At 37.8% G+C, this 57671-nt stretch carries 45 protein-coding genes and 1 pseudogene (1 of these 46 running past the window's edge); 19 read left to right on the forward strand and 27 right to left on the reverse strand.

Annotation, left to right across the window (positions count from 1 at the left end):
- The first annotated feature begins 168 nt into the window (after nt 1-168).
- Nucleotides 169-876, forward strand: a complete 708-nt coding sequence (locus HX005_RS16640) for an NAD(P)H-dependent oxidoreductase (RefSeq protein ID WP_286378208.1) — start codon at nt 169-171, stop codon at nt 874-876.
- Between the two features lie 161 nt (nt 877-1037).
- Here the strand turns inward: HX005_RS16640 and pgsA are convergent, their stop codons facing one another.
- The 7 genes from pgsA to HX005_RS16675 form a co-directional block, all read right to left on the reverse strand.
- A complete protein-coding gene (gene pgsA / locus HX005_RS16645) occupies nt 1038-1625 on the reverse strand; it encodes a CDP-diacylglycerol--glycerol-3-phosphate 3-phosphatidyltransferase (RefSeq protein WP_107008373.1) in 588 nt (195 codons plus the stop codon).
- Nucleotides 1626-1731: 106 nt separating this feature from the next.
- Nucleotides 1732-2529 (reverse strand): thioesterase family protein, encoded by a 798-nt coding sequence (locus HX005_RS16650; RefSeq protein ID WP_286378209.1) that lies wholly within the window; start codon nt 2527-2529, stop codon nt 1732-1734.
- A gap of 110 nt (nt 2530-2639) precedes the next feature.
- Nucleotides 2640-2960 (reverse strand): DOPA 4,5-dioxygenase family protein, encoded by a 321-nt coding sequence (locus HX005_RS16655; RefSeq protein WP_286378210.1) that lies wholly within the window; start codon nt 2958-2960, stop codon nt 2640-2642.
- Nucleotides 2961-3020: 60 nt separating this feature from the next.
- A complete protein-coding gene (uvrC, locus tag HX005_RS16660; RefSeq protein WP_286378211.1) occupies nt 3021-4820 on the reverse strand; it encodes an excinuclease ABC subunit UvrC in 1800 nt (599 codons plus the stop codon).
- A gap of 274 nt (nt 4821-5094) precedes the next feature.
- On the reverse strand, nt 5095-5718 hold the full coding sequence (locus tag HX005_RS16665) for a PH domain-containing protein (protein ID WP_286378212.1): 624 nt from the start codon (nt 5716-5718) through the stop codon (nt 5095-5097).
- Nucleotides 5719-5861: 143 nt separating this feature from the next.
- Nucleotides 5862-6776: a lipid A hydroxylase LpxO gene (gene lpxO, locus HX005_RS16670; RefSeq protein ID WP_286378213.1), complete on the reverse strand. Its 915-nt coding sequence runs from the start codon at nt 6774-6776 to the stop codon at nt 5862-5864.
- Nucleotides 6777-7004: 228 nt separating this feature from the next.
- Nucleotides 7005-7985, reverse strand: a complete 981-nt coding sequence (locus tag HX005_RS16675) for a hypothetical protein (RefSeq protein ID WP_286378214.1) — start codon at nt 7983-7985, stop codon at nt 7005-7007.
- A 439-nt stretch (nt 7986-8424) separates the two neighbouring features.
- On the opposite strand from HX005_RS16675, the gene fadB reads away from it, so the two are divergent.
- The 3 genes from fadB (at nt 8425) to drt2 (ending at nt 13562) form a co-directional block, all read left to right on the forward strand.
- Nucleotides 8425-10578, forward strand: a complete 2154-nt coding sequence (fadB, locus tag HX005_RS16680; RefSeq protein WP_286378215.1) for a fatty acid oxidation complex subunit alpha FadB — start codon at nt 8425-8427, stop codon at nt 10576-10578.
- 12 nt (nt 10579-10590) lie between these two features.
- The gene (fadA, locus tag HX005_RS16685; RefSeq protein ID WP_286378216.1) at nt 10591-11763 is read left to right on the forward strand and encodes an acetyl-CoA C-acyltransferase FadA; all 1173 of its coding nucleotides are present in this window, start codon (nt 10591-10593) and stop codon (nt 11761-11763) included.
- Between the two features lie 419 nt (nt 11764-12182).
- Nucleotides 12183-13562 carry an antiviral reverse transcriptase Drt2 gene (drt2, locus tag HX005_RS16690; RefSeq protein ID WP_286378217.1) on the forward strand — a complete coding sequence of 460 codons (1380 nt, stop codon included), beginning with the start codon at nt 12183-12185 and terminating at the stop codon, nt 13560-13562.
- A gap of 5 nt (nt 13563-13567) precedes the next feature.
- Here the strand turns inward: drt2 and HX005_RS16695 are convergent, their stop codons facing one another.
- The gene (locus tag HX005_RS16695) at nt 13568-14329 is read right to left on the reverse strand and encodes a hypothetical protein (protein WP_286378218.1); all 762 of its coding nucleotides are present in this window, start codon (nt 14327-14329) and stop codon (nt 13568-13570) included.
- 190 nt (nt 14330-14519) lie between these two features.
- Between HX005_RS16695 and HX005_RS16700 the strand changes: the two genes are divergently transcribed.
- Nucleotides 14520-15221 (forward strand): DsbA family oxidoreductase, encoded by a 702-nt coding sequence (locus HX005_RS16700; RefSeq protein WP_286378219.1) that lies wholly within the window; start codon nt 14520-14522, stop codon nt 15219-15221.
- A gap of 82 nt (nt 15222-15303) precedes the next feature.
- On the opposite strand, the gene HX005_RS16705 is transcribed toward HX005_RS16700, so the two are convergent.
- Nucleotides 15304-15504 carry a dodecin family protein gene (locus HX005_RS16705; RefSeq protein ID WP_107008385.1) on the reverse strand — a complete coding sequence of 67 codons (201 nt, stop codon included), beginning with the start codon at nt 15502-15504 and terminating at the stop codon, nt 15304-15306.
- Nucleotides 15505-16284: 780 nt separating this feature from the next.
- On the opposite strand from HX005_RS16705, the gene HX005_RS16710 reads away from it, so the two are divergent.
- Together HX005_RS16710 and HX005_RS16715 are read left to right on the forward strand one after the other, a co-directional pair.
- Nucleotides 16285-16521, forward strand: coding sequence for a hypothetical protein (locus HX005_RS16710; RefSeq protein WP_286378220.1), 237 nt, complete (start codon nt 16285-16287; stop codon nt 16519-16521).
- A gap of 403 nt (nt 16522-16924) precedes the next feature.
- Nucleotides 16925-17914: pseudogene (locus HX005_RS16715) on the forward strand (hypothetical protein); the annotation flags it as partial.
- Nucleotides 17915-17986: 72 nt separating this feature from the next.
- On the opposite strand, the gene htpG reads toward HX005_RS16715, so the two are convergent.
- From htpG to HX005_RS16740, 5 genes are all read right to left on the reverse strand, one after another.
- Nucleotides 17987-19906, reverse strand: coding sequence for a molecular chaperone HtpG (gene htpG / locus HX005_RS16720; RefSeq protein ID WP_286378222.1), 1920 nt, complete (start codon nt 19904-19906; stop codon nt 17987-17989).
- Between the two features lie 91 nt (nt 19907-19997).
- Nucleotides 19998-20348, reverse strand: a complete 351-nt coding sequence (locus tag HX005_RS16725; protein WP_286378223.1) for a lysozyme inhibitor LprI family protein — start codon at nt 20346-20348, stop codon at nt 19998-20000.
- A gap of 176 nt (nt 20349-20524) precedes the next feature.
- Nucleotides 20525-21106 carry an OmpW/AlkL family protein gene (locus tag HX005_RS16730; RefSeq protein ID WP_286378224.1) on the reverse strand — a complete coding sequence of 194 codons (582 nt, stop codon included), beginning with the start codon at nt 21104-21106 and terminating at the stop codon, nt 20525-20527.
- Between the two features lie 239 nt (nt 21107-21345).
- The gene (locus HX005_RS16735) at nt 21346-22713 is read right to left on the reverse strand and encodes a Na+/H+ antiporter family protein (RefSeq protein WP_286378225.1); all 1368 of its coding nucleotides are present in this window, start codon (nt 22711-22713) and stop codon (nt 21346-21348) included.
- 94 nt (nt 22714-22807) lie between these two features.
- Nucleotides 22808-23680: an alpha/beta fold hydrolase gene (locus tag HX005_RS16740; RefSeq protein ID WP_286378226.1), complete on the reverse strand. Its 873-nt coding sequence runs from the start codon at nt 23678-23680 to the stop codon at nt 22808-22810.
- A 117-nt stretch (nt 23681-23797) separates the two neighbouring features.
- Here HX005_RS16740 and HX005_RS16745 point away from each other — a divergent pair, with 117 nt between their 5' ends.
- The 9 genes from HX005_RS16745 (at nt 23798) to HX005_RS16785 (ending at nt 33982) form a co-directional block, all read left to right on the forward strand.
- Nucleotides 23798-24286: a DUF4442 domain-containing protein gene (locus HX005_RS16745; protein ID WP_171405120.1), complete on the forward strand. Its 489-nt coding sequence runs from the start codon at nt 23798-23800 to the stop codon at nt 24284-24286.
- 187 nt (nt 24287-24473) lie between these two features.
- A complete protein-coding gene (locus HX005_RS16750) occupies nt 24474-25967 on the forward strand; it encodes a UvrD-helicase domain-containing protein (protein WP_286378227.1) in 1494 nt (497 codons plus the stop codon).
- 36 nt (nt 25968-26003) lie between these two features.
- Nucleotides 26004-27377, forward strand: a complete 1374-nt coding sequence (locus HX005_RS16755) for an ATP-binding protein (protein ID WP_286378228.1) — start codon at nt 26004-26006, stop codon at nt 27375-27377.
- Between the two features lie 394 nt (nt 27378-27771).
- Nucleotides 27772-30609 (forward strand): monovalent cation/H+ antiporter subunit A, encoded by a 2838-nt coding sequence (locus HX005_RS16760; RefSeq protein ID WP_107008394.1) that lies wholly within the window; start codon nt 27772-27774, stop codon nt 30607-30609.
- A gap of 3 nt (nt 30610-30612) precedes the next feature.
- Nucleotides 30613-30978: a Na+/H+ antiporter subunit C gene (locus HX005_RS16765; RefSeq protein WP_107008395.1), complete on the forward strand. Its 366-nt coding sequence runs from the start codon at nt 30613-30615 to the stop codon at nt 30976-30978.
- Nucleotides 30975-32780 carry a monovalent cation/H+ antiporter subunit D gene (locus tag HX005_RS16770; protein WP_286378253.1) on the forward strand — a complete coding sequence of 602 codons (1806 nt, stop codon included), beginning with the start codon at nt 30975-30977 and terminating at the stop codon, nt 32778-32780. Before HX005_RS16765 ends, HX005_RS16770 begins: the two co-directional genes overlap by 4 nt.
- Nucleotides 32781-33305: a Na+/H+ antiporter subunit E gene (locus tag HX005_RS16775; RefSeq protein ID WP_286378229.1), complete on the forward strand. Its 525-nt coding sequence runs from the start codon at nt 32781-32783 to the stop codon at nt 33303-33305. It begins immediately after the preceding gene.
- Entirely contained in the window at nt 33302-33577 is a 276-nt protein-coding gene (locus tag HX005_RS16780; protein WP_107008398.1) for a monovalent cation/H+ antiporter subunit F, read from the forward strand. Before HX005_RS16775 ends, HX005_RS16780 begins: the two co-directional genes overlap by 4 nt.
- 21 nt (nt 33578-33598) lie before the next feature.
- Entirely contained in the window at nt 33599-33982 is a 384-nt protein-coding gene (locus HX005_RS16785) for a Na+/H+ antiporter subunit G (protein WP_107008428.1), read from the forward strand.
- 165 nt (nt 33983-34147) lie between these two features.
- Here the strand turns inward: HX005_RS16785 and HX005_RS16790 are convergent, their stop codons facing one another.
- The 11 genes from HX005_RS16790 to HX005_RS16840 form a co-directional block, all read right to left on the reverse strand.
- Nucleotides 34148-35038, reverse strand: coding sequence for a metal-dependent hydrolase (locus HX005_RS16790; RefSeq protein ID WP_107008399.1), 891 nt, complete (start codon nt 35036-35038; stop codon nt 34148-34150).
- A 292-nt stretch (nt 35039-35330) separates the two neighbouring features.
- Nucleotides 35331-36752: a glutamate synthase small subunit GltD family protein gene (locus tag HX005_RS16795; RefSeq protein WP_286378230.1), complete on the reverse strand. Its 1422-nt coding sequence runs from the start codon at nt 36750-36752 to the stop codon at nt 35331-35333.
- Between the two features lie 97 nt (nt 36753-36849).
- On the reverse strand, nt 36850-41325 hold the full coding sequence (gene gltB, locus HX005_RS16800; protein WP_286378231.1) for a glutamate synthase large subunit: 4476 nt from the start codon (nt 41323-41325) through the stop codon (nt 36850-36852).
- Nucleotides 41326-41745: 420 nt separating this feature from the next.
- Entirely contained in the window at nt 41746-42606 is an 861-nt protein-coding gene (locus tag HX005_RS16805) for a hypothetical protein (protein ID WP_286378232.1), read from the reverse strand.
- 15 nt (nt 42607-42621) lie between these two features.
- Nucleotides 42622-43701 (reverse strand): 3-dehydroquinate synthase, encoded by a 1080-nt coding sequence (gene aroB, locus HX005_RS16810; RefSeq protein WP_286378233.1) that lies wholly within the window; start codon nt 43699-43701, stop codon nt 42622-42624.
- 25 nt (nt 43702-43726) lie between these two features.
- Nucleotides 43727-44269, reverse strand: a complete 543-nt coding sequence (gene aroK / locus HX005_RS16815) for a shikimate kinase AroK (RefSeq protein WP_286378234.1) — start codon at nt 44267-44269, stop codon at nt 43727-43729.
- Between the two features lie 36 nt (nt 44270-44305).
- Entirely contained in the window at nt 44306-46471 is a 2166-nt protein-coding gene (locus HX005_RS16820) for a type IV pilus secretin PilQ (protein ID WP_286378235.1), read from the reverse strand.
- A gap of 20 nt (nt 46472-46491) precedes the next feature.
- Nucleotides 46492-47019: a pilus assembly protein PilP gene (locus tag HX005_RS16825; RefSeq protein WP_286378236.1), complete on the reverse strand. Its 528-nt coding sequence runs from the start codon at nt 47017-47019 to the stop codon at nt 46492-46494.
- A 2-nt stretch (nt 47020-47021) separates the two neighbouring features.
- On the reverse strand, nt 47022-47765 hold the full coding sequence (locus HX005_RS16830; protein WP_502872765.1) for a type IV pilus inner membrane component PilO: 744 nt from the start codon (nt 47763-47765) through the stop codon (nt 47022-47024).
- Nucleotides 47766-47821: 56 nt separating this feature from the next.
- Complete coding sequence (locus tag HX005_RS16835; protein WP_107008407.1) at nt 47822-48454, reverse strand: PilN domain-containing protein; 633 nt, start codon at nt 48452-48454, stop codon at nt 47822-47824.
- Nucleotides 48454-49512 (reverse strand): pilus assembly protein PilM, encoded by a 1059-nt coding sequence (locus HX005_RS16840; RefSeq protein WP_107008408.1) that lies wholly within the window; start codon nt 49510-49512, stop codon nt 48454-48456. The genes HX005_RS16835 and HX005_RS16840 overlap by 1 nt, the downstream gene beginning before the upstream one ends.
- A gap of 161 nt (nt 49513-49673) precedes the next feature.
- On the opposite strand from HX005_RS16840, the gene ponA reads away from it, so the two are divergent.
- Nucleotides 49674-52256 (forward strand): penicillin-binding protein PBP1a, encoded by a 2583-nt coding sequence (ponA, locus tag HX005_RS16845; RefSeq protein ID WP_286378238.1) that lies wholly within the window; start codon nt 49674-49676, stop codon nt 52254-52256.
- Between the two features lie 242 nt (nt 52257-52498).
- Here ponA and HX005_RS16850 read toward each other — a convergent pair whose 3' ends face one another.
- Entirely contained in the window at nt 52499-54085 is a 1587-nt protein-coding gene (locus tag HX005_RS16850) for a TerC family protein (RefSeq protein WP_107008410.1), read from the reverse strand.
- Between the two features lie 355 nt (nt 54086-54440).
- Between HX005_RS16850 and HX005_RS16855 the strand changes: the two genes are divergently transcribed.
- Entirely contained in the window at nt 54441-55064 is a 624-nt protein-coding gene (locus HX005_RS16855) for an LOG family protein (RefSeq protein WP_286378239.1), read from the forward strand.
- A 58-nt stretch (nt 55065-55122) separates the two neighbouring features.
- Here the strand turns inward: HX005_RS16855 and HX005_RS16860 are convergent, their stop codons facing one another.
- On the reverse strand, nt 55123-56094 hold the full coding sequence (locus tag HX005_RS16860; protein WP_286378240.1) for a hypothetical protein: 972 nt from the start codon (nt 56092-56094) through the stop codon (nt 55123-55125).
- A 259-nt stretch (nt 56095-56353) separates the two neighbouring features.
- On the opposite strand from HX005_RS16860, the gene mdtD reads away from it, so the two are divergent.
- A protein-coding gene (gene mdtD, locus HX005_RS16865; protein ID WP_286378241.1) for a multidrug transporter subunit MdtD crosses the window boundary here: on the forward strand, nt 56354-57671 show its 5' portion. It continues 74 nt past the right edge of the window; 1318 of the gene's 1392 nt are visible here — the first part of the coding sequence; the start codon lies at nt 56354-56356; its stop codon lies off the right edge, out of view.

Consider the following 57671-nt stretch of genomic DNA (forward strand, 5'->3'; position numbering starts at 1 on the left):
AAACAAGGTGGCTTAACTAGAGCGGAATATCACTTATAAATACGCTTTTAGTTGTTCAAACAAGTGGGACCACCTCTAAAACGTCTGTTCAGTAATTGGCTAAAGCAACTCTTTTGGTAATAATGAAGTCGATAAAAATACTCGCCAATAATTTGAGAAAGCAAGCTTATGAATATTTTAATTGTACATGCACACCCTGAACCGCAGTCTTTTACCAATGCGCTAAAAAATACAGCGATTGAAGAATTAAAAAAATTAGGGCATCAGGTTGAAGTTTCTGATCTTTATGCCATGAATTTTAATCCTGTTGCCTGTGCAGCAGACTTTACTGAACGCGGTAATCCTGACTATTTAAATTATGCCTTAGAACAACGCCATGCCAGTAAACAACATGCTTTAGCTGATGATATTCAAGCTGAAGTGGAAAAAGTCCAAAAAGCGGATTTGCTGATTTTAAATTTTCCAATGTATTGGATGTCTATGCCTGCAATTTTAAAAGGTTGGATTGATCGGGTATTTGTATCAGGGATTTTTTATGGCGGTAAACGTTTTTATAACCATGGTGGCATGTCAGGAAAAAAAGCCATGCTGAGCTTTACCCTTGGTGGACGTGATCATATGTTTGGAGATGGCGCAATTCATGGTTCACTTGAAAATATTCTGATTCCTATTCAGCGCGGAACACTGGCTTATGTCGGCTATGAAGTGTTAACTCCTTTTATTGCCTATCATGTGCCCTATATTTCTCATGAAGCCCGTGAACAAATGCTCATAGACTATCGTCAACATTTACAAAATATCGAAAATTTACCCTCTATTGCATTTCCAACCTTAGAGCAGTTTGATGACAAACTCTATCCTCTAAATCAAAATTAAGACCTATGCAGCATAAGTGCATCGCTTGTGCTGTATTTTCATAAAGTGAGCTTAATCTTTGTTCGTTTTTATCTTTTCTAAATCTAAGCATGTTTTAGCGCTCACGCAAAACAAAAAAACCTTTCATCAAGAAAGGTTTTTTAAACACATCAAGCAGTCATTTAAGGCTGTTTTAAATAAGGCCATGCCGCTTTTAGGTAAATGAACATTGACCAAAGCGTCAAGATCACAGCAGTATAAAGTAGTGCATAAGCCAACATTTCTAATGGCTGCCAATTCAGTAAAAATACCGTAATCGCAATCATTTGAAATGCCGTTTTATATTTCCCTACTGTAGATACAGCGACATTGGTACGTGCGCCTAATTCTGCCATCCATTCACGTAATGCTGAAACGGTAATTTCACGTGAAATAATCACAATCGCAGCAAATGCCATTGCAATAGAAGGCTGCCATTGAACTAACACAATCAAAGCCGCTGCGACCATCAATTTATCTGCAACAGGATCTAAAAACCGCCCAAAAGCAGAAGTCTGATTCAAAGTTCTAGCAAGATAACCATCAAACCAGTCTGTGATTGCGGCAATTACAAAAATTGCCGTCAAAATCAAATGACGAGTCATGCCACCTTCATGCCCACCAACCCCAATTGCAGGAGGCCAATAAGCGATGGCTAGAAAAACAGGAATTAACGCAATACGAGCTAGCGTCAAGATATTTGGAATATTCAGGATACGACCTGTAGTCATAGACACCGCCAGTAAGTCCCCTATTTACCTATGGAAAAGGCAAACTGTAATTTAGAGTAAAGCTCTATTTCGTTAATACTTTAAACGATTCACATGAAACTGTCGACTAGGTAAAGACTGTTACTGTCTGTCTGGCAATAGCAATAAGTCGATTTTCACTGTCCCACAAATAAGCATGTTCAGTGGCATAACCATGCTCTGCATAATCTGTAACCACTTGATATTTAAACCAGTCATGTAAATGGCTTTGTAAAGGATGAACAAAAGTCACCTGCCAAGTCAAAGTACTCGCTGGTGCAGGTTTGCGAAACATCGGTAAAACCCCAGGTGGCCATACATCCATTAACGTTAAAATATCAGGTAAAGTCATTGCACGTTGAGTATGAAAATCAGGATCAAAACGGCATAAACCTTTGAAATCAGGTATTTTACTGCCTGACATTGGATATTGCCCATCTGTCCAAGCCAATTGGAAATTTTGTACACATTCAGGGAATGGCAAGTTTTTAGGTAAAATATGAATATCATCTATTGCAGGGAAAGCAGGCACTTTAGGTTCAAGTGCAACCTGAATACGTGACTCACGCTGACTGCCAAAACTTGCAATTAAAATACTTTGTACAGCATCATTTTGCCATAAACGTACTTCGATGGTGGTGACAGACTTACCCTGACGTAAAATTTCCGCAGTCAGTCTGACCGCTTTTTCCTCAATGGGTCCAACAAAAGTCACACTGCAACTGAGTAGTTTTTTGCAAGCGTCATCAATGGTATGTGTGGCTTTATGGATCAACACGCCTGCCACCAAACCACCAAAGATTGTTCGTCCTTGTAGCCAGCCCTTTGGAAACTCAAATTCGCTGTTTTGTTCAATATCCTGATACAACTGTGCCAATACAGACATGGGTTTTCTCATTAAAACGTTGTGGTTTACTATGCCTATAGATAGTTCACGTGTGAATGATCAATGACTGTCGGGTCAATGAGTATTTCGGCAAATGAATACTGCAATGCTTACAAATTTTCAAGATTTAATACAAGCGGTTCACCTAACCACTGTGCCCCCTCAGTATGTGCAAGATATTCATTCTCCCATACAGGATGAATCAATACAGATAGTCCCAAATGACGACGATCCAATGTATTTTTCAACTGCGGCAAAACAGCTTGATCAAATGCCAATTGAAACATGGGTTTGGTATGCGGTCCTACCAGTTTTTGATGTATACGACCATAACTCATGGTTTCACCAAACTCTTGCTGTAGTTGCACATAAAGCGATTCTATCAGCTCAATTTGCGTCAAATCAAAATAGATATGTGCATGATATTTCATAAATTTATAACATCCAAAACGTTTAAATCTGCATTGCAAAAAATTTAAATCAAAGGCTGCCTATTCGTGTAGCACCTTATAAATAGTTCTCGCCATCACATCACCCAAGCCGGGCACAAGTTTCAGATCATTTTCAGAGGCTTTCAATACACCCTGAATCCCACCAAAATGGGTCAATAAATCACGACGGCGTTTTGGTCCAAGCCCCGGAATTGCTTCCAACACAGAACCACCACGACGCTTATCTCGTTTGGCACGATGTTTGGTAATCGCAAAACGGTGTGCCTCATCTCGTACCTGTTGAATCAGATGCAAAGCTTTATTGTCCTCAGGCAACTGAATTTTAGTGCCATCGGTAAAATGTAAGGTTTCCAAGCCCGGCTTACGTCCCTCACCTTTGGACACACCGACCATAAAGGCATCTAGTCCTAGCTCCTGCATCACTTCCATTACCATATGGAGTTGACCTTTACCGCCATCGATCAACAATAAATCAGGCAACATGGCTTTTTTATAGCGTCGGGTCAGTGCCTGACGCATTGCCGCATAGTCATCACCGCCTGTAATATCTTCAATGGAAAATTGGCGGTAATCACGTTTACGTGCGCCACCTACATCAAAGACTACACAGGATGCAATGGTCGCTTCGCCCATAGTATGCGAAATATCAAAACACTCGATTCGATCAATAGGACGCCCACAGACTTGTTCCAGTTGATGAAAGCGTTCATTTAACTCCAGATGATTCGCCAACTTGCCTTTAATGGCATGCTGCACATTCATTTCCGCCAACACAAGCCATTCGGCACGGGTTTCACGTACTTTGTGTTTAATCTGAATTTTCTTCTCAAATTGCTGTTGTAAGCCTTCCTCAAGCTGTTTTTGATCGGGAATGGCAACATTGACAATCAACTCACTCGGCACTTCATCGGCGACCTGAAAGTAGAAATTTGCCATAAAATCAGACAGCATTTGCCCCAAATCATCGCCCTGCATGTCAGGAAAATAACTTTTTCCACCCAGCATTTTACCGTTACGTACATGCATGATTTGCACACAGGTCACCCCTGCTTGATAAGCAATCGCCAAAATGTCCGCTTCGCCTTTGACTTTATAAATGGCTTGCTGTGCCTGTACATCACGTAATAAAGCCATGCGATCGCGATAGAACACCGCTTTTTCAAATTCTAATTTTTCTGCCGCTTGTTCCATTTTCTGAATCAATTCCTGATTCAGTTCTTTGGTATCACCTTTTAAAAAACGGATCGAGTTCTGCACATCTTCATTATAGGCTTCAGGACTGATCAAATCGACACAAGGCGCAGTACAACGCTTGATTTGATACTGTAAACACGGACGTTTACGCTGTGAAAAATAGCTATTTTCACATTGGCGCACATTAAATAATTTTTGCAGAACCAATAAAGTATCTCGTGCATTATAAGCACTCGGATAGGGTCCAAAAAACTTACCGACCTGATGTTTTCCTTTACCTCGTCCCGAAGCAATTCGTGGATAAGGTTTATCTGCGGAAACAAAGATATAGACGTAAGATTTGTCGTCCCGCAGCATGATGTTATAGGGTGGACGATGCAGTTTAATCAGGTTTTGTTCGAGCAATAGAGCTTCGGTTTCTGAACGCACGATCAGTGTTTCTATATTATAAATACGTGCAACAAGCGCCTGCGTTTTTGGATGTTCAATGGTTTTAACAAAATAACTCGACACACGATTTTTTAGATTTTTAGCTTTGCCGATATAAAGTAAATCACCATCTTTGCCCAACATCTTGTAGACGCCTGGCAATGTGGTCATATTGGCTAAAATCTTTTCGATATTTTCACGTGCGTTTTCGTTCACTGTTGACCTATCATTCTCATTTCTACTGCATAATGTCGTGCTTTTTCATCCAATTTCAAGCACCCATTCTACAAAGTATGCAGAATGTAGAAATTTAGCAATGACCTGATTGTTAAAAGTGATTTTTATCAAAAGAAATAAATGTGTGCGATTAAGTTCAGTGCAAGAGAACATGATTTTGCTTCACAGTAAAATCATGTTAAGGATCATTTATTTTAAAATATTGTGATAGGAAAACGCCCTTTCGAGCGTTTAAATGTAAAGTATTTGGTGTCTAGTTTCTTAAATAACGCTCAAAAATTTCTGAAAAATCATAATTTTCAATCTCTTTAATACGCTGGTTTGCATATTCTTCAACTTGATGTGCTGTTTGATTAATAATTTCAGGTAAATTTAAAATCACTTGCTCACTCAGCTCGCGCAAATTAAACATTTTTTGCACATTTTCATTACTTTGCAGCAAAATATTACGTTTACGATTAATTTCCCTACATGTTTCACCAATGGTAAATAGGGCTTTATATAAATCACGAATTTTTTCGATTTGCTTTTTATCAATATCAATAGAGAATGTTTGTTCACCTAGTTGAAATTTAATTTCTGCATCTAAATCCACTGTACCTGCGGTTTCAAGCAATACATTTTTGATTGGATGATGTTTATATAAGTAACGGTAAAGCATGCGCTTTTTGCTCATGGCACTTTTACCATCTAGGTGCATAAAAGCTACATTGGTAAAACAATATTCATCAGTCTTACTTTTAATGACGAAGAAAATTTTTTCATTGTCTTCATGAAAAATATAATCATCAATATCGGTTTTATTAAATTCATGCGGTTCAATAATGACCCCAATATCACTTGTTCCCATGACTTCAGAGGCTAAATTTTTAAACATTTTTTTATTCCATTCTAATAAACACCCTTCTCAATTTAACAGTTCATGTGTGCTGTACAAGCTTAAAATTGTTATTTAGCTGCAAAATCATTTCCCATAAAAAAACGCCCCAAAAGGCGTTCTATAAAATACAAACTGCGATTTTAAAAAACATAAGGACGTACAAAAATAAGGAAGAAAATTCCTAACATCAAAAACCATTTTAGAAAATAATACAATTTACGATTGGTTTTCTTTAATGCTTTGGCTTTGATCCGAATTTGGTAAACATAACCAAAAACTTTATTTAAACCACCTGTTTGATCACCTGCTTCATTCGGTGAACTCGCAGCAGTCATCACTTTTTTACCAAACCAATGATTAAAACGTTCCATCCATTTTGTGGTTAATGGACGCTCAACATCAGCAAAGAAAATGATACGATTTTGATCAGTTTTATTTTCAGCATAATGAATATAGGTTTCATCAAAGACTACGCTTTCACCATCACGCCATGAATATTTTTGCCCATCGACATCAATAAAACAGCGGTCATCATTGGGTGTAATTAAACCCAAATGATAGCGCAAAGAACCCGCATAAGGATCACGATGGCGAACCAAACGACTATCAGGCGCAAGCTCTGTAAACATCGCGGCTTTAATGGTTGGCAATGTTTTTAATAAAGCTGTAGTTTTTGGGCAAAGATCTGCCGCAGAAGGATGTGCGGAGTCATACCATTTTAAATAAAAACGCTTCCAACCTGTCTTAAAAAATGAGTTAAAACCTAAGTCATCATAACTGCTCGACGCTTTAATACCACCTTGTGTATATAAAGCTCGTGCTTCATCACGAATCATTTCCCAGTTCTCATCCAACACTTTTAAGTCTTTAAAATGTTGAGTGTCAATATACGGTTGATTTGGCACTTTAGAGAACATATACATTAAGAAATTAATCGGTGCGAGGATCGTGGAATGGTCAAAAAATTGACGATAAAACGAATGTCGCACCTTACCGCGATTTTGGATATACAACGCTGAAATCACAAAAATCGCCAATATGATCCATTTAATCATATAGCACTCTTTCAAATATTCAGGGGGGAATGCACCTTGTTAAAGGTGTAAGTTCGAAGGATAGAACCTTAAGATGATCAAATTTTAGCAAAAGCAATAAAGAAAATCTGTACTATTTTTATTCTTTATTCTTTTTTACTTACTCACTACCATAAAAATACCCCTACTTTTCTCAATAAAAATAGGGGCATAGCACAACCAAATAAAATAATATTCACTTAATCAAATTTAGCGATCCCAATTTAATCCTCGTAATGAAACTAAAGATTTTGCTGCCGTTTCATTATAGATATAACAACCTGTGTTAATTTCTGCGATACGTAATTGAGTATTTCGTTTCTGCTGTTTATCTGTCAAAGTTGTCAGTAATTGATTTAATACTTTTGCTTCTTGTTGAAGTGTTCGCTCAAAGTTTGGATTAAACTCGGCTACATAGAGTCGATTTTGGAACTCAACGGCTGTGCCATCTTTTGGATTTATTCCAAAATCTAAATCATAAACGGTTGACCACGGAATTGATTGCCAAATACCACTTGCATAACGATAGTTTAAACCATTTTTTTGCTGATTAAGCTGATCAACATACATTAGATTTTCATCATCAAAATCTTCAAAAGACTGCTTAATTTCATTATCAGTGTTGACATCAAAGTTGAAAGAATCTACTTGATCTTTTTGAGAAATAAGACGATAGCAGCTACTGCCATTTGGAAAACGCTCTGATCCATAACTATTTAAGAAAATACGTGCATAAGCATAGGCATTCTCACTGTCAAAACCAAGTTGACGATAAGCAGGAAAAACCGTATCAAACATATTTTTGCCTGATAAGTTAACTTTTTCAAATCTCCAATCAGATTTTACAGCACCAATGGTATTGAATGTCCAATGCGTTAAACCATCTAAATCAATTGTATTTTGTGCAATATCTTTGGGTGTATAAAGCTTATTTTCAGTTAATAGATAATAACCAAGTGCTTTATTTGATTTTGAGTCTTTAAATTGTTTATTTTGAACTTCAATATAACTCGCTCTTAAACGATCTGTAATTTTAGATGTTGAGTATTGTATATAATAATAACGAGTACCATTTGCTAAAGAGTCTTTAGATTCAGTGTTATAGTCATCACCTGAACCACCTCCACCACCACAGCCAGTCAAAACAAAAGATGTAGCGACCATAGATAATAATAATTTTTTTGTGAACATTTTCACTCAACTTAATTCTCATTTTAAGTTTAAAATAATATCTATGTCTCAAAAAAAGTACAGTTTTCTTTTTGCATTTTGTTTAACCAAAATCATTATTTTTTGTATCAAGCATTGACCTAAATGACCAAAACAATACAAATAAATAAAAGCATCTTAAAACACTTTTTCATGAAAAAAGATTTGTATTTTCTATAAATTTATAATAAAAATAATGTATTAACTATAGATATAAGCACAACAATCAAAACTCAACCTCAATGATGAGATTTATGCAAAAAAAAATTCATGACCCTTGCGTCACGGCTTGATACAACTTGTTATGTTCTTTTTAGATATAGTTATCGTAAGATTAGAGAAGTCGAAATGTGTGTAGAAAAAACACACATGTACTTCAAAACATCAACGTAGAAGTCCTCCAAAAAAAGGAGATCAGGGCATGATCCACGCTGGCAATGCCATTACCGTCCAATTGCTTTCGGACGGAATCGCAGAATTCCGCTTTGACTTACAAGGTGAGTCGGTTAACAAATTCAACCGTGCAACGATTGAAGATTTTAAAGCCGCTATTGAAGCTGTAAAAAATAACAGTGAAGTAAAAGGTTTAATCGTAACAAGTGGTAAATCAACATTTATTGTTGGTGCAGATATCACTGAATTCGGTGAAAATTTTAAACAAGGCGAAAGCGCAATTGTGGAATGGGCAATGCCTGTTCACGAAATTTTCAATGCTTTTGAAGATTTAGACATTCCTAAAGTCGCTGCGATCAATGGGATTGCATTAGGTGGCGGTTTTGAAATGTGCCTTGTATGTGACTATCGTGTCATGTCTGAAGCAGCTGTAGTCGGTCTACCTGAAGTTAAACTTGGGATCATTCCTGGTTTCGGTGGTACTGTTCGTTTAAGCCGTGTGATTGGTATCGACAATGCTGTCGAGTGGATTGCAACGTCAGCAAACAAAAAACCTGCTGCTGCACTTAAAGACGGTGCTGTAGATGCGGTTGTTGCTGCAGACAAACTTCAAGATGCTGCGATTGATCTTGTTAAACAAGCAATCTCTGGTCGTTTAGACTGGAAAGCAAAACGTCAAGAAAAATTAGAGCCTGTTAAACTCGACATGCTTGAACAAATGATGGCGTTTAACTCATCTAAAGGTGTGGTTCTTGCGAAAGCAAACCCTGCTCAATACCCTGCGCCTAAACTTCTTCTTGATTCACTGCAAGCAGGTGTCAGTCAAGGTCGTGATGCAGCATTGAAAATTGAAGCTGAAGCATTTGCTAAAGCTGCAATTACACCACAAGCAGGTGCATTGATTGGTTTATTCATCAATGACCAAGTTGTGAAAAAAGCATCGAAAAAACATGAAAAAGGTGCTCATCCTGTCAACCAAGCAGCTGTTCTAGGTGCGGGTATCATGGGTGGCGGTATTGCTTACCAAGCGGCAAGCAAAGGCACACCAATCATCATGAAAGATATTGGTAATCCACAACTTGCTTTGGGTATGAAAGAAGCAAATGGCTTGTTGACTAAACAAGTTGAACGTAAGCGTTTAACACCTGCGAAAATGGGTGAAACTCTTGCGCGTATCCGTCCTACTTTAAGCTATGACGAGTTTAAAGAAGTGGATATCGTGATCGAAGCGGTCACTGAAAACCCGAAAATCAAAGAAGCTGTTCTTAAAGATACAGAAAGCAAAGTACGTGAAAACACGATCATTGCTTCTAACACATCAACAATTTCAATCACTCGTCTTGCAAATGCATTAGAGCGTCCTGAAAACTTTGTTGGTATGCACTTCTTTAACCCAGTTCACATGATGCCTCTGGTAGAAGTAATTCGTGGTGAAAAAACTTCTGAAGAAGCGATTGCAACCACTGTTGTGTTAGCTCAAAAAATGGGTAAAACACCAATCGTTGTCAACGACTGCCCGGGCTTCCTTGTAAACCGTGTACTTTTCCCTTACTTCGGTGCGTTTGACCTTCTTCTTAAAGATGGTGCTGACTTCCAACAAATCGATAAAGTGATGGAAAAATTCGGCTGGCCTATGGGTCCTGCTTACTTGATGGACGTTGTTGGTATCGACACGGGCGTTCATGGTGCAGAAGTCATGGCTGAAGGCTTCCCTGACCGTATGAAACCTGATTATAAAGGTTCAATCCAAGCGATGTATGAAGCAAAACGCCTCGGTCAAAAGAACGATGTCGGTTTCTATAAATACGTTTTAGACAAGAAAGGTAAGAAAGCGAAAACTGTTGATCCAACAGCGTATGACGTGATTGCATCAGGTGTTACGGGTGAAAAACGTGAGTTTGATGCTCAGGAAATCATTGACCGTATGATGCTTGCATTCTGTAACGAAACTGTTCGTTGCTTAGAAGACAACATTGTTGCGACACCAAACGAAGCAGATATGGCGATGATCATGGGTGTAGGTTTCCCTCCATTCCGTGGCGGTCCAGCACGTTATATCGACCAGACAGGTGTTGCTGAATATGTTGCGCTTTGCGACAAGTATGCACACTTAGGTAAGGCTTATGAAGCGCCACAGATGTTGCGTGACATGGCTGCTAACAACAAAAAATTCTACGGTTAAGGAGCGACGTGAATGGCTACTTTAAATCCGCGTGACGTTGTCATCGTTGATGGCGTACGTTCTGCAATGGGTAAAACCAAAAACGGTATGTTCCGCAATGTACGTGCTGACAGCTTATCTGCTGAGTTAGTTCGTGCTTTAGTTGCTCGTAACCAATTTGATGTCAACGAAGTTGAAGATGTGATCTGGGGTTGTGTCAACCAAACTTTAGAACAAGGTATGAACATTGCTCGTAACATCGTACTTTTGGCAGATCTTCCTAAGACTGTTGGTGGGCAAACTGTCAACCGTCTTTGTGGTTCTTCTATGCAGTCAATCCACACTGCTGCGGCTCAAATTGCAACCAACCAAGGTGATATTTTCATCATCGGTGGTGTTGAGCATATGGGTCACGTTGGCATGATGCACGGTATCGATCTAAACCCTGAAGCATCTAAACACTATGCAAAAGCGTCTAACATGATGGGCTTAACGGCTGAAATGTTAGGTCGTATGAATGGCATTAGTCGTGAAGAACAAGATGCATTTGGTGTTGAATCTCACCGTCGCGCTTGGGCTGCTACACAAGAAGGTCGTTTCAAAAACGAAATCGTAGGTGTTGAAGGTCATGATGCCAATGGTTTCAAAATCCTATGTGATATCGACGAAGTGATTCGTCCAGATGCTAACCTTGAAGCATTCCAAGGTTTACGTCCTGTATTTGATCCTAAAGGTGGTACGGTAACGGCTGCGACTTCTTCTGCATTGTCTGATGGTGCATCTGCAATGTTGTTGATGTCTGCTGAACGTGCGCAAGCTTTGGGTCTTAAGCCACGTGCTGTGATTCGCTCTATGGCAATTGCAGGTTGTGATGCTGCGATCATGGGTTATGGTCCTGTTCCTGCGACTCAAAAAGCACTTAAACGTGCTGGTTTGAGCATGGATGACATCCAAACCATCGAGTTAAACGAAGCCTTTGCTGCTCAAGGTCTTGCAGTAATGAAAGGCTTGAACATTTATGACAAGCAAGACAAGATCAACTTGAACGGTGGTGCGATTGCGTTAGGTCACCCATTGGGTTGTTCTGGTGCGCGTATCACGACGACATTATTGAACGTGATGGAGCAACAAGATACGCAAATCGGTCTTGCGACCATGTGTATCGGTCTTGGTCAAGGTATCGCGACAATTATCGAACGTGTTTAAGTTTTAATTAAACTCAATAGATTGAAAATCCTCGCTTTTGCGGGGATTTTTTATTTAAAAAATAGATAGATATTGTAGAATATTATCATTCTTAGTATATTAATTATGCCCATGCTATTGAGTATGGGGAAGGCTATCTGTTGTCAAGTATTGCACCAAACAATATTAGAACAATTTCTAGTACATCTGGTGAAACACCGCAAACTGCTTGGAAACATATACAAACAATGTATATTGAACTCCACAGAATGTAATCAATGCTTCTCATAGTATAATCCTTTCGTGATCTAAAGACGATGTAGAAGTTTTCTTCTAGAGGGTGCGCAATTTGGGGTACTTGGGTATGCTCAAGGAACTCTGTTCTTAGAATAGGGCGTGTAATACGAGGATCATCGTCAGCCTTTCCTTGAGTTTTCTAAATGACCATTGATCATAATTTTTTTAAAGAGCGTCAAAAATCCTATTTGCATTTTGATTACCCTCTTTCTTCAGAAAAAGTATTCACCTACGTTACTGATCCTAAAAATATTGAAAAACATTCATTTTATCCATTTATTCACTTTGAACTTAGCTCATATAAAATAAAGAAAAAGGGTTATAAATGGGTTGCTGGAAAAAAGAAAGTTATCATCGAAAAGCAAGCTCCCAAAATTAGACCAATTAAATACTCTGCTCATATTGATGGACATATCTATGCTTATTATTCATTTTTAATGTCAGAAAATTATGAAAAAAAATTGTTAGAAAAGAATATTAGTGACTCAGTATTAGCATTTAGAAAACTACCCAACTCTCCCAACAATATACATTTTGCCAAGAATGTATTTGATGAAATCAAAAACCGTCAAAATTGCTCTGTTCTTTGCATTGATATTAAAAATTTCTTTAATGAGCTAGATCATCAGCTCTTAAAAAAAGCTTGGCAATATGTTCTTGGTGTAGAAATTCTTCCCAATGATCACTATAAAGTTTTTAGATCAATTACTAATTTCTCATATGTACTTAAAAGAGATGTATATCAACATCTTGGACTATCAGCCAATAGAAATCACAAAAATTTGAAACGACTCTGCTCCAGTCAAGAATTTAGAGAAAAAATCAGAAAAAATAAAATAATACAAAGAGAAATCAAATGTAAAGGAATCCCTCAAGGTTCAGCCATCAGTGCCTTTTTATCTAATATTTACATGATGGATTTTGATGAAAAAATAAATAGTAAAGTACAAAAACTAGGGGGTAAATATTATCGGTATTGTGATGATATTTTAATAGTCTGCGATAGGAAAGATCACATACATTTACTTAAAGACATACAAGCTTTTATTCAAAAACTTAAATTAGTCATTCATCCTGAAAAAACAAAAATTATTCATTTTGAAAATGGAATCCGAGTTTCAAAAGATGAATTGCAATATTTAGGTTTTACTTACGATGGGAATCAAATTTTATTACGTGATTCAGGCTTAGCTAAATATTCTCATAAAGTGATGAAAGCTATAAAAATGTCAAATAAACACTTCTTAAAAACAAATAAAGCTAGGATTCAGCGTGGTGAACTACCTTTAGAACCATATAAAAAGCATATTTATAGAAGATTTTCATTTATTGGTTCAAGAAACTATATAAGCTATGCACTACGAGCAGCCCGAATCATGAATGAACCTTCTATAAAAAAGCAAATTAAGCCACATTGGAAAAAAGTTCAAGTACACCTAACTAAACACGAAATTAATAATTCTTTCTATTATTGTTCAGCTTGGTCACCAAAAATAAACCAAAAGAAAAAGCCAATCAACTGATTGGCTTAAAACTTAATCTCACAACTCCTCTTCAATCTCTTCTGCATTTTGTTTTTTTTCTGTTCAATCTCTTTATTTAACTTTAAAACGTCCTGATACAACGCATTAAACTGCTTCACTTGCGCATCTTTTTGGAACATGATCTGCCCATTTTCCTTATGCCAATCATTTTCTTTCAACAATACAAACATTTGCTCAGCTTTATCTAAAATTTTCAGCTCTAATAAAATTAATGCACTTTCTTGATCTAATTTTAAATTCTTTTCCAGTTTTTCTTGCATAGATTGTTTTAGGTTTTGCTCGATCTTGAGCTCTTTAACTTTTGCCAAAGCTTCTTGTTTATCTACTAAATTTTGTTTTTGATATTGTGTCGTAATTCTACGTACTGCTTGTAACATTTGCTCAGTTTCAACAAAATTTTTCTTGCGATCAGTATCTAAACGATTAATATCCAAAAAATAATTCCATTTTGCTGCTTCTAAATCCCTTAAATAAGTATTACGAGTTTCAATATTTTTCAGCCAATAATTTAAAACAAATTCAGATAAAGTTTTATAATCACCTTTTAAACGTTCATCATGAACATCAAGGCTGACAGGTTTTGACCAATCCTGTGCATTTTTATATAAATGACGCATTTTTTCAGACATGACAATGTCAAACATTTGGCGCTGTGCTTCTTGCTGCTTTAAAGTGGTATGCTCATAAAATAAATAACTCGCAATACCTAAAATAATCACAATGACAACACTCACAATTCGACGCATGTAGAACTTAGTTCCTAATAAAAATGTAGAGTAACTGAAATTTTACAAAACTGTATAATATTTATGCAAAAATAACTGCTATTTCTATACATAATCTGACCAAAAATATGCCATTTGCCAAAAAATACTTTAAATCCAACAATGATGACGCTACCCTCCTCATTAACCTTTATAGTTTTAGAGATTTCCCATGCGTGTAGATATTTGGTCAGATGTTGTATGCCCATTTTGTTATATTGGCAAAAAACGTTTAGAAGCAGCAGCACAACAAGTTGGTATTGAACTTGAAGTGCATTGGCATAGTTTTGAACTTGATCCAGAAGCACCACCACGCCAAGAAATTTCAAACTCTGAACGCCTTGCTCAAAAATATGGTCGTAGCTTAGCTGAAGTTGAAGAAATGCAACGTAATATTGCCGCAATGGCAAAAGAAGAAGGTATTGATTTTAATTGGGAAAATGCCAATTCAGGAAATACTTTTAATGCGCATCGTATTATTCACCTTGCACAAAGCAAAGGTTTAGGCTCAGAAGCAAAAGAAGCATTTTTCTATAGCTATATGACACAAGGCTTGCCAATTGGTGAGCGTGAAACGATTGAAGACGTTGCTTCACGTATTGGCTTAAATCCTGTAGAAGTGGATGATGTACTCAACTCAGATGAGTTTGCAGATTTTGTTAAATTTGACCAAGAAGTTGCGCGTGAACAACTCAAAGTCACAGGCGTGCCATTTTTTGTTTTTGACCAACGTGTCGCACTTGCAGGCGCTCAACCACGTGAAGTTTTTGTGCAAGTTTTAGAAAAAGCTTCTGAAACGATTCAAAATGACATCGGCGCAGAGCCAAATGCAGTATGTAATGATGAATCTTGTGAAACGCCAGATGCTAAATAATTTGTTTTAATTTTTCATATAAAAAGCCCATTCTTATAGATTGGGCTTTTATTTAGAGCAAATATATAGATGATCAATCAATTTATTCAACCAAGAAACTAATTTTCAGATTCACGCGATATTCTGTAATTTTATTGTCTTTAATAATGACTTTTTGTTCATTAATCCAAGCACCTTGCACATTTTTTACAGTTTCAGTGACCTTTTGAATTCCTGTTTGAATTGCATCTTCAAAACTTTTAGCACTACTTGAATTCACTTCAACCACTTTTGCAATCGCCATAGCGACACTCACTTTCGTAGATAAAAATTGAGCATAAGCGATTCTGCAAGCTTTTCAATTTAGATTAAAAAACAATCAACACCATCTTACAAAATTTGCACAAATCCAATATTATTCAACTTATTTGTAAAATAATTACATAGATATGTATGTTTTTCACCCTATTAATTTTTTTATTTAGCCGATTTTTTTTTGTCAGTTTTTAACATAATTTCTTTAAATAACAACAGCTTTTAAATAAATTTTTCTAAAAAAATTCATTAAATCAACGATTTTTTTATAACAGGTATTTGAAATACATGTTCATATTATTCCAAGATTTTACAAAAATTGTCACTTCATGCCATTTATAGTGCTCTAGTTATCATTTTACAGGACTATTCATCTGATAAAACTTGTTATATTCTATATACAGAATTTAGTTCAACGAATTCATGCGCTGTAAGTTTCTTTTATATTTTCTTATTCTATAAGACTAGAGATCCTCCTTTATGGGGGATTTTTAGTTTCTATAAACATATTTTTTATGATTTCATTTATTTATAAAACTAGACCATTCCACTATTTTTGAACTTTAAAAGTTTGTATTTTAATCCTTGTACACATTGTCGTATTTTATTTACTTAATCAGATCAGGTGTAACCAAAAGCCAAGAAAAGTTTACAGCGTCACTACAGCATATCTCAGTATAGTCGGCTTATGATGTTTAAATACTTCATGTGATTTGAATGATTTCATCATGAAATTTTCTTTTAACAACTTGAAACTAAGAGAGATATTATGACTGATACAAACCAAAATCCTGATCTTTATTCCCATGATTCAGCTCTAACAGATTCAACTCCAACAGAAGCACAAAAAGACAAGAAATCACGTTTTTCTCCGACTGTAAAAGGTGTCTTGATTGGTGCAGTTGCAGGCAGTATTTTGCCAATTTTTGGAACTTTTAGTGGTGCCTTGGTTGGAGGAATTGCAGGAAAAGTATATGAAAAGAAATATTGTACTCAAACAACCTAAATATGACCTTTAACTAACTCAATATAGCCCCTCTCATGCTGTTAAACACGTCACCATCCCTTATTTTGTATAAGATAAGGGATGTCACTGATATGCCAACCAGACTCAAACGCTTGTTTATTGTAATAAAGATGTAATTTGTAAATTAATGCGCATGCATCTATTGAAAAATCAACTATAATTTTCTTTATTCATTCAATGGCTTGAATGAAATTTATAAGTATTTTATTTTAAATCAAATAGTTGAATACAGAATATTATGGAAAATATTACACTCTCCGTTCCATTCAATAAAGTTTATATCCTTCTATTTAGCTGTTTATGCAGTGCGTATAGCTATGCTGATCAGGAAAAAAATTCAAGCGCAGTACCGCCTGTTTATATTCCACCTCCTGCCTTAGAAACAGATTTTAATGTTCTGGACTATATCCCTAAATTATTAGACGCTACACCCAATATTTTACCTGCTCAATCTGATGAACCTATTGTTCCTCATACTGAGTTAACAGAAAATTCAACATGGATAGATCAAAAACAAAAAGGAATCCGCAATTGGGCTGATCGTACTGCAAACCGTATGAATAATTGGTTTGGAGAAACTGATCCTAATGACCCTGCCTCTGCAACTTTACGTATTTTGTTAGATAACCGTTGGAACGAACATGACGGTTATGAATTTAAACCTCGTATTCGAGGCAAAATAAAATTACCTGCATTGGAAAATCGCCTCAGTGTCGTATTTGGTGATGACTCTCTAGATAATGAGATTCAAAATAATATTGCCATTACCAATGAAAATCCCAATAGTACTTCTGATAAGTCGATTGATGGTAAACGTATTCGTGATGATAACAGTTCAATTGCGTTACGTTGGTCACAGTTATCTAAGCGTTTACCTTTTGAGGTCGATGCCGATTTAGGTATTCGTTCTGGTAGTGATATTTATGCCCGTTTAAAAGCTGAAAAAGATTGGACGTTAAGCAATGACTTTTATTTTCATGCAGAGCAAATTTACCGTTATGGCATTGATAGTGAAAACTATTTACGTACCAATTTAGAGTTGACACATGCTCGTCCTAACCAAGCTTTTTTATCGAATCAGTTTTATATTACTTATGCAGATGAGCAAGATGATGACTTAACATGGGACAACCGTACTTATCGTCAACATCAGTTTTTTAAGGGAAATCGTTTTAACTACGGTATATATACAGGCGGTTTTTATAATGATGAACAATTACGTTTGAATAGTTGGGGACCTTTTATATCTTGGCGCCAACCCTTATGGCGTGAATGGTTCTATGTACAAGGTGATTTAAACTATTTTAATGATCATCGTGAAGATCGAAGTCATTATCCAAGTGCCTTAGTTCGTTTAGAAGCTTTATTTTAATATGAATATTCACTGCATTTAAATAAAAAAAAGCCTATCTCTACGATAGGCTCTCTTCCAACATTTTACGACTTATTTCAGTAATAAGTTGTTAATACGTTTTACATATTCCGCAGGATCATCTGGTAAACCACCTTCGGCAATCACAGCTTGGTCGAAGATGACATTCGCCAAATCATCAAACTGTGCAGAACCTTCCAACTTTTTCACCAAAGGATGTTCAGGGTTGATTTCCAAAATTGGTTTAGACTCAGGAACTGCCTGACCTGCCTGTTTAAGCATACGCACCAATTGCGGAGAAAGTTCACCATCACCCGTTACCAGACATGCAGGTGAGTCCACCAAACGTGTGGTCACACGGACTTCTTTGGTTTTAGCTTTGAGTGAATCAGACAGCTTTTCAACCACAGGCTTAAACTGCTCAGCAGCCGCTTCAAGCGCTTTCTTCTCTTCGGCATCCTGTAAGTCGCCTAAGTCAACTGCACCTTTAGCCACGTTTTGCATTGGTGTGCCGTCAAACTCATGTACGAACTCCATTGCCCATTCATCAACACGGTCTGCCATGAGCAGTACTTCGATGTCTTTTTTACGGAACAATTCAAGTTGTGGTGAGTTTTTCGCAGCAGCCAAACTGTCCGCAGTCACGTAGTAAATAGCTTTTTGCCCTTCTTTCATCCGTGCTTTATAAGCTTCGAGTGAAGTTGAAACTTCATCATTGTTTGAGGTCGAGAAACGTAATAATTTAAGAATACGCTCACGGTTGCCCATGTCTTCGCCCAAACCTTCTTTGATCACTGAACCAAATTCAGCATAGAAGGTTTTGAATTTCTCTTGATCTGCTTCATCTTCAGATTTTGCCAAGGCATCCAAAGTGGTCAGGACACGGCGTGTATTCCCTTCACGAATGGTTTTAACATCACGGCTTTCCTGTAACAGCTCACGACTCACGTTCAATGGTAAATCAGCACTGTCCACCACACCTTGCACAAAACGCAAATAGTTTGGAATCAGGTTGTCTGCATCATCCATGATAAACACACGTTTAACATAGAGTTTGATGCCTGCTTTGGCTTCACGGGTAAAAATATTACTGGCCGCTTTAGATGGAATATAAAGCAACTGGGTATATTCCGTGCTGCCTTCCACACGGTTATGTGCCCAAGCCAATGGCGCTTCAAAGTCATGGGTTAAGTTCTTATAGAACTCAACATATTGCTCTTCAGTAATTTCAGATTTATTGCGTGTCCATAAAGCACTTGCCGAGTTAATCGCTTCCCATTCATCCGTTTTCACATACTGACCGCCTTTAGGCTCTTCACCCTCAGCGACTTCTTCTTCCTGCCACACTTCTTTTTGCATTTCGATTGGCAAGCTGATGTGATCAGAATATTTATTGATGATTTGTTTAACTTTATAGCTTTCCAGATAATCCAAAGCATCATCACGTAAATGCAGAATAATATCTGTTCCACGTGAAGCCTTATTGATCACTTCAACTTCAAAATCACCTGTACCACTACTGACCCAGCGTACACCTTCAGCAGTATCTAAACCTGCACGGCGTGATTCCACCGTAATTTTTTCAGCAACAATAAAGCCAGAATAGAAACCTACACCAAACTGACCAATCAATTGCGCATCAGATTTTTGATCACCTGAAAGTTTCGACATAAAGTCTTTGGTGCCTGACTTGGCAATGGTACCTAAGTTATCAATGGCTTCCTGCTGACTTAAACCGATACCATTATCAGAAATGGTAATGGTTTTTGCTTCTTTGTCCAAACTGACACGAACATGCAAATCTGGATCATTTTCATAATATTCAGGATGATTAATCCCTTCAAAACGCAATTTATCGCATGCATCTGAGGCATTTGAGATGAGTTCACGTAAGAAAATTTCAGGGTTGGAATAGAGAGAATGCGTCACCAGATGTAAAAGTTGGGCAACTTCTGCCTGAAAACTATGTTTTTGTGCGCTTTGCTCGCTCATAAATCACTCCTTAAATTCATAACACATTTTTATTGAATGCTTTAGAAATGGAGTGACTTAAGAATATTTCAATAGCAGATGCTAATTTTTTTTAAAAAGGACCTTGCTTATACACACGATCCATATAGATATCGAGCTTTTGTTGACGCATTTGATAAACATCACTGAGACATTTTACATTATCTTGGCACTGATCTCTCAGTTGCAACCATTTAACTTGTTGATCTTGAATGACGCCACGTGTGCCCATAGGAACCAGTTTACGGATAATATTATAAGTTGTTGCCATTTTGACATCGGCATCATTTAAAACTCGATGCTCACATATTGCATGTTCTGTTTTGGTTTTCGCTGCGTCACATTTAAAACTCGCAGCTTGTGTATTTGATAGTAAAAAAATACTTGCTAAATAAATGATTCCACATAATTTTTTATTGATCATTTTAAACATTCTTCCATATCGCTAGAATTTAAGCATAAGAAATTTCATTACCGTTTTATATGCTTTTTTTGCTCTTTTTTCAGTATTTTATGCTGATACAGATTTTCAAAGACTTTTAAATAAAAAACCCCAGCAAATTACTGAGGTTTTTCAAGTGAAATAACTTATTCTAAAACTTAGAATTTATAGCTATAACCTAATGTATATACAATTGGGTCGATGTCTAAATCGAATTTAGTTCCATCTACTAATGTAACTTCAGGGCTTAACTGTGCATAACGAGCATCAAAGTATACACCCCAATTTTTTGCATCAGCAGGTTTGAAGTTCACACCAATCTGACCTGCAAAACCAAAGTCTTCTTTAACGTCTTTTGCAACACCCGACTCGTCCCATGCAACAAATGCAGTACCACCAACACCTACATATGGCGTAAATGGTGAAGAATTTTTCAAGTTATATTTCAATGTTACTGTTGGCGGCAAATGTTTAATTTTAGCAACTTTTTCATCATTTAATAAAACATCATGCGCAATTGGAGTAGCCAACAATAATTCAGCAGAAAATGGTGTTTCACCAAAGATATATTCTACAGATGGTGTGAATGCAAGCTCATGATCAGCTTTTACAACTGCTCCAGGTGCGATCGTTGTATCTTGTGTAGGTGAAATTAAAGAACCACCTACTTTCACTTGCCAATCAGCAAAAGAAAGTGTTGAAATCCCCATTAATGAAATAAGTGCAATTTGTTTTAACATTTTTAAAAATCCCCCAAAATAATTATATTAATTATTAAACACATCAATTAAATTTGATGCAAGTCTCATTTTTAAATATTTTGTAATGTTATTTTTAAAATATTGAAATATTTAAATATTTATTTAATCCATATCAACCAAGTTGGTTTTAATCTCAACTTGGTTGGTCATTATATTGATTATCAAGAATATGATAATGAATATCATTTTTATTGCATTATAACGTTTTATTTAAAACTTTATAATACCATTGCAGCAATCCAACCAAAAATCATTAATGGAATATTAAAGTGAATAAAGGTAGGAATAACACTATCTTTCATATGGTCATGTTGACCATCCATATTTAAACCTGATGTTGGACCTAAAGTTGAATCTGATGCTGGTGACCCTGCATCACCAAGTGCTGCTGCTGTACCAATAATTGCAATTGTTGCCATAGGACTAAAACCAAACTGAATGCATAAAGGTACATAAATAATAGCAAGGATAGGCACTGTAGAGAATGAAGACCCAATACCTAAAGTAATCAACAAACCAATCAAAAGCATCAAAAAGGCAGCTAAAGCTTTGCTATTACCAATCCATTCAACTGATGCTTGTACTAATGCAGGAACTTGATTTGTTGCCTCAATCACAGATGCAAAACCTTGAGCAGAAATCATGATAAAGCCAACTAAAGCCATCATGCGCATACCTGAAACAATGACATCATCTGCCTCATTCCATTTAAAAATTCCTGCACAACTTAAAATTGCAACACCTACTAAACCAGCCAAAATCATTGATTCTGAATATAACTGTACGGATAAAGTTGCTATGATTGCAAAAAATGCCATGATCAATGTAAATGTTGCAATTTGCGGTTTGCCATCTTGACCTGATTTGACTGCATCAGAAATTTGTTGGGATTTATTTTCAACTTGAATATCTTGATAATATCGTGGTTTACGATAGCTGACGAACAACGCAAATAATAAACCCACAAACATGCCCAGTACAGGAATCGCCATAGCTTTGGGAATTTGGTCATAACTAATTGAAAAACCATAAGGCTTACCAAAAGTATTAATATTTTGACCCAAAATATCATTGAGGAAAATCGCACCAAAACCAACAGGAACTAACATATAAGTTCCACATAAACCGAATGTTAGTAAACATGTCACTGCTCGGCGGTCTAAATTCAGATGATTAAAGACGCTTAATAAAGGTGGGATTAGTACAGGAATAAAGGCAATATGAACAGGAATTAAATTTTGTGAAGAAATTGCAGCCAAAACTATCGTAAAAAAAATGACAAACTTGACTGTTTTTTGTGTAGAAACATTAGCATCAGCTTTTAACATGTTAATGAGTTTGTATGCTAATAAATCAGGTAGTCCTGATTTTGCTAAAGCAACTGCAAAAGCACCCAATACACCATAAGCCAGTGCAATTTTTGCACCACCCCCTAAACCATTATTAAAAGCTTCTAGAGTCCCTTGTAAACCAAGTCCTGCCAATAGTCCGCCTGTCATTGCACCAATAATTAGAGCAAAAACCACAGGTACACGAGCTAGAGATAGTCCAAACATAACTACAATAGCAGCAATAATTGCGATCATAAGATGAGATGAATAGAAAAAGGGGCATTTTAACAGAGAATTTGTACAAAACTGCCCCTTTTATCGAGATATTATTCAACTTATTTAGGTTGTATTAACTTTGATTTTTCGTAGCAAAATTACGGATATATTGAGCAATTTCTTGTGGACGACTTAAAACAGCCCAATGGTTTGCATCTACCTCGACACGTTCAAATTTTTCTACCCATTTTGGCATTTCATCAATCAATTCAGGGCTAACAAACTTATCGCGTTTTAAGACAACCGCTTGCACAGGACATACTGCATGACGTTGACGTGGTTTAAGTAATCTTGGTGCAAAGTTAGCACGATATAGTGCTATCCCATGTTCACCATCTTTTGAAATATTTGAATTCAGTGGTAGCCCTTTGGTTTTTTCCAGTTGGCTTAAAACGATGCCCCAACGTTCAGGATTGAAAAAATGCCAAACGGTTGGTGCAAGCACTGGAAGTTGGAATGCAACGATATACCAAGATTTAAATAACTGTTTAAAAAATTTAGATTTTTCATGTTTAAATTGATCACGCATCCAAAATGCAGCATGATCTAAACATGGACCTGAAATTGTTGTATAAGATAAAATACGACCTTTAAATTTTGCTTCAGTCACAGATTCCCAAGTTTGAATTGAACCCCAATCATGCGCAGCTAAATGAAAATTACGATCTGCAAGTAGAGCATTCACAACACATTCTAAATCTAAAGATAAGCGCGGTAATGCATAATCACGAATACGTTTTGCGACAGAAGACTGACCTGCGCCACGTACATCGTAGGTTACAATGTAAAAATCTGTTATTAATTGTTCAATAATTGGCTCCCATACTTCCTGATTATCAGGATAGCCATGTACCAAAACTAAAGCAGGGTTTTCAGGCTTACCCCATGTTTTTGCATAAAGTTTTTGTTGGTCTTGTGTCGAAATCCAATGAGTTTGTGCTTGCATTTAAATACCTTTTTATTTTCACATTGACTACGCAATGGCGGTCTTGGGCATTTCGATCAATGCCACATCACAATCGTTTATTTATTATGATCTAAAATATGTGAATTAGAATTGACCATGATTAGCCTGATCAAGAAACTACAGACAATCCCCTTAATTTCAAAATTTTTACTTAACCATTATTCACCTTATAAAGGCGCAGGTATTGAAATAGAAATTTTGGATCTTAAAAACTACCATATTCGTGTAAAAATGCCACTCACTTATAAAAATCAAAATGTCGTGGGTACACATTTTGGAGGTAGTTTATATTCAATGGTTGATCCTTTTTATATGCTGATTTTAATGCATCATTTAGGTGACCGTTATATCGTGTGGGATAAATCTGCCACCATTCATTTTTTACTTCCCGGGCGAGATACGGTTTATGCTGATATTCGTTTAGATCCGAGTGAAATTGAACATGTCAAAAATTTGGCAGAAAATTATACGCCTGTACATCGTAATTATATTCTCAATATTTTTGATGGTTCTGGTTCACGAATCGCCGAAGTACACAAAACTGTTTATATTCGTCGGAAAAAACCACGTCCATTTAAACGTTAATTTGTTAAAAATCCGAAATGAATTTCAAATATTTGTTATTCATCAATATATTTAGACTTTGTTCTTCTTCACCTCAGCATTTAAAAAAGATCATTTCCCATCATTGGAAAATTTAAACCTCACACTTGGTTGTTTTTTGCTATGATGGCATATCTCATTTTCTCTCTTTTAAAGACTTTTCAATACTGTGTCCGATATTTTTAAAGCTACTTCAGAACAAAATTTTGCTATTGCAGAGGCACAAAAGGGGCAATCATTTAAAGTCATTGCCTATGCAGGCACAGGGAAAACAACAACACTGAAATTGATCAGTGATGCAATGCCACAACGCCGTGGCATGTATTTAGCTTTTAATAAAGCAATCGCAACCGAAGCTCAACATAAGTTTCATCGTAATGTTGACTGTCGTACATTTCACTCCTTGGCTTTTCGCAGTGTGCCACGAGGTATTACTGATAAATTACGTCTCCCACGTTTAAGTCCAAGTTTTATTGCAAAAGAATATCGTCTCGAACCTATTACGCTACGACGTTTAATAGGTGGACGTTATGAACGCTATGCACTCATGCCAAGTCGCTTAGCCAGTTTAGTGGCAAATGCAGTGAGTTATTTTTGCTCAACCAGCTCACAATATCCTGCTCCTCGTCACATCCAAGCACCGAGTTGGTTACATCCTGATGATATAGAAAGTTTGCAAAAACATCTTTATCCTGCTGTAGAACGTCGTTGGTTAGAATCTATTGATCAAAGTCATCAGGCAGGTATTGGGCACGATATTTATTTAAAGTTGTGGGCATTGTCGAGCCCTATTATTCCTGCAGATTACGTTTTGTTTGATGAAGCACAAGATGCTGATCCACTTATGCTGGGTATTTTATTACGACAACGCAGTACGCAAGTGATTTATGTAGGCGATGCACATCAACAGATCTACGCATGGCGTGGTGCAGTCAATGCAATGCAGCAAATGCCTTTACCTGAGTCACGTTTAACGACTTCATTTCGTTTTGGTGAGTCCATTGCAGACGTTGCCAATAGTTTATTGGGAGCCTTAAATGAAACTGTTCCTTTATTAGGTAATCCTGAAATGCGCTCAAGTGTGGTCAATAAACCCCATACTAAAATGCGCGATGCAATTTTATGCCGTACCAATGCCCGTGCTATGGAGCTTTTATTGTCTGGTTTGGTACAAGGCGATAAAGTCAGTTTACAAGCCGATCATGCCAAATTAAATCGTTTTGTCGATGCAGCAAGTCTACTCAAACAAGGTAAACGTGTTGTAGATGTACCAGAGCTTGCATGGTTCAACTCATGGCATGACGTACATGAATATTGTGAAACAAATGATGGTAGTGATATCAAGCCCTTAGTCAAACTTGTAGATGATCATGGTACAGAACCTCTCAAAAAAGCACTTGCCAAAATCACCCCAATAGAGCAAGCTGATTATGTCATTTCTACAGCACATAAAGCCAAAGGTTTAGAATGGAATCGGGTACACATAGAAGATGACTATCAATTTAAAATCAATGGATTAGAGCATAAAATCAGCGATGAAGAACTAAGGCTACTTTACGTTGCTTGTACACGTGCAAAATTAAGTCTTAATATCCATCATATTTATGATCTTATTCAACAGTTAAAAATCAAAACTCCTTTAAAAGCTCAAATCACTGCATAAAGCTCTAAACTTTTATTTATATTTTGCAGGTATAGTATGAAAATTCTCTCTATCCATTTGCGTCATGTTTTTCATTTTACTGATCTAAAACTAGAATTAAATCCAACACAATATCCTGTTGCTATTATTGTGGGTCAGCAATCTTCAGGCAAAACTGCAGTTTTAAAAAACTTGTATCAAGCTCTGACATGGTTCTCAGCACGTTTTAAAGACTTACGTACTGCGGGTGTCGTCATGTTAGATCAAGATATTATGCAAAATCGAGTACAGGCAAAAGTTGATATTGCAATTAAAATACCCAATGAACTCGGTACATTAGCTGAAAATAGTCACTCTCATTCACAGGATTTATCTATCTGTTCATGGCAACTCTATAAAACATTAAATGCCAATGGTGTCGGGATCAGCCGTACAGAAATGGTTGAATTAGAGCAGCTTGCAGCTTTATATACAAAAGCAATTCAACAAGACCCTTTACAAGGTTTACCTCTGATTGCTTATTATCCTGCTGAACGTTTTATTAATGAAGTTAATTTACTCAGCAAAAACAATCCTGCGGTCATGCAAACCTCAGCAGCCTATGAGTTAACAGCGATTCCATTTACTACTTTTGCTCGTTTTTTTGAATGGTTTCGAGAAATTAGTGATATTGAAAATGCTCAATCTGCACAACTATTCCAACAAATTTTAAATGAAACTTCACTCAACAATTCAGCTCAAAATGATACACAAAATCTGCAAAATGCTTTATTTCAAGCACGTAGTCATTTGCAGACACCAAGTTTACAAGCACTTGAAAATAGTTTGAAAATTGTTTTACCAGAACTTGATGATATTTTTATTGAATATAAGCCTAAATTACAACTTATGGTGACTTACCAAGGCACAACGCAATGTTATCAGCAACTTTCCAATAGTATAAAAAATTGGATTGCCTTAGTTGGCGATCTTGTTCGCCGTTTATGTTTACTGAATCCTTTGAGTTTGTATCCTTGTCTAGAAGGTGATGGTATTTTACTGATTGATCATATTGATGTTGATTTAGATGAAACTTCTGCTTCAAATATTTTGCTGCGTTTACATCAAGCTTTTCCACAAATTCAAATCATTAGCAGCAGTTTGCACAGCTCTATTTTAGAATCTGCACATCAGTTCCAATGTTTTGAATTAAAAAATCAAAAAATTCAGGAAATCAAAATCAATGAATATCAAAATGATTTAGCAAAACTCTATGAACGTCTACAACATGTAGAAACAGAGCTTTCATCAAATGAAGTCGCAACAGAGTCAAACCCAACGGTAGAGCAACTTTTTGCTCAGTTTCAAAATATGTCGGAACAAGAACAACAGCAACTTCGTACTTTGTTACATATTGATGATGACCGTTCATCACAAACGTTTTTATCTTAACATGATGATGAAGTACAAATTTTATACTTGATTAGGCTCATAATTTTTCAGCTAAATTATTCTTATATATTTCGTTATATTTTTGTTTTTTATTCGTTCACTTAACCGAAATAAAAGCCTTGTAACTTTTAATCATCATCCTAAGGCGTACAATATTCTCGTCTGCGCAAAAAAAGGTTTGATGTTATTTTATTCATGTAATAGTATAAAATATCATTTATTTCTTAGTGTAAAGCTCGGCTTTATTTTTACATTAAGTTTCTCAGGTTGCGCAACACAACTTGTTTTCTTACGATTTTTTCGGCTTTCAAGATTTAAGTCGTTGGATGGTTCTTTGCTGTCCTCAAATGCTTGAAAGATAAATTCATCATAGGTTCTCGACCTATTCAAGACAATGGATACACGTGTGCTACCGATTATTATATTGCTACCGTTAATTCTAGGCACAACCCTTGTCTCGTGGCTGAAGCAGTTTTCTCGTGGGGCAACTGCATTCGGTGCGATTGGCATCAGTTCAGCAAGTTTAGGCTTGTTACTTTCACAAGCACCGCAAGTGTTTCAAGGTCAAGTCATTTCCGAATCATGGCAATGGCTTCCTCAAGTGGGAATTGATTTAAGCTTTCGCTTAGATGCATTGGGTTTAATTTTTTCGTTGCTAATCACAGGCATTGGCACGCTCATTTTTATTTATGCTTACTTTTATTTAAGCCCCAAAAATTCTTTAAGTAAGTTGTATGTTTTACTGATGCTGTTTATGGCAGCAATGCTTGGAATCTCTCTTTCCAACAACTTAATTATTTTGTTAGTTTTTTGGGAATTAACCAGTATTTCTTCCTTTCTCTTGGTTGGATATTGGAGCAATTATGATGCGGCACAACGTGGTTCACGTATGGCTTTAACCATTACAGGCATGGGCGGTTTAGCCATGCTGGGTGGTTTTGTGTTGCTCGGTCAAGTGACACAGACTTATCAAATTGATCAAATCTTAACGATGTCAGAGACGATTCAAAATAGTCATCTTTTTGTCCCTATTTTATTACTCATTTTATTAGGTGCATTTACCAAAAGTGCGCAGTTTCCTTTTCATTTTTGGTTACCAAATGCAATGGCTGCACCAACGCCAGTCTCTGCTTATCTGCATTCAGCCACGATGGTGAAAGCGGGTATTTTCTTACTGGCGCGTCTATTGCCTATTTTTGTTGGCTCAGCACTTTTTCATAATATCGTGACGACTGTTGGTCTTTTCACGCTATGTATGGCTGCATTTTTTGCCATTTTTAAAGAAGATTTAAAAGGTCTATTAGCCTACTCGACGATTAGTCATTTAGGACTCATTGTTTGTTTGTTAGGGATCGGCTCACCACTCGCTGTTGCTGCTGCAATTTTCCACATTATCAATCATGCGACATTTAAAGCTGCATTATTTATGATTGCAGGAATTATTGACCATGAAACAGGAACACGTGATTTAAGAAAGCTCAGTGGAATTTGGCAATTACTTCCCTTTACAGGCACTTTGACCATGATCACTGCTGCCTCTATGGCAGGTGTTCCGCTCACCAATGGTTTCTTATCTAAAGAAATGTTCTTTACTGAACTGTTGGCAAATTTATCAGGTGGATATGTCGTCCTTGCTGCCATTATCGCCACTTTAGCAGGCTTATTTGCTGTCGCTTATTCAACACGTTTGGTTCATGGTGTATTTTTTGATGGTGGTTTAGGCAAAAATGTTCCAAATAAAGACGCCCATGAACCACCGATAGGTATGCGTGCACCAGCAATTTTATTGGCTGTTTTATGTATCGCCGTTGGTCTAATGCCTGCGCTACTGGTTGAAAATATTGTCAATATGGGCACACGTGCCAGTACACAACTCCATCAATTTGAAGGTGTACATTTAGCAATTTGGCATGGTTTTAACTTGCCATTGCTCATGAGTGCGATTGCTTTAGTGGGTGGTATCATTTTTTACTTTGCTTTAGCCAAAGGCAGTCGTATTCGAGACATAGATTTAGATCCAAAACTTGGACCTTTTCAGGGCTATGTGTTATTTGAAAATTTCCTTAAATATTTGTTGCTCTACGCACGTAAAATTAAACAAAAAACAGAAACAGGCTCATTACAAACTTATCTCTTTTGGATCATCGCCTTTAGTGTCGTTTTAGTTGCAACGCCTATGTTTAATCAGGGTTTAGCGACAGGCACACGCGAACTGACCAAAGCACCAATCATCGCAATTGTCTTATGGATGGTTTTATTCTCTGGTTGTTGGATGATGCTCTGGTTCCATCATGAGCGTATTAAAGCAGTGCTTATCAGTGGTGCTGTTGGTTTAGTGGTGACGATGGTATTTGTCACCATGTCCGCACCAGATTTGGCATTAACCCAAATCACAGTCGATGTGGTCACCACTGTTTTATTATTAATGAGTTTGTCGTTATTACCACAGCTTACACCGTATGAATCTAGTCGTACCCGACGTTGGCGTGATGCAGTTTTAGCAATAGGTGGCGGTTTAGGTATCGGTTGGATTGCTTGGCTTATTTTGACACGTGATCATAACTCAATTTCATGGTTCTTTGCACAGCAGTCTATGCCTTTAGGCGGTGGCTCTAATATTGTCAATGTGATCTTGGTGGATTTCCGTGGTTTTGATACTTTCGGTGAGATTACAGTTTTAGGAATTGCAGCTATTGGGGCACTCTGCCTTATGGATGGTATGCGTGCGCATGGCACAACCATGACCCAAGGCTTAACTTTCCGTTTTAATCCCTCTCCATTGATGTTTCGTATGACTGCTTCATGGGTTCTACCATTAGCTTTAGTTGTTAGTCTTTATATTTTCTTACGTGGACATAATCTACCTGGTGGCGGCTTTATTGCAGGTTTAATTACCTCAATGGCATTGGTGATTCAATATATTGGTTTGGGGCAAGATAAAGCGGAACAACTTTTACGTGCTAAATCAGGTCGTTTATATGAAATTTGGATTGGTTCTGGTTTAGTCATTGCAGGAATAACAGGTCTTGCTGCTTGGTTATGGGGAAGACCATTTTTAACGAGTGCTCATATTTATGCTGAGACCAGTATTTTTGGTACCTTTCATCTCGCTTCAGCCGCAGCTTTTGACTTAGGGGTATATATTACTGTTGTTGGTGCAACCATGTTGCTCATTTCTGTTCTTGGCGACTCTCGACATTCGAGTATGTCAGGCCCTGTACCTAAGGAGTAACTTATGATCAGTTTAGAATTTTTACTTGCCTCTGCAATTGGTCTATTGGTTGCAACAGGAATTTATTTATTACTACGTGCCCGTACTTTCCCTGTCGTTTTAGGTCTAGCCATGATTGGTTATGCGGTTAATTTATTTCTATTTGCTATGGGGCGTATTCAGACCAATTCACCTGCTATTTTAACCAATGCGGCTAAAATTACCGATCCATTGCCTCAAGCTTTAGTATTGACTGCGATTGTGATTGGCTTTGCAACTACTGCCTATATTGTACAACTTGCTTTACGTAGCCGTTATGAATCAGGAACAGATCATGTGGATGCCAAAGATGAGCCGAGCAACTTTGACTCACGTGAGGATGCGCCATAATGAACTTCCTTGATTTTTGGCTTCAACATATGCCTATTTTCAGCATTCTTATTCCTGCTTTCACAGGTTTTTTGCTGATTTTATTGGGTAATCCTGGTTCTGGTTCACTGGCAAGTGACTGGCGACAACCTTGGCGTCGTAGTATCAGTTTAACTTCGGCTACTTTAGGTTTTGCAACAGCAATTTATTATTTATATCAAGCAAATACAGGTCAAATCTTTGTTTATGAACTCAGTGAATGGTCTGCTCCATTTGGTATTGTACTGGTTTTAGACCGCTTATCTGCATTGATGCTGGTTTTGACTTATGCGCTTGCAACGCCTTTAATTTGGTTCGCAAGTAAAGAATGGGATGCACGTGGACGTTATTTCCATGCAATTTCTCATTTGTTGTTAATGGGAATTTGTGGTGCATTTTTAACAGGTGACTTATTTAACCTGTTCGTATTTTTTGAAATTTTGCTGATGGCATCCTATGTATTGTTATTACATGGGCAAGGTAAAGCTCGTTTTCAACTTGGTGTTCACTATGTCACCATCAACTTACTGGCTTCTGCACTCTTCCTCATTGGTTTAGGCATGATCTACGGCAGTGTTGGTAGTCTAAATATGACGGATGTTGCTCGAATCATCCCGACTTTAGAAAATGATCAACATACTTTAGCCGTTGCAGGTGGGTTATTACTCTTTGTTGTTTTTGGTATTAAAGCAGCTATGCTGCCTGTAGGGTTTTGGCTACCGAAAACCTATGCAGTTGCTGCAACTCCGATTGCAGCACTGTTTACCATCATGACCAAAGTGGGTATTTATGCCATTTTAAGAGTCAATGGAACAGTCTTTCATGATGAATGGGGACAACAGATTTTTAGCAATTGGCTATTACCGATCGGACTAGTGACTTCGCTATATGGTGCAATTGCAGCGCTTGGTGCAGAACGTTTAAGACGTTTTGTTGGCTTTATGATTTTGTCTTCTGTAGGCACTATTTTGATTGCTGTTTCATTGCTCAATGAAGCTGCATGGATGGCAGGTCTATATTATATGGTACACAGTACCATCATTGCTGCCTCATTTTATTTATTGTGTGGTTGGATTACGTCACAACGTGGGCAATTTAAAGACCATCTCAAAATTGCACCTAAAATGAAACAAGACAAAATTGTTGCAATCACATTTTTTATCATCGCTTTGATGATGGCGGGTTTACCCCCCTTCAGTGGCTTCTTAGGTAAAGTTCTGATTTTACAAGCGACAGCAGATTCTCCATATCAAATATGGATTATTGTGATTGTTTTATTGGTCAGTTTGTTGAGCATTATTGCATTTACACGTGCAGGTTTTGTACTGTTTTGGCGTGCAACGACGCCTGAAGATAATCCAAAAGAAGAAGCTTTTGCTGCATATCAAAAATTACCTCATCAAGCCCCTGCTCGTAATGATAAAACCATTTATCTGTTATTAACGGGTTTGATATTCTATGTGATTTGCGCTCAACCCATTGTTCATTATTTAGAACTGACAGCAAAACAGCTCAAAGATGCTGACTTATATCAAAAAACGATTTTAAAAACAGATCGTGACCAAGAGTATATTAGCGTACAACCTTTTGATCCAAACTACCTACCTGAAACAAAATATGGTGGCGAAAACCCAGATGCAAATGCGCATTTTATTCCTTATATTATTTCGCCAGATACACTAAAAGGTGATCATATTTCTGAATATAAGCAACGGCAAATTCAACATCAGGAACATGAGTTAACCCCGCTTGATGACACTAAATTACAGCCTATGGAGCAATAAATGAAAAAAAATATTTCATTCCTTGACCGCTGTTTACCCCATCCTTTTGTTTCTTTAGTGGTGGCTTTAAGTTGGCTCATGTTGGGGCATAGTTTTGATCCTTTTGATATTTTTTGTGCTGTCTTATTGGGTTTAATCATTCCTAAGCTGATACAACCTTTTATTGTACGTACGCCAAATATTCATTGGGCTTTGGCATTTAAGCTATTTTTTGTCGTACTCTGGGATATTATTATTTCCAATATTCGCGTGGCTAAACAAGTTTTAGGTCTAACCAAAAACCTAAAACCTAAATGGTATCGTGTACCTTTGGATACCGATCATGAGCATGTGAATACATTATTGGCAATGATCATTACCACAACACCCGGTACAGTGACCGCAGGAATTGACCAAGAACGAGGGGATATTTTGGTTCATTCTCTCAGTTCGGATGACCCAGAAGCAGAAGTTCAAGAGATCAAAAGCCGTTATGAAATGCCTTTAATTGCCATTTTTAATGCCACTCAAGGAGATGATCAATGATTATTTTGCAATATGCATTGGGAATTTTTTTAGTGGCGCTGACCATCTCAATGTTCTTATGTTTATATCGTTTAATTATTGGACCTTCTATTGTTGACCGTCTATTGGCTTTAGATACTTTGTTCTTAAATGCAACTTGTTTAGTCATTTTACTCAGTATTTATTGGGCAAGTACCAATCTATTTGAAGGTGCATTATTAGTCGCTATGCTTGGTTTTGTTTCAACTGCCGCTTTAGCACGTTATTTTACCATTGGTCATGTCATTGATTAGGAGCACGATATGGAAACAAATATGCAACTGATCATGGAAGTTATTGTTTCGTTCTTTTTGATTATTGGCGCATTTTTTTTATTGGTTGGTGGAATCGGCATGGTTAAATTGCCCGATTTATTCATGCGTTTACATGCACCCACCAAATCCAGTACCTTAGGCTTAGGTAGCGTATTATTAGCAGCAATGATTTATGCTGCATTTCAAGGACGTTTTGGTTTTGCCGAGTTACTCATTACGCTATTTGCATTTATCACAGCACCTGTATCTGCAAATTTAATCGCACAAGCAGCCATCCATTTACGTTTACGCTCAACCTCAGGAGATGTACCCGAAGCTTTAGATCGACCATTACCATGGCAACGTCAGCGTAAAATCAAACAATTTGAAGATGACGAGATCTAAACAGGTCATTTAAATCAATGAGCATTTTCAATCTGTAAATGCTCGTTTTATAAAAGTTAATTTTAAATACTTAAATCTGGGCTTTATAAATAAAGACGATAACGTGATCAGCATTTTCAAAGATAAAAAAACCAATGCTGAACATTGGTTTTTATAAAATTTTATTTAGCTATACAAAGGTGGATGTACATCTTCTTGGAAGCTCTCCATCCCATAATCATCTGCTAATTTTTCTTTCCAATATGCCACGATTTTTGAATAATCAATTTCATCAGGGTGAAAATCTGCTTTGTAATACGACAAGTATTCAGGAATCAATGAAATCAACATCTTGGAAATCATATACATTCCAAAAAGATTTTGAGGTACTTTTGGTAAGCTTTTCTTCCAATCCTGCATAAACAAACGTGTTGCAGAATAAAATGTCAAACTTGCAAAACCAGTTGTCACATTACGCATGACTGAACGGCGCACTTTATCATCATGATAAATCGCTTGATATACATCAAAAGCCACAGCGCGATGTTCAATTTCTTCAATCGCATGCCAAACCCAAAGCTTAATCGCATCATCATCTAAAGTTTGTAACACTTCAGGGTGACGTAAAATATAGCCACCGAGCAATGCCGTAAAATGCTCAAAAGCTGCAGTTACCGCCAATTGTAATTTTGGATGTACGCTTTTAATAAATGCATCACGACGTCCTAACCAAGCTTGAAAGCTATCTAGATTATAATCATCACGACGCCATGCATCATTAAAATCTGCATGTGCCTTAGAGTGCATCGCTTCCTGACCAATAAAAGCCGCAATCTGAGCCTGTAACTTCTCATCCGTAATTTTGTCACGAACATTACGTACACTATGCACAAAAAACTGTTCACCAATTGGAAAGGTTGATGAAAGTGCTGTCAATAAATGCGACATTACAGGAGAATTCGCAAAAAAATGTCGACGAATATTTTTCGGATTAAAGCTTGGCTTACGCACTTTAATACCAATCGCTTTAGGACGATTTAAATATGATTTTTCTTTCGCAACCTGAGCAACTGTCATAGGGATAATCCTACATTTGTTGGAATTTGACCCTATAGTGACAGATCAAATTCATTTGTATATTGCCAAAATGATCACACAATTGACAAAAAAGATAATCATGTCATTTAAGCCAATAACTAACAAAATATAAAACCAGAAATCAAACATAAAATATTGAATAATAAATATTTAATTAAAAAATAAAAACATAAAATTTTACATTCTTACTTTACCTTTCATCGTAAAAACAAAACCCGCATTGCTGCGGGTTCTGGAAATGGGTCTTTGGAGTTTTAACGAGATCGTCCAATCAAACGTCAAGGTAATCCAAAATACCTTCTGCTGCCTGACGACCTTCCCAAATTGCAGTTACAACCAGGTCAGAGCCACGCACCATATCGCCACCCGCAAATATTTTCGGGTTGGATGTCTGGAATTTATATTGTTGCTGTTCCGCTGCAATCACACGACCTGAACCATCAAGGTTAATGTTTGAAGCACCAAACCAATCAGCAGGAGAAGTACGGAAACCAAATGCCAATAAAACTGAATCTGCTGGTAACACTTCCTCAGACCCTGGTACAGGTTCAGGGCTGCGACGACCACGGCTGTCAGGTTGCCCCAATTGAGTCGTTACAAATTTGACGCCAGTCACTTTGCCATTTTCACCCACAATTTCAATCGGCTGACGGTTAAACTGGAATTCCACACCTTCTTCACGCGCATTTTTCACTTCACGACGTGACCCTGGCATGTTTTCTTCGTCACGACGGTATGCACATGTTACAGACTGAGCACCCTGACGAATCGAAGTACGGTTACAATCCATCGCAGTATCACCACCACCTAAAACGATGACTTTTTTGCCTTCTACACTAATGTATTCAGATGGATCTTTTTCCCAGCCTTGAGTACGGTTGACATTGGCAATCAGGAAATCGAGCGCATCCACCACACCATCCAGATCTTCACCTGCGAAACCACCTTTCATGTAGGTATAAGTTCCCATGCCCATGAACACAGCATCATAGTCTGCAAGCAATTGGTCAATGGTGATATCTGTACCAATATCAGTATTTAAGCGGAATTCCACGCCCATGCCTGTGAAAATTTCACGGCGACGTTTCATCACATCTTTTTCCATTTTAAATTCTGGAATACCAAAAGTCAGCAAGCCGCCAATTTCAGGGCGTTTGTCAAAGACGACTGGTTTTACACCATTGCGCACAAGGATGTCTGCACAACCCAAGCCCGCAGGACCTGCACCAATGATCGCGACTTTTTTGTCTGTCCATTTCACAGACGACATGTCTGGACGCCAACCTAAAGCAAATGCCGTATCGTTAATGTATTTTTCAGCATTACCAATAGTCACTGCACCAAAACCATCATTCAGGGTACATGCCCCTTCACACAAACGGTCTTGTGGGCATACACGACCACAGACTTCAGGCAAAGTATTGGTCTGATGGCACAGTTCAGCCGCTTGGAAAATGCGACCTTCCGCAATCAATTTTAACCAGTTCGGAATGTAGTTATGGACTGGACATTTCCATTCACAATAAGGATTACCGCAACCTAAACAACGGTGGGTCTGATTGGCTGCCACTTCTGCTGTATAAGGTTTATAAATTTCCACAAACTCTGCTTTGCGGACATTAATATCTTTTTTCTCTGGATCTTGGCGTGCTACATCCAGAAACTGAAAGTCATTATTGAGGCGTTCTGCCATGTCAATCTCCGTGGGTTGGATGTGGATCACTTCTATACCATTCACTTGTGTATATCGTTGAAGTTATCCACACCTACCTAATATTTGAGTCGTAGAATTATTGTGGATCTGCTTGAGTTCTTTTCAAAAGCGTTTGTAAATTCGCCGCTTTTGGTTTCACCAGCCAGAATTTACGGCTGTAGAAATCAAACTCATTGCGGATCTTATACGCCCAGGCACTGCCCGTTTCAGCAATATGTTCATCCAGAATACGAAGCAGGAATTCTTTGTGTTCTTCCATTGATTCTGTAGAAATACGGTTTAACTCGATCAGTTCATGGTTGTAGTAATCTACGAAATCATTATCCAAGTCAAGTACATAAGCAAAACCACCAGTCATACCTGCACCAAAGTTGTGTCCAACTTTACCCAGTACAGTGACAATACCGCCAGTCATATATTCACAGCAATGGTCGCCTGCACCTTCAATCACGGCAAATGCGCCTGAGTTACGGACTGCGAAACGCTCGCCTGCTGTACCTGCTGCAAATAACTTACCGCCAGTTGCACCGTACAAACAGGTATTACCAATGATTGCGGTTTCCTGTGTCTGGAATGGTGAACCTTTTGGTGGGAAGATCGATACACGACCGCCTGCCATACCTTTACCGACATAGTCGTTGGCATCACCTTCAAGGCTGATGTGTAAACCGCCTGCATTCCATACGCCAAGCGACTGACCTGCTGTACCTTTCAGGTTCATTTTCACAGGATGTGCTTCCATACTCAGGTTGCCATAACGTTTGGCAATTTCACCTGAAATACGCGCGCCGATTGAACGATCACAGTTACCCACTGTGAAGTGATATTCACCACCCGTACCTGCTTCAATTGCAGGCAGCATTTCTGCCACCATTTTCTCCGCCAATACACCTTTATCGAATGGCTCATTGCCCTGAACCTGACAATATTGTGCTTTACCTTCTGCAGATGGATGCGACTCAAGCAATGCACTTAAGTCTAAATGTGTATGTTTAGCGGTTTCACCCGGTAACATTTCCAATAGATCTGTACGACCAATCAAGTCTTTCAATGATGCTACGCCCAATGCCGCTAACCATTCACGGGTTTCTTCCGCAATAAAGTGGAAGAAGTTGATCAGCATTTCAGGTTCACCGATGTAGTGTTCCTGACGTAAATGATCCTGTTGTGTTGCAACACCCGTTGCACAGTTATTTAAATGGCAAATACGCAGGTATTTACAACCTAATGCAATCATTGGCGTAGAACCAAAACCGAAGCTTTCTGCACCAAGAATGGCTGCTTTTACAACGTCCAAACCTGTTTTTAAACCACCATCGGTTTGTACACGAACTTTGCCACGAAGGTCATTCACACGTAGTGCCTGATGCGCTTCGCTTAAACCCAATTCCCACGGTGAACCTGCATGGTGAATCGAAGAAAGTGGAGATGCTGCTGTACCACCGTCATAACCTGAAATGGTAATGAAGTCAGCATAGGCTTTTGCCACACCTGCAGCAATCGTCCCCACACCCGGCTCAGACACCAGTTTGACAGACACCATCGCTTGAGGATTGACTTGTTTTAAGTCAAAGATCAATTGTGATAAATCTTCAATGGAGTAAATATCATGGTGTGGTGGTGGTGAAATCAGAGTCACGCCTGGTACTGAATAACGTAAACGTGCAATTAAGCCATTCACTTTACCACCCGGTAACTGACCGCCTTCACCCGGTTTTGCACCTTGTGCCACTTTAATCTGCAACACTTCCGCAGATGTTAAATAAGCAGGCGTTACACCAAAACGACCCGATGCAATCTGTTTGATTTTCGAGTTACGGATTGTGCCATAACGTGCAGGATCTTCACCGCCCTCACCTGAGTTTGAACGACCACCAATGGTATTCATCGCAATCGCAATTGCTTCATGCGCTTCAGGAGATAATGCACCCAATGACATGCCTGCTGAGTCAAAACGTGGCAGAATTTCTTCAACTGACTCAACTGCTTCAAGCGGAATTGAATTTTCAGTTTTCAGTTTTAATAAGTCACGAATGGTGGCAATCGGACGTTTATTCACAAGCTCTGCATATTCTTTAAAGTCAGCATAGTTGCCTGAACGTACTGATTTATGTAGCGCATTGATCACATCAGGGTTAAATGCATGGTATTCCTTATCGAATACAAATTTCAGTAAGCCACCCTGTTCAATTGGCTTACGTGATTTCCACGCCGTTTCAGCCAATTTTTTCTGATCATTTTCCAGGTCTTCAAAAGTCGCACCTTTAATACGGCTTGGAACACCTGTGAAACATTTGGCAACCACTTCGTCAGACAAGCCCACCGCTTCAAACAACTGACCGCCACGATAAGAGGCAACAGTTGAAATCCCCATTTTCGACAGAACTTTCAATAAGCCTTTGTCGATCCCTTTACGGAAGTTGGCTTGTGCATGGATTGGATCACCGAGTAATTCACCTTTGGCAATCAGGTCATTGATGACATCATAAGCAAGGTATGGATAAATCGCAGTTGCACCAAAACCTAAAATCACCGCAAATTGATGCGGATCACGCGCAAGCGCAGTTTCAACAATGATGTTGGCATCGGTACGTAAACCGACATGAATCAAGTGGTGGTGAATGGCACCGGTGACCATTGCCGAGTTTGCCGGTAAGAAACCTTCACGGATTTTCTTGTCTGAAATCACCAATAATGTTTTGCCATCACGCACAGCTTGTGCTGCTTCTTCACAAATTCGTGAAATTGCTGCTTCCAGACCTTCTGATTCAGGATAGTTCAGATCAAGATCAGCAATCTCATATCCTTTACGACCACTGGTACGAATCTGATGCATTTTCGAATTTGACAGAACAGGACTTGAAACAATCAAGCGATCTGCATGTTCAGGACCTTGCTCAAAGACATTTTGCTCACGCCCCAAACAAGTTTCCAATGACATTACGATGGACTCACGCAATGGGTCAATTGGCGGGTTGGTCACCTGTGCAAATTGTTGACGGAAATAATCAGTCACATGGCGAACCTGGCGTGACAAAACTGCCATCGGGGTATCATCACCCATGGAGCCAACTGCTTCCTGACCGCTTTCAGCGATTGGACGCAACAATTGATCACGTTCTTCAAAAGTCACCATAAACATTTTCTGTGCAGCTTTTAAGGCATCGCCTTTTAAGCCTTGGTCACATAAATATTCTTCAAGCTCAGGACTGCCTTGTACACGAACTGAGTTTTCACGTAGCCATTCACGATATGGACGCATTTTTTTCAGGTGATTGCTGACATCTTTGGTATCAAGCATTTTGCCTGTATGCGTATCAATGACCAAAATCTGACCTGGACCGACACGACCTTTGGAGACTACATCTTCAGGCTCGTAACCCCAAACACCAATTTCTGATGCCAGTGTGATATAACCATTTTTGGTGATGACCCAACGTGCAGGACGTAAACCGTTACGATCCAACATACAAATCGCATGACGACCATCCTGAATCACTAGTCCCGCAGGACCATCCCAAGCTTCCATATGTTTTGAGTTAAACTCATAGAATGCACGTAAGTCAGCATCCAAAGTTTCCACGTTTTGCCATGCTGGTGGTACCAACATACGTAAGGCACGGAACAAGTCCATACCACCACCGACCAAAATCTCAAGCATATTGTCCATACTTGAAGAATCTGAACCGGTACGGTTTACGATTGGGTTTAGATCGGTCAACCCTGGTAATAATGGGTTTTCAAATTTAGGGGTACGTGCTGCTGCCCAGTTACGGTTCGCTGTAATGGTATTGATTTCACCATTGTGTGCCAAATAACGGAATGGCTGTGCCAATGGCCAGCGCGGTAAAGTATTGGTCGAGAAACGCTGATGGAATACCACAATGTGAGAATCTAAACGCTCATCTGCAAGGTCAGTATAAAAGTCTGCAATATATGCAGGCATCATCAAACCTTTATAACTAATCACAGTCGAGCATAAGGTTGTGACATAGAAATACGGGTCATTGCTGATTTGCTGCTCAGCACGACGACGTGCCATAAACAATTTACGATTGAACTCAACCTCTGTCACACCCATTGGGCAATTGACAAAAATCTGTTCAAATGCAGGCAATGACTGCATGGCGATTGAGCCTAAAGCATCATTATTGGTTGGCACAACACGCCAGCCGATCACTCGGCAACCTTCATCTTCAATTTCTTTGGTTAAAATTTGTTTGGCGTGTGCTGCAAGTGCAGGATCCAGATTTAAAAATACTGTGCCGACTGCAAAAATTTCACTGAGCGTAATATCACTAATTTTTTTTGCTTCTTCACGGAAAAATGCTTTTGGCATTGCCAATAATAATCCGCAACCATCGCCTGTCTTACCGTCTGCAGCAATACCACCACGATGCGTCATGCAACTTAAACTATGAATTGCGGTCTTGACTAAGTCATGACTTGCATCACCCTGCATATGGGCGATCAAACCGAAACCACAGTTATCTTTGAACTCATCCGGTTGGTATAAACCTTGAGCGGGAGCTACAGTATTAGGCGATGGCATGTGCATAGCGTACCCTTCTTTTAATCAACGCCCATATGGGCAAAAAATCTAATATTTAAAATCATTTAGCGTATTAAGCTTCTATTTAGTAATACACCTTAGATTCACACTACTCCAGTCAGTTTTGGATTAAATTGCAAGAAATTTTTTCTTACTTCATGCACTCATTTAAAGCAATGGTTCTGACCAAAATTGTACACTAATTAAACTATATTGCTCCAAAAGAGGGACAATCAACTTCATTAGTGCACCAATAAAGCAAAAAATATGCCAAACTTTATTTTCATTCACTAAACAACTCAAATCTTATAAAAATAAAGTATCTTTTAATATTCTGGCTTTATTTTACCTATCTTTATTTGCACCATTTTTGTGCTATTGCTTTTATTTCGCTCCAAATTTGCTCTATTTTAGCACCATTTAGTTAAATGGATCACTAATTTCATGCGTTACTGGCTTTTTTTCTGTCGTCGTTGTTGATGTATTGGTAGGTGCTGTTTGTGACTGTGTCGTTGCTACAGGTTTTTTAACTTCTGCCGTTTCTTCTTTACGAGGACTTACAGCTGCGCTTGTATTTGTTGTTGTGCTACGTTGTGGCTGCTGTACAACAGGCTTAGGTTGAGCAGCCAGTAAGGTTTCATCAATGATAGGTAATGGTGCAGATCTTAAGTTAATGGCATATAACTTATTTCCACCAAGCATTTCATCTGAGCCCAGATCATTCACCAAACTTGAATAAGCTTCTAAATTTACAACTCTAGGTTGAATTGAAGGTGGAAGTTTTAAAGCAGCAAGTTGCTGTAACCCTGCTTTCGCTTGGTCATCATTTTTATAGACACCATATGCAACAACATATTGCTCTGCTTGATCTTCTGCACTTAAACGAAAATAAATAAAATTTTTACGATCAGTTTGCTTAATTAAAAATCCACGAATCACATCTTCATTTGAAGATTTAAATAATTCTACGATGTAATTTTTTTTATTTTCGTCAAAAAAGCGATTACCACGAAATTCTGGCTCATGATCTCCTGATGCCACGACACGTGTTGTCAATTCTAGTGGTCGTACTTCATCCATCAATGCACCAAGATGAGTCGTTGCAGCCACTTTTTCAGGTTGAATTTGTACTTGAGTTTCTTCTATAGGATTGACAACTTCAACCAATTCTTTGGTATCTGTTAATGCCCAAAAAATTAGTGCTGCAACAAAGCACAGCAATCCTATAATTAACCAAATATATTGTTGAATATTTTGCCAATTTTTTCGAACTGCTGCCATGTAAAACGTACCTTTTTATATTTGATTCGCTAGAATTGCTTGCTTCATCAGCTCAACATCAAAGTCTTTCGTGATGACGGCTTGACCAAGTTGCTTCAGTAATATTAAACGAAGTTGCCCATTTAATACTTTTTTATCATGCGACATAAATGCTAAAAATTCATCAAGTGGAATTTTAGGACATACTATAGGTAATTTCGCACGTTGTATGATTTTTTTTGTACGCTCAAGATCTTCAATCGAAATCCATCCCATACGTTGTGATAAATCCGCTGCCATCACCATACCTGTTGCAACAGCTTCACCATGTAACCAAACCCCATATCCCATATAAGATTCAATTGCATGACCAAAAGTATGACCGAGATTTAAAAGAGCACGTTCTCCTTGCTCTTTTTCATCATTGGCAACAATACGTGCTTTATGCGCACATGAACGGTAAACAGCTTCTGCTAAAAGTTCAGGGTCCTGGGCAACCAAACCATCTATATTTGCTTCTAACCACGTTAAAAATTGTTCATCCCCAAGCAAAGCATATTTAATAACCTCTGCTAAACCCGCTGATAATTCACGTTCAGGTAATGTTTTTAACTGTGCCATATCGGCTAAAACAACTTGAGGCTGTTGAAATGCACCAATCATGTTCTTGCCTAAAGGATGATTAATACCCGTTTTCCCTCCCACACTTGAATCAACTTGAGATAACAAAGTGGTCGGTACTTGGATAAAATAAACGCCTCGTTGGAAACAAGCTGAAGCGAAACCAGCCATATCACCAATCACACCACCACCCAAAGCCAACACAGTACTATCACGATTAAAATTCGCTTCAAGTAATGCATCAAAAATCAGGTTTAAATGATTAATATCTTTATATTTTTCACCATCAGGCAAAATACAAGTCGCAACTTTTTTACCTAATTTTTCAATTGACTCAACATAATGATTTAAATACAACGCTTGTACAGTCGTATTGGTTACAATCATCACTTGCTGTCCTTTGATGTAAGGCTCAAGTAATTGTTGTGGATTTAAATGACTACCAATAAAAATTGGATAACGACGATCACCAAGTTCAACATGTAAAGTTTGCATGAATACCTATGCCTAACAACTCGTACTAAATAATTTCTTTTGAAATAATCAATTGTAAAATGCGTTGTGCTAAATCTCGTGCCGCACCTTGATTAGTCTCAATAATATAATGAGCAACATCACGATAAAGTGGATCTCTTATATTCAGGAGCTCTCTCAGTTTTTGTTCAGGATTTTCGACTTGCAATAAAGGACGATTCTTATCTCGATATGTTCTTTGTAATTGAAGCTCTACAGGTGTATATAAATAAATTACAATTCCACGATTTTTTAAATAATCTCGATTTAGAACTTGAGTGACTGCACCACCGCCTGTTGCTAAAACTAAATTTTGTTTCTTGGTTAATTCATCTATAACTGTAGACTCTCGAGAGCGAAATCCGTGTTCACCTTCTTTTTCAAATATCCAAGGAATTGTTGCGCCAGTTTTGCGCTCAATTTCATGATCACTATCTAAAAAATCACGCCCTAACAGATCTGCCAAATGTCGACCAACAGTGGTTTTTCCTGCTCCCATTGGCCCTACCAAATATAAATTTGGTAGGGAATCAAACTCTTTGCTTGGCAAGGAGTCACCTATTGAATTGCTTTCATTGAAAGTATATTAATGATTTCTGCTACGACTGTCATTAATAATTCTTGGTGTAACAAAGATTAACAACTCACGTTTATTATCTTTTTTCACATCTTTTCGGAATAAGCTTCCGATATATGGTAAATCACCAAAGAATGGAACCTTAGTCGTGGTGTTCTGAGTTTCTTGCTCAAAAATACCACCCAATACTACAGTTTCACCATTATCCACCAACACATTGGTATTGATTTCATTCTTATTCAAAATGATTTCCCCATTTGGTGCAACACCACCTGCAGAATCACTACTAATATTCAACTGCATTTGCACTTTACCATCAGGTGTAATACTTGGTGTCACATCTAAACTAAGCAAAGCATCTTTAAATTCTGTAGTTGCAGTTGATCCTGCTGCTGAGTTTGTCGTCGTGGTATATGGGATTTGTTGACCAGAAGCCACTTTAGCTTTTTGTTTATCTGCCGTCATGACCTTTGGCGTAGAAATCACTTCACCATAACCATCAGCTTGTAAAGCGGAAAGTTCTAAATCAAGCATAAAGTCAGACAAGCTAATTAAACCAAATGCGATTTTACCCGCAGCATTTGCCACACCTAAATCGACGTTTAAGTTTTGCGGTCTTGTAATCGTATATTTACCTTCATCATCAGGTGTCTTTAAATCCCAAAGTGTTTGATCACTACCACCAACAAGTAAGTCATTATTACGCGTTACACCCTGAGAAAGAATGCCCCACTTCACGCCCATTTCTTTGGAGAAACCTGTAGATGCACGAACAATACGAGCCTCAATCATCACTTGTTTTACAGAAACATCAAGCAGATCAACCATTTTACGAACTTTATCAATATTTGTAGCCGTATCATTGATAATTAAAGTATTGGTTCGTGTATCAGCAACTGCACTGCCGCGTGAGCTGAGTAAACTTTCAAGGGCTAGAGAAGTATCATTTGCCGTTCTATTTGCTTCCGCCCCTTTACTATTACGTGAATCTTCTAATAACTTTAATACATCAGCAACTTTGGCATAACTTAGCTGAATATATTCAGTTTGAATTGGTGCAAGTTTTATACTTTGAGCAATCGCTTTTGCTTCATCTTCTTCAGATTTGATTAGCTCAGGTACAGGTGCGATCCAGATCACATCACCACTGCGACGTTTATCTAAATTTTTCGTTTTAAGAATAATATCTAATGCTTGATCCCAAGGTACATCTTTTAATCGCAAGGTAATATTGCCCTGAACTGAGTCAGCAGCAACCATATTTACCCCTGTAAAATCTGCAAGAAGTTGTAAAACACGTCTAACTTCAATATCTTGGAAGTCGAGTGAAATCTTCTTACCTGTATATGATTGGCTAGACGCTGGCTTATTTGGTCGTGTATCTTCAGGTCTCTTTAGACTAATCGTCAGTTTATTTTCAGCCTGATAAGCCATGTATTCATAGCTACCTGTAGACTGAATCGTAATCACACCATTACTGCCATCATTATGTGCATCAATCGTTGCAACTGGTGTAGCAAAATCATTGACATTCAAACGACGAATCAAATGTGCTGGAATTTTATTGCCTAAGACACGAACAACAACTTTACTGCCTTGTTGCTGAACATCTACAGGCGTATTCACACCAGCTAAATTAATGCTGACTTGACCTTCACCCTTATTTCCACGTTGGAAACCAATATCAGCCACACCTTGAGCAGGTTGTGTGACTTTTGGTCCTAAATTTTCCAAGGCATTGGTTTGATTTGCACTATTAATTTTTAAAATAAAAGTGTTACCTTCAACACGTGTTGTAAATGCACCACTATTATTTAAATTAACAGTTAAACGTGAACGCTTCTCATCAGAAGCAACATTAATCGAAGATGCCTCAGAACTTGATACAGGAATTGCAGTTTGGCTCAGTGCTGGCTTTGTATCATTAAAATCGAGTACCAAACGAGATGGTGATTCTAATTGATAAGCTTGAGGTTGTGGTGGTAAGCCATTGAACATTACACGAATTTCAGTACCTTGTCCTGGTAGCTGCATAGGTACAATGTTCGTCATTGTTACTTGTGCTGCCGCAGCTTGCATCACTGCGATTGACACTGCTGCCATCGAAAATTGACGTAAATAAGTGTTCATAAATATGCCGTCCCCACCCCAAAAATTTTTAATACTATTTTTCATTGTTATTCCTTCATTCATTCTCAATCTAATTGACCGATAAGTATCAAACTACGAGGTCTTTCAATATAACCGTCTCTGCCGTCTGGTACGATTTCTAAAAGATCAATTCGAGTTGGATTGATTGAAATAATTCGCCCTTGATTCATCCCCAAATAATTACCTTTTTGCACACGTTCCACTTTGCCATCAGGTGTTTGGATTAACCCAACAATTTGCCCACTCTGTGCTTTCATACTGCCTTTGAAATTTAAGCTTTCAAGCGCATAACTTTCTAATTGTTCAAGTTGTCTAGCAAGATTTGGATAAACCCTTTTTCCAGCCATAATTTTGAGTTCATTTGCCAATGAACTTGGTAAAAATGGGCTACGTAATTGTTGTGCCGAATAGTCAAAACTTGGAACAGCATCAAAGCTTGGTGCTGGCTCAATCGGTAAAGGTGGCTGACTACGAATCGAAGCCATCTGTTGGTTCACCGCGTCAATACGTGAATCACACCCAACAAGAACAACAGCAAGAGAAATGCCGCCGATCATTTTAAATAAATTCATGCTTACTTTCTCCCCGTTTTACTTGTTGTATTTGAAGAGTCACTTGAACTTGACGTAGCTGCAGGTGAAGCTGAACTTGATGGAACAGCAGGAGCCACACCAGCTTGTGTGGTATTATCTGTTTTCACTGTTTCAATATCAGTACCAATATAACGATAAGTTTTTGCTTTTAAAGAATAGTTTACTGTTGGAACATCAGATTTACTGTCTTTTGCTTGCTCTGCTGTAATCGTAAAGTCATGTAAAGTTACAATACGCGGTAAAGCCGCAACACTACTCACAAAGCGACCAAAAGAGTGGTAATCCCCTGTTGCTTCAATTGCGATAGGTTGTTCAATAAAGAATTCTTGTCGAACTTCACTTTCAAGTCGAATATTTTTAAATTTCAGACCTGAGTTTACGCCTGTCATATTAATATCTTCAACTAAATCAGGAACTTCAGTTTCTTTAGGAAGTTGCTCAAGTTGTTGAGTAAAATCAATTTGCATTTGTTGTAACTGAGCTTGATACTGCTGTAAATTTCTCAGTTTAGAATCTTTTTCTTTAAACTCATTTAATAAAGTTTGTTCTTGTGCTCGTGCTGAATCAATCGCATCTAGCTTAGGCTTAATGACTAAAAAATACCCAATCGCACACACAACAAAAAGAATAAACAACCAACAGGTAATTTTGACCGAAATAGGCCAACTTCCATAGTTGTTCATATCAAGTGTGTTAAATTGTTGAAAAAATTTATCAACCGACATAGATTTCTTTTTTGGTGTATCTTTTACCGAATCTATTTTATCAAGTTCTTGGCGACTCATTTAACACCCCCAACTGCTTGAGTTTGGTCAGGATCTGTTGTTGCAGGTTGTGCAATTTCTCCAAGATCCACACTCACAACAAAACTTCCATAAGACTCTTCAGCTCTTGGTACAACTGATGTAGTCGGTTTATTTTTATTTTCTTCTGCCGCAAGGAATGAGTTCATAAACGCATTTCTATACCATTCTGAAGCTTCTAAACCACGCAGTAAATCAGCAACTGTATTTGGGCTTTCAGCTTTTCCTTCAATCGTAAATTTATCTCCAACACGAGTAAATTTCGTAATGTACATTGCTGAAGGAACCACACGCACTAACTCATCGACTAAACGCACAGTTACAGGACGTTGCCCTTGTAAACCTTGAATGAGTTTCATCCGTTCAATAATGGCATTTCGTTGTTCTTGCAAACCATCTAATGTTTTTAATTGTGTATCTAAGTTTTGATTGGTACTTACAACCAGTTGATTTGCTTGTTCTTGGTCATCCAATCTGTCATTGAAATATAACCAAGCCAATAATACGATGATAAACCCCAATACAGCGATTCCAATACTAATCGCAACAAATTGCTTTTTTCGTTGTTCTCTTAGTTCTTCACGCCATGGGAGTAAATTAATCTTTGCCATTAATCAAAACTCCTCATTGCTAAGCCACACGCAACCATCAATGATGGTGCATCATTTTCTATTTTTTTAAGGTCAATTTGTGGAGAAAATCCCATTTGTAAAAATGGATTTGCCACCGTGACACGGTAACCTAATTTTTGTTGTAATAATTTCGCAAGTCCAGGGATATTTGCATTTCCACCAGCCAATAAAATATGGTCAATTTCATTAAACTGTGAAGATGAGAAAAAGAATTGTAAAGAACGCGCTGCTTGTTGAACGACGGCTTCAAGAAATGGAATCAGAACTTCTGTTTCATAATCATCAGGTAAAGTACGGTCTTTTTTCGCACGCCCAGCTTCTTCAAAAGACAAGCCATAACGACTTTGCACATCTTGAGTGAGCTGTTTGCCACCAAAAACCTGTTCACGAGTGTAGATAATTTTGCCATTTTGCATCACTGAAAGTGTTGTCATCGTATGACCGATATCTAAAATACCGACCATATTTGCACCCATTGGCAGTGTATCTGAGAACACCTCAAAAGCACGTTCTATACAATAGCTTTCTGTATCTGCAACTTTCGCTGTAAGTCCTGTCATTTCTAGAACTTCAACACGTGAATCCACATTTTCAGTTCTTGTTGCAACCAAAACAACATTGACCCGATTTGGGTTTGCTAATTTGTCAGGTAAAACTTCAAAATCTAGGCTCACTTCATCCAAAGGAAACGGAATGTATTGCTCTGCATCCATACGAATCTGAACTTCACGCTCATCATCATTCATGTCTGCATCCATTTCGATCACTTTTTGGATGACCATAGAGTTCGTCACTGCCACAGCCGCGTTCATAGAGTGAGGATTCGCAAGGTTAACCGCACGCTCTAAAGCATCGGATACCGCTTCTGGGTTGAGAATATTCTTTTCAACCACACTTCCATCTAACAATGGACTTAGTCCATAGCTTTCCACCCAATAACGACCGTTCTTAACAGAGAGTTCTAATATCTTTACAGAGGTCGAACTAATATCTACCCCTATAAGCCCCTTAACTTGCTTACGACTTATTCTAAGCACGATTAAATTCCTATTATTTTTATCCCCAAAAACGTCACAAACCGATTGCAGTTGGTCTAAATTTTTTATAGATACAATAAGTCATCTAACAATCTGCTAAATGAAAAGCTATACTGACCGTCAATTAGTTTGCTATTAGCTCTTATTAAAACTTACTTGTTATGAAAAAGCTATCTCGTTCAGGGTATGTTCATCCATTTTTTTTGCTGATTATCATTATTTTAATAGCAATACCGATGGGTTTTTATGGAATGTACCTCTATATTGCGCCATCATTACCAGAAATGAGCTCTTTAAAAAAGGCGCCATTACTTAAACCTATGCAGGTATATACTGCTGATAATCAATTAATTGCAGAGTATGGCGGCAAACTTTCTGTACCTGTTGAATACAATCAAATACCCAAAAATTTTATTCATGCATTCTTAGCTGCTGAAGATTCTTCATTTTTTGAACATAGCGGTGTAAGTTTTAAAGGTTTAGGACGTGCTGTCAGTGAATCTGTCACTGGAGGTGCCCAAACAGGTGGTTCAACCATCACCATGCAAGTTGCAAAAAACTATTATCTTTCTCCTGAACGAACCTTAAAGCGAAAGTTAACTGAAGTTTTTTTAGCGAGAAAAATTGAACAGAATTTATCTAAAGAAGATATCATGACGCTTTATGTCAATAAAATTTTCTTAGGTAAAAATGCTTATGGTATCGCAGCGGCTGCGAAGATTTATTATGACAAAAATTTAGATCAACTTAGCATTGCGCAAATGGCAATGATTGCAGGTCTACCGAAAGCACCCTCAAAATACAATCCTGTTGCAAATCCTGAACGTGCTTTAGAGCGTCGTAATTGGATTTTGGGGCGTATGTTACAGTTAGGCTATCTCAACCAAGCTCAATATCAAAAAGCAGTGGCTGAACCAATTAATTTAAGTATGCCTGCTCGTGGAATTAGTAATAAATTTCCATATGTAGGTGAAATGGTTCGCTCTGAATTGGTTGAAAAATTTGGTGAATTAGCAACTGATTCTGGTTATAAAATTTACACAACAATTGACAGCAAACGTCAACAATATGCTGAAGAAGCTGTTCAAAAAGGTTTAGAAGATTATGATCGTCGTCATGGTTGGCGCGGTCCTGAAGCGCATGACAAACCACTCAATGAGTTTGTTGCCTATGCCAATACCTATCCAGCACAAGTTGTTAAAGTTTATGCCAATAGTTTTGATGCTTTAATGCAAGATGGTTCAAAAGTCACTGTGCCATGGTCAGGTATGTCGTGGGTTCGCCCTTATCGTAATGCCAACAGTGTCGGCGGTGGTTTTAGTCGTGCTTCACAAATCGTTAAAGTCAAAGACATTATTCGCCTTCGACCAAATGAAGAAAAAACGGCATGGTCATTGGTTCAAGTTCCTAAAGTACAGGGGCAATTGATTGCCATTAATCCAAATGATGGTGCAATTGAAGCTGTCGTTGGTGGATATAATTTTTATCAGTCTAAATTTAACCGTGCTTTGCAAGGCTGGCGTCAACCAGGTTCAACCATTAAACCATTTATTTATGCTTTAGCGCTTGAGCGTGGTATGACCCCTTATAGTATGGTGAATGATAATCCAATTACCATCGGACGTTGGTCGCCTAAAAACTCTGATGGTCGTTATTTAGGGATGATTCCTTTACGTCGTGCTTTGTATTTATCTCGTAATACTGTTTCTGTACGTTTATTACAAAGTGTTGGCGTTGAACGTGCTCGACAATTGTTGATGGACTTTGGTTTACAAGAAGATCAAATCCCTCGTAACTTCACGATTGCATTAGGTACACCACAAGTATTACCTGTGCAAATGGCGACAGGTTATGCAGCAATTGCAAATGGAGGTTATCGTGTTCAACCACATTTCATTAGCCGTATTGAAGATGCCTATGGTAAAACCATTTACGAAGCTAAGCCAGAATATGCTTGTATTTCATGTATTAACGAAAAGAACGATACAGTAGATGCTGAAGCGACTACACCAGATGATGAAGTCATTGAAATGACCAATCAGACTTTAGCTAATGAAGAAAAAACTGAGCAAAAAGAACTGAGTAAAGAAGAACAAAGTAAGTATCGTCAAGCACAACGTATTTTAAAATCTCAATCTGCTTTTGATATGGCAAATATCTTACGTGACGTAATTGTGCATGGTACAGGTCGTGCCGCTTTAAAAATCGGTCGTGATGATATTGGGGGTAAAACAGGAACGACCAATGATGCTAAAGATGCTTGGTTTGCTGGCTTCAATGGTAAATTAGTGACGATTGCATGGGTTGGTTTTGACAAACCATCAACACTTGGTCGTCGTGAATATGGTGGTATTGCAGCCTTACCGATTTGGACAAACTTTATGGGTAAAGCCCTAGAAGGCACACCATCAGCATGGGTTCGTTTAGACAAGGATGCTAAAGACCCTGTAGCACGAGATCAACGTGATCAAGCAGCAAGTGAAGATAATTCTCAGGCGAAGAAAGATCAATATCGTACTTCTCCACCATTGGCTCGACCAATTTATCGTCCTGCACCTGTTGTACCTGTTCGTAATCCATCAAATGACTTTGATGATTTACCAGGTCAAAGTAATGATGTTGAAAAAGTACTTGCACCTACGCGTCAAGCTCCACCTGCAATGAATAATCGTACTCAACAACCATCAACACCACGTCAAGAATCTCATGATTCCTTAGAAAACTTGATTAATGAAGTTCAATAAAGAGTCATAAACTAGAAATAAAAAAGAGCGTATTTGATATACGCTCTTTTTTTTAAATCAAATATGACTCATATCGGTGTTGATCTTATTTCTATACATCTTTTAGTACATGTGCAGAGTGAACCTTAAATTTGAATCATCTATTTTGAGGATAAAACGCTACTTAAAAACCACCAGTTCATTATTTTTTATATAAAAAAATAAGCTGCATAAGCAGCTTATTTAAAAAATGGTGTGTAACATTAATCATCTTGCTTCTGTTCTAAAGCAACAATATGAACTTTGTCAATTTTGTGACCATCCATTGTGACGACCTCAAATAAATAACCATCCGCCTCTAGGCGTTCGCCATTTTGCGGTAATCGTCCTAAATGGAAAAGAAGATAACCTGAAAGCGTAGAATATTGCTCAGACTCATCAACCAAGTCACGACCTAGTAATAATGAAACATGACGAATATCCGTAGACCCTTCTAACATTAAAGAGCCATCTTCTAAACTTTCTGCCGCAGCCTCTAATTCATCTTCGTCAGGAAATTCACCTGCAATAGCTTCAAGTACATCAATTGGTGTCGCAATTCCTTCAATTGATCCATATTCATTCAATACAATTGCCATTTGCAAGGGTGCTTGACGTAATTGTTCCATCACCATCAAAACTTGTGCATTTTCATGCACAATGACAGGCTCGCGTAGATGTTTTTCAAAATCTAGAATACCTGTTTCAATATAGTCATTTAACACTTTATGCGTGGGAACAATCCCTGCAATATTATCTAATTCGCCATGCGCTAAAATGAGACGGGAATGTGCCATCGACATTAGGTTTTCTTTAATTGTGGCTTCATCTTCATCCAAATCTAACCATTCCAACTCTGGGCGAGGTGTCATTACCGATTTAACAGGACGCTCAGATAAACCTAATACGCCTTGTACCATTACGCTATGGTAAGCACTATTTTCTGAGTCAAAAATTTCATCTGCCAATGCTTGTGTTGCTAAAACATCATCAGCCTTACTATTTTGATTGTCTGAATTTGAAGTGCTTTTTCCACCAAGCATACGCAGTACTGCCGATGCAGTACGAAAACGTAAGTCTGTCGTTGTGACCATTTTTTCTTGATTTTTACGCATCGTTTGGTTGAAGAACTCAATCATCACAGAGAAGCCAATTGCAGCGTATAAATAACCTTTTGGAATATGGTAGCCAAATCCTTCGACGATCAAGGAGAAACCAATCATCATCAAGAAACAAAGGCATAAGATCACAATAGTTGGATGCTTATTGACAAAATCCATCAATGGTTTAGATGCCCATAGCATGATTCCAACTGCTATCACGACAGCAATCATCATCACAGAAAGCTCTTTTACCATGCCTACCGCAGTAATAACACTATCTAAAGAGAACACCGCATCAAGCACAACAATCTGAACAATCACCATCCAAAAGGCAGCATGGACAGGGTTTTCTTCTTTAATTGCGCCATGCCCTTCAAGTTGTTCACGAAGTTCCATCGTACCTTTGAATAGTAAGAAAACCCCACCAAAGAGTAAGATTAGATCACGCCCAGAAAATGGGTGTTCAAGAATATGAAATAGTGGTTTCGTTAGCGTAATCACCCATGCAATAGAAGCAAGCAGCACCATACGCATACAAAGTGCCAGCATCAGACCGACGATACGTGCTTTATTACGCTGCTCTGGTGGTAGCTTTTCCGCCAGAATAGCAATAAAAACGAGGTTATCAATACCTAGAACTATTTCAAGTACAACAAGCGTGGCTAAACCAACCCATGCTGATGGATCAGACATCCATTCAAAAATCATGGTGAACCTCCATGTTACGGTGATGCATTAGATTTTTGAATAAAATAGAATTTAGATTCAATTGATGGAATGCTTTTGTTATAGATAAAAAATGTATTTTTTCGGAGCGACTACAACCACTACCCATGTTCATTCAGATGTTGTAAAACAGAATTGAATTATATCAAGACTCTTTAGGAATTCATCTTTTTTTTCAAAATCTATAATAATTACAATCAAAGCCAAACCGAAATATCAATTACATTACAAATTATTGCAAACTAAACATAACTTGATGCAATCTTGTCATATTTATACCGTAGAATAATAATGAAAAATAAAGGTTTAAGATGATAAAGAAGGTGAAAAATAATTTATGAATAATGTATTAGCAAATCCAATTTCAACCACTCTCCCTGTTGAACATAAAGCAACTCAAGTTTTAATTGCATTGTATTGTGGTTCTCGTTTTGGTCATAACCCAGTGTATAAAGAAAAGGCAATCCAATTGGCTCAAGGTATTGCAGAACATGGTTTTGGTATTGTTTATGGTGGTGCAAGTATTGGTTTAATGGGGCAAGTCGCAGATACTGTCACTGAGCATGGCGGTGAAGTTGTAGGTGTTATTCCTGAGTTTATGTTGGACTACGAAGTTGCACATAATCATTTAACAGAACTGCATGTCGTCGAAAATATGCATATGCGTAAGGCAATGATGGCAGAGCGTGCAAGTGCTTTTGTCGCATTACCTGGTGGTTTGGGTACTTTTGAAGAAATTTTAGAAATTGCAACTTGGGGACAACTGAATCAACATCAGAAACCCATGATGCTCTATAACGTAAATGGCTTTTATAATCATATGATTGCGCAACTTGATCATGCCGTACAAGAAGGCTTCTTGCCTCCTCAGCATCGTGCAAAATTGATTATCTGCGAAACAGAAGCTGAGATTTTTAGTGCGATTAAGAATCTACAAACACCAAAGAAATTTGTTATTTAAACTCAACATCATAGAGATAAAAAAAATCGAGCAATTGGCTCGATTTTTTATCTTTTATTTAAAGTAAATTTTCAATCCAGTGATATGCCCACGGTAACACCAGTGCAAGTAAAATACTCACCACTAAACCAAACAATAACTTCATCGCATCTTTACTGACATTACGTGAAGTGCGGTATTTATTGACTTCGTGTAAATGCATCGCCATTGCAAATTCCCGACCTGCAAGCAAACCTAAAAACACCCATGTTGTGCTCATTGGAATATTGCTGAGTTCCTTAAACACCAACAAAATTAATGCATACATAAAATCAATAATGGTCGCAGAACGAATATCTTGCACACCCGTTTTTGTATCAATAATATTTTGAATGGCTCCACCACGTTGATAAAACACCATTCCTAATAAAATAATAAATACAGCGATGGCAAATAACATAAACCAAAATGGAACAACACGCGGAACATAAACAAAAATATTGGCTAAATCTTGGATCAACCATTGGCTCCATAAAAAGCCTGTTGCTACCCATTGAATGCCAACCCACTTTTTAGAGGTCGCTTGATGGCGTGTTTCATGAAAGTAAATTGTGACTTTTTTCATCACAAAGCGATAGATAATAATTCCAACAATAAATGCGACGGCATACCCCATCATTGACTTGGTCAGCATCGCACTTAAACTGGTTGGAGAAAAAATCGTGAGGACTAAAAAAGTTGTACTTACAGGAATACCAAAGCGTGTTAAAAACAATAAAATCAGCGGTGGAATGATATATAACCATGTCATTCCTTCCTTAGGAAAAGGTATCGTTTCTAAACGCCCATAAGATGCATCACCTATACCTGAAACCCACCAACCATATAATAAAACTGTCGTTAAAATAGTGCTGGTATATAACCAAAGGATCCACCATGGACGATGTGCATTCGATGAAATAAACGTGCCTAATGTCTGAGGTACATCATTGCCAACAATTGAGTAAGCAGCGAGACAAAAGCCGATGATCATCAATATATCAATGCTCATTGCACCAAACCTCGAGTCAAATGCATAAAATCACATTCTTCATTTTGATAAAGTGTGCGAGATTATGACATTTTCATAAATTTTCAAACTTTTAATTTCTCATATTTTGCAAAAAGTTAAAAAATATACAAAAAATTGGCTCAATCATTCGCTCAAATATATATAAAATTTCATACTTTAAGAAAACAATCTTTTCTTACAGATTTAACTTGATGATTGTTCTACACTATTCATCCGATTGGTCAAATTCAATACAGCCATGACTGCCACGCCACTGCATCAAAAGTTACAACCTGAGTTCTATCTCTTGGTCTTTTTAGTTTCTATTGGCTTTTTTATGCAAGGACTGGATACGACCATTATTAATACTGCTCTTCCTGCAATGGCGAAGAGCTTACAGGAAGACCCATTGCGTATGCATGGTGTGGTCATTAGTTATGTTCTTTCCGTCGCAGCCTGTATTCCCCTCAGTGGTTGGCTGGCTGACCGTTTTGGTGTACGAAATATCTTTTTTTCTGCCATCGTCATTTTTACTGTCGCATCATTAGGATGTGCATTTTCCAATGACTTTAATATGCTGATCGCTTTTCGAGTGCTGCAAGGCATTGGTGGTGCATTGTTATTGCCTGTTGGGCGTCTTGCTATGCTGAAAATTATTCCTCGTGAACAGTTTTTGTCTGCCATGAGTTTAATGAGTCTCGCAGGGCTGATGGGACCTTTAATGGGACCTATTCTTGGTGGATGGTTGGTTGAATTTGCTTCATGGCATTGGATTTTTTTGATTAATTTGCCTATCGGCTTATTAGGTATTTTCGTGACTTTTAAAGCCATGCCCAATATCACTGAGCCAACAATTAAAAAGTTTGATTTTAGTGGTTTTATACTCTTAGTCATTGCAATGGTTGGACTCGCACTGGGTATTGAAAATATCACCAGTCATGAAGTTTCTCGCTATTTTAGTATCGGTTTATTGACTGCAGGTGTATTGGCAGCATTCATTTATGCTTACCATGCTCATACCCATCAAAATGCCTTATTCCGCAGTAAATTATTTAAAAATAAAATTTTTGCTATTGGGATTTTAGGTAATTTTTTTGCACGTTTTGGTAGTAATGCCATTCCCTTTATTTTGCCATTAATGCTGCAAGTTGCCTTTAAAATGGAACCCTTTATGACAGGGGTTATGCTCACACCTATTGTGCTCGGTTCGTTATTTTCCAAACCCATTATTCGCCCGATCATCTCCAGAATTGGTTATCGTCGCTTATTGCTCGTCAACACTGTCCTTGTTGGTGCTTGTATCGCCAGTTTTGCCTTAACCAATGCTGATACACCAATATGGTTAAGAACATTACATTTTTTTGTTTTTGGCACCTTAAATTCATTGCAATTTGTCGCAATGAATACCTTAACACTCAAGGATTTACCACAGCAAGATGCCAGTAGTGGCAATAGTTTTTTATCCATGATCATGATGCTGTCGATGAGTATAGGTGTTGCTTTAGCGGGGACTTTACTGAATGTCTTTACAAGCTATTTTGGTGAAGCAAAAATTACTTTAGCATTTCACAGCACGC

The organism is Acinetobacter sp. R933-2 (genome assembly GCF_030325485.1).
GTDB lineage: Bacteria > Pseudomonadota > Gammaproteobacteria > Pseudomonadales > Moraxellaceae > Acinetobacter > Acinetobacter sichuanensis.

Coding starts and splice junctions, on each gene's coding strand:
- HX005_RS16795 (WP_286378230.1), bottom strand. CDS start 36,752: ATGGCAGAACGCCTCAATAATGACTTTCAGTTTCTGGATGTAGCACGC.
- HX005_RS16650 (WP_286378209.1), bottom strand. CDS start 2,529: ATGTCTGTATTGGCACAGTTGTATCAGGATATTGAACAAAACAGCGAA.
- HX005_RS16695 (WP_286378218.1), bottom strand. CDS start 14,329: ATGCGTCGAATTGTGAGTGTTGTCATTGTGATTATTTTAGGTATTGCG.
- HX005_RS16780 (WP_107008398.1), top strand. CDS start 33,302: ATGATTATTTTGCAATATGCATTGGGAATTTTTTTAGTGGCGCTGACC.
- HX005_RS16725 (WP_286378223.1), bottom strand. CDS start 20,348: ATGATCAATAAAAAATTATGTGGAATCATTTATTTAGCAAGTATTTTT.
- HX005_RS16740 (WP_286378226.1), bottom strand. CDS start 23,680: ATGCAAGCACAAACTCATTGGATTTCGACACAAGACCAACAAAAACTT.
- HX005_RS16765 (WP_107008395.1), top strand. CDS start 30,613: ATGATCAGTTTAGAATTTTTACTTGCCTCTGCAATTGGTCTATTGGTT.
- HX005_RS16825 (WP_286378236.1), bottom strand. CDS start 47,019: ATGAATTTATTTAAAATGATCGGCGGCATTTCTCTTGCTGTTGTTCTT.
- HX005_RS16730 (WP_286378224.1), bottom strand. CDS start 21,106: ATGTTAAAACAAATTGCACTTATTTCATTAATGGGGATTTCAACACTT.
- HX005_RS16665 (WP_286378212.1), bottom strand. CDS start 5,718: ATGTTTAAAAATTTAGCCTCTGAAGTCATGGGAACAAGTGATATTGGG.
- HX005_RS16675 (WP_286378214.1), bottom strand. CDS start 7,985: ATGTTCACAAAAAAATTATTATTATCTATGGTCGCTACATCTTTTGTT.
- HX005_RS16855 (WP_286378239.1), top strand. CDS start 54,441: ATGAATAATGTATTAGCAAATCCAATTTCAACCACTCTCCCTGTTGAA.
- pgsA (WP_107008373.1), bottom strand. CDS start 1,625: ATGACTACAGGTCGTATCCTGAATATTCCAAATATCTTGACGCTAGCT.
- HX005_RS16830 (WP_502872765.1), bottom strand. CDS start 47,765: ATGTCGGTTGATAAATTTTTTCAACAATTTAACACACTTGATATGAAC.
- ponA (WP_286378238.1), top strand. CDS start 49,674: ATGAAAAAGCTATCTCGTTCAGGGTATGTTCATCCATTTTTTTTGCTG.
- gltB (WP_286378231.1), bottom strand. CDS start 41,325: ATGCCATCGCCTAATACTGTAGCTCCCGCTCAAGGTTTATACCAACCG.
- HX005_RS16655 (WP_286378210.1), bottom strand. CDS start 2,960: ATGAAATATCATGCACATATCTATTTTGATTTGACGCAAATTGAGCTG.
- HX005_RS16710 (WP_286378220.1), top strand. CDS start 16,285: ATGACTGATACAAACCAAAATCCTGATCTTTATTCCCATGATTCAGCT.
- fadB (WP_286378215.1), top strand. CDS start 8,425: ATGATCCACGCTGGCAATGCCATTACCGTCCAATTGCTTTCGGACGGA.
- HX005_RS16760 (WP_107008394.1), top strand. CDS start 27,772: ATGGATACACGTGTGCTACCGATTATTATATTGCTACCGTTAATTCTA.
- HX005_RS16805 (WP_286378232.1), bottom strand. CDS start 42,606: ATGGCAGCAGTTCGAAAAAATTGGCAAAATATTCAACAATATATTTGG.
- aroB (WP_286378233.1), bottom strand. CDS start 43,701: ATGCAAACTTTACATGTTGAACTTGGTGATCGTCGTTATCCAATTTTT.
- HX005_RS16835 (WP_107008407.1), bottom strand. CDS start 48,454: ATGGCAAAGATTAATTTACTCCCATGGCGTGAAGAACTAAGAGAACAA.
- HX005_RS16850 (WP_107008410.1), bottom strand. CDS start 54,085: ATGATTTTTGAATGGATGTCTGATCCATCAGCATGGGTTGGTTTAGCC.
- htpG (WP_286378222.1), bottom strand. CDS start 19,906: ATGAGCGAGCAAAGCGCACAAAAACATAGTTTTCAGGCAGAAGTTGCC.
- lpxO (WP_286378213.1), bottom strand. CDS start 6,776: ATGATTAAATGGATCATATTGGCGATTTTTGTGATTTCAGCGTTGTAT.
- HX005_RS16755 (WP_286378228.1), top strand. CDS start 26,004: ATGAAAATTCTCTCTATCCATTTGCGTCATGTTTTTCATTTTACTGAT.
- HX005_RS16785 (WP_107008428.1), top strand. CDS start 33,599: ATGCAACTGATCATGGAAGTTATTGTTTCGTTCTTTTTGATTATTGGC.
- HX005_RS16820 (WP_286378235.1), bottom strand. CDS start 46,471: ATGAAAAATAGTATTAAAAATTTTTGGGGTGGGGACGGCATATTTATG.
- HX005_RS16705 (WP_107008385.1), bottom strand. CDS start 15,504: ATGGCGATTGCAAAAGTGGTTGAAGTGAATTCAAGTAGTGCTAAAAGT.
- HX005_RS16640 (WP_286378208.1), top strand. CDS start 169: ATGAATATTTTAATTGTACATGCACACCCTGAACCGCAGTCTTTTACC.
- drt2 (WP_286378217.1), top strand. CDS start 12,183: ATGACCATTGATCATAATTTTTTTAAAGAGCGTCAAAAATCCTATTTG.
- HX005_RS16700 (WP_286378219.1), top strand. CDS start 14,520: ATGCGTGTAGATATTTGGTCAGATGTTGTATGCCCATTTTGTTATATT.
- HX005_RS16775 (WP_286378229.1), top strand. CDS start 32,781: ATGAAAAAAAATATTTCATTCCTTGACCGCTGTTTACCCCATCCTTTT.
- fadA (WP_286378216.1), top strand. CDS start 10,591: ATGGCTACTTTAAATCCGCGTGACGTTGTCATCGTTGATGGCGTACGT.
- HX005_RS16860 (WP_286378240.1), bottom strand. CDS start 56,094: ATGAGCATTGATATATTGATGATCATCGGCTTTTGTCTCGCTGCTTAC.
- HX005_RS16790 (WP_107008399.1), bottom strand. CDS start 35,038: ATGACAGTTGCTCAGGTTGCGAAAGAAAAATCATATTTAAATCGTCCT.
- HX005_RS16735 (WP_286378225.1), bottom strand. CDS start 22,713: ATGATCGCAATTATTGCTGCTATTGTAGTTATGTTTGGACTATCTCTA.
- HX005_RS16745 (WP_171405120.1), top strand. CDS start 23,798: ATGATTAGCCTGATCAAGAAACTACAGACAATCCCCTTAATTTCAAAA.